Below are 51,178 nucleotides of genomic sequence, written 5' to 3'. Positions count from 1 at the left end.
AACAAACGCGGGGGGGGGGGGGGGGGGTTTTCTCCCCCCCCCCCCCCCCCCCCCCCCTCCCCCCCTCCCCCCCCTCCTCCTCCCCCCCCCCCCCCCCCCCCCCCGCGAGCATGGTGATCAACCACCTCATCGACGACCCGACAACGATCATGCATTCCTTACCCAGGCCGGCGACTCCCTGACGGCCTCCACATACCTGGAGACGGCACCCTCCAGCCCCCGCAGTATCCGCAGTATCCATCGCTGAAAGCGGCAACAAGCGCGGCGGCGCGCGCCTTGCCTGACGTCCCCCTGTCAGGAAAGGGTTTCCCATGTCACCACGTTCTCGAACGTGGGCCAGACCGCTCACCGCGGTCCTGCCAACCGGTCGTCTTCGCCATCTGCGCACGACAGCGGCGACGATGGCTCTCGCCCTCATCCTCCCCATCCTCACGACCCTGGCGCTCTCGCCGGGCGCCGCGAACGCCGCGACCACCACGAGCGCCGCGGCACCCGACTTCAAGGTGCTCGTCTTCTCCAAGACCACCGGGTTCCGGCACGACTCGATCCCCGAGGGCGTCGCGGCCGTCCAGAAGCTCGGCCAGGAGAACAACTTCGCGGTGGACACCACCGAGGACGCCACGCAGTTCACCGACGAGAACCTGGCGCAGTACCAGGCCGTGATCTTCATGTCCACGACCGGTGACCCGCTGGGCACGCAGGAGCAGAAGGACGCGTTCCAGCGCTACATCCAGAACGGCGGCGGCTACGCCGGCGTCCACGCCGCCTCCGACAGCGGCTACAGCTGGTCCTGGTACGGCAAGCTGGTCGGCGCGTACTTCAAGCAGCACCCGGCGATCCAGAAGGCCACCGTCAAGGTCGAGGACCCGGCGCACCCCTCCACCCAGGGGCTGCCGACGTCGTGGTCCCGCACCGACGAGTGGTACGACTACCAGGCCAACCCGCGCGGCACCGTGCACGTGCTGGCGTCGCTGGACGAGAAGTCCTACAGCGGCGGCACCATGGGCGTCGACCACCCGACGGTGTGGTGCCAGGACTACGACGGCGGACGTTCGTGGTACACCGGGCTCGGCCACACCAAGGAGAGCTTCGTCGAGCCGGAGTTCCTGAAGATGCTGCTCGGCGGCATCAAGACCGCCGCCGGCGCGGTGAAGGCCGACTGCTCGGCCTCCCAGAGCGGCAGCTTCGAGAAGGTCACCCTCGACGACAACACCTCCAACCCGATGATGCTGGACGTCGCCAAGGACGGCCGGGTCTTCTACATCGACCGCAACGGCGACATCAAGATCATCAAGCCGACCGGCGCCACCGTGACGGCCGGGCACCTCAACGTGTTCACCGCCAACGAGAGCGGTCTGCTCGGCATGGCGCTCGACCCGGACTTCGACACCAACAACTGGCTGTACGCCTACTACTCTCCGACGGGCGTCAACGTCGACCGGCTGAGCCGCTTCACGGTCACCGGCGACACCCTCGACCTGTCGAGCGAGAAGAAGATCCTCGACGTGCCGGTCCAGCGCGCCGAGTGCTGCCACCACGGCGGCGGCATGACCATGGACCACAAGACCGGCGACCTGTGGCTCGCCACGGGTGACAACACCAACCCGTTCGCCTCGGACGGCTACGCGCCGCTCGACGAGCAGGCCGGCCGTTCGTCGTGGGACTCGCAGCGCACCGCGGGCAACACCAACGACCTGAGCGGCAAACTGCTGCGGGTCCACCCCGAGGACGACGGCACCTACACCGTCCCGTCGGGCAACCTGTTCCCCCCGGGCACGGAGAAGACCAAGCCCGAGATCTACGCCATGGGTCTGCGCAACCCGTTCCGGATGGGCCTGGACCCGAAGACCGGATACCCCATGGTGGCCGACTACGGCCCCGACGCGAACTCCGCGAACGCCGCGCGCGGTCCGGAGAACACCGTCGAGTGGAACCTGATGAGCAAGCCGGGCAACTACGGGTGGCCGTACTGCATCGGCAACAACAAGCCGTTCGTCGACTACAACTTCGCCACCAAGACCTCGGGTTCGGCGTTCAACTGCGCCGCGCCGGTCAACGACTCGCCCAACAACACCGGCCTGACCAACCTGCCGCCGGTGACCCCCGCGACGGTCTTCTACCACTACAACACCGACGCGGCGAACTTCCCCGAGCTGAACGGCGGCGCGCCGATGGCGGGCCCGGTCTACCGCTACGACCCCGACCTGCAGTCGGCCACCAAGTGGCCGGCCTACTGGGACGGCAAGGCGATCTTCGGCGAGTGGAACACCAACAAGATGTTCTCGTTCCAGCTCAACGAGGACACCACCTCGCTCGTCAAGATCAACCAGATCGTCAAGTCCATGAGCTTCAAGCGGCCCATGGACCTGAAGTTCGGTCCCAACGGGTCGCTGTACCTGATCGAGTGGGGCTCCGGCTTCGGCGGTGACAACGCCGACTCCGGCATCTACCGCATCGACTACGTCAAGGGCACCCGCCCGCCGGTCGCCCGCGCCTCCGCGGACAAGACCGACGGCCCCGTGCCGCTGAGCGTGCAGTTCTCCAGCGAGGGCTCGCGCGACCAGGACGGCAAGGCGCTCACCTACGCGTGGGACTTCGACGCCGACGGCACCGTCGACTCGACCGACCCCAACCCGTCGCACACCTACACCACCGCCGGCAACTACAGCGCGGTGCTGACCATCAAGAACCCCGACGACGTCACCGCGACGGCCAGCGTGCCGATCGTGGCGGGCAACACCCGCCCGACGATCACCCTGGTGCCGCCGCCGGACGGAGGGTTCTTCGAGTTCGGCGACCAGGTGAAGTACAAGGTGGTCGTCACCGACCCCGAGGACGGCACCGTCGACTGTGACAAGGTCGAGGTCCAGGCGTTCCTCGGGCACGACAGCCACGGTCACCCGCTCGACACGCACAACGGCTGTGAGGGTGTCATCCAGACCCTCACCGACAGCGGCCACGGCACGGACGACAACCTCTTCTACGTGCTGGAGGGCAGGTACACCGACCAGGGCGGCTCCGACGGCGCGGCCAAGCCGCTCACCGGGCGGGGCGAGGTCGTCCTGCAGCCCAAGCGCAAGCAGGCCGAGCACTTCGCCGAGACCGGCCGGGTGGCCGACGGCAAGGGCACCGACACCCCGGGCGTCCAGGTGGAGGACACCACCGACGCGCAGGGCGGCTCCAAGAACATCGGGAACATCCAGGACGGCGACTGGTTCTCGTTCTCCCGGCTGAACCTGGTGAACATCGACGCGCTGCGACTGCGCGTCTCCTCCGCCACCTCCGGCGGAACGGTGCAGATCCGGGTGGACGACCCGGTGAACGGCGCGCTGCTCGGCTCGGCGGAGGTGTCCGGCACCGGCGGCTGGCAGACGTTCACCGACGTCACGGTGAACCTGACCAACCCGCCGGCGCAGACCTCGACGCTGTACTTCGTCGTGCGCAAGCCGGCGAGCGCCGCGGACGACGCCTTCCTGGTCAACGTCAACTGGGTCGACTTCGTCGGCAAGGGCGTCACGGAGAACCAGCGCCCCTCGGTGACCGCCTCGGCGACCCCGAAGTCGGGCACCTCCCCGCTGAAGGTCGACTTCACCGCGACGGCCACCGACCCTGACGGGGACGTGCCGCTCACCTACAAGTGGAACTTCGGGGTGAACGGCGCGCCGGAGGCGACGACGGCCGCCGCGAGCTACACCTACACCGCTCCAGGGTCCTACACCGCGACGGTGACCGTCACCGACGCCAAGGGCGCCGTGGCCACCGCCAAGGTCCCGGTCAAGGTGGACGCGCCGACCACGATCTGCCTGTCCGGACGCTCCGACGACTTCCTCGGCACGGAGCTCGACCGCGACCGCTGGTCGGTGGTCCGGGAGGACCAGAACCTCAAGGTCGTGGACGGCAAGCTGGTGCTCCCGACGTCCACCACCGACATCTACAGCACGGGTGGCAACACGACGAACATCGTGCTGCAGCCCGCGCCGGCCGGCGCCTGGACCGCCACCGCGAAGCTGACGATGAACGCCCGCGACCAGTACCAGCAGGCGGGTCTGGTCATCTACGGCGACGACGACAACTACGCCAAGATGGTGCTGCAGGCGCGGGGGAACAACTCCCACGCCAACCGCGTCTTCCAGTTCATCCGTGAGGAGAACGCCGCCCCCAACGAGGTGTCGCAGAGCAACACGGCGCAGCTCGGGGACGCCTACCCCGACACGGTGTACGTGCGGTTCATGAGCGACGGCACCAACATCACCGCCCACTACTCCTCGGACGGCGTCACCTACACCGCCATGCCGCAGACCAAGGCCCTCGCCGGGATGAACAACCCGAAGATCGGCCTGCTGTCGCTGGCGGGCGCCAACCACCCGGTGGTGGACGCGGCGTTCGACTGGTTCCACATCACCCCGGACGACAAGGCCACCAGGCCGGCGGCGAACGACGAGTTCGACGGCGCCTCCCTGGACCTCTGCCGCTGGGACGCCTCCGTCCGCCTCGACGCCACGACGTCGCGGGTGACCGGCGGCAACCTGGAGATCGACACCGAGACCGGTGACATCTACGGCACCGGGAACAGCAGCCCGAAGAACTTCATCCTGCAGCCGGCGCCCGAGGGCGACTGGACGCTGGAGACGAAGCTCGACGGCTCGGCGATCAGCGAGCAGTACCACCAGGGCGGTCTGATCGTCTACGCCGGCGACGACGACTACGTGAAGCTCGACCTGGTCGCCGACAGCAGCCCCGGTTCGACGGTCTCCCGTCGTCTGGAGCTGCGCAGCGAGCTCGGCGGCGCCGTGCAGGACCCGCAGCCGCAGGTGGGCAACGTCACCGGCGGCGTGTGGTGGCTGCGCCTGGTTAAGAAGGGTGACGCCTTCAGCGGCTTCTACTCCGCCGACGGCACCACCTGGACCGAGATCGCCGCGAACACCCCGGTGCGCAACAGCGCGGTGGCGAGCGGCGGCAAGATCGGCCTGTTCGCCTTCGGCGCCAGCCAGACGGTGTCCGCGAAGGTCAAGTTCGACTACTTCCACCTCTCCGACGCGGTGGAGGAGAAGGACACGACCGCTCCGGTGACGTCCGCCGCGACGAGCCCCGAGGCTCCGGCCGGCGGCTGGTACACCGAGCCGGTGCAGGTCACGCTGACCGCGGCCGACGAGGACAAGGGCAGCGGGGTCGACCGCACGGAGTACCGGCTCGACGGCGGCGACTGGATCGCCTACACCGAGCCGGTCGTCGTCTCCGGAGACGGCTCGCACACCCTCGCCTACCGCTCCGCCGACAAGGCGGGCAACGTCGAGGAGGCCAAGACCCTTGAGGTCAAGGTCGACGTGGTCGCCCCGGTGACCACCGCGACGTCCGCTCCGGCGAACGACGACGGCTGGCACAACGGCCCGGTGCCGGTGACCCTCGCGGCGACGGACGAGACGTCCGGCGTGGCGAGCACCGAGTACGCCCTGGACGGCGGCGACTTCCAGCCGTACACCGAGACGGTCAGCATCTCGGGTCAGGGACAGCACGTGCTGCAGTACCGCTCGACCGACAAGGCGGGCAACGTCGAGGAGATCAAGGCCGTCACGGTCAAGATCGACTCGGCTGCTCCCAGCGTCCTGATCACCGGGGTCGCGGACGGCGGGCAGTACGGCGACAGCACCGACCTGCAGATCACCTGGCAGGCGGCGGACTCCGTGTCCGGGCTGAAGACGGTGACCGGCACGCTGGACGGCCAGCCGTTCACGTCCGGCACGGTCACGGCGCTGTACAAGCTGGCCCTGGGCGAGCACACGCTCACCGTCACCGCCGTCAACAAGGCCGGCAACAGCACCGTGCAGACGGTGAAGTTCACGGTCGCCACCTCGACGGCCGACATGAGCAACCTGGTCGACCGCTTCGAGCAGGCCGGGCAGCTCACGCACAAGAACGCCGACAAGCTGCAGAAGGCGCTCGACCACGTGCGCAAGGAAGAGGGCAAGGACCCGCACAGCCCGCCGCCCCCGCCCATCCCCCCGGCCCCGCACAACCCCCCGGGCCCGCCCAAGCCGCCGAACCCCCCGGGCAAGGACAAGGAGAAGAAGATCATCAAGGCGCTCGAGGACTTCAAGAAGGTCGTCAAGGACAAGAAGGTCGTCACCGACACCGAGGTCCGGACCACGTTCCTTCGCGACGCCGACGCGCTGATCGTCCAGCACGGCGGTAAGCCGAAGAACTGAGCCGCGGGGTTCGCCCCGCCCTACCTGCGGGGCCCCGGACGACCCGACGGGCGTCCGGAGCCCCGCTCACCCCCAAGGGTGCCCCGCGCGCGTCGCGGGGCACCCGCCCCGGACTTCACCAGCGAACATCCCTACCGAGGAGGTGGCGGTCATCGGCCGGAACAGGAACACCACTCCGGTCCGGTACTCCTCCGCGGCCCGCAGGCCCTCGCCGTTCCGGGCCGCACCGGCCCGGACGTCGTCCCGGCCCTGGGCGCGCGTGGCCGCATTCGCGGCCGTCTTCGCGGCCGGCGCGCTCATCACCGGCGGCCTCGTCTTCGCGCTGACCCGGCCGGACCCCACCGAGACGGCGGTCCAGCAGCTCAGGGCCGAGGCCGCGCAGCGGGACAAGGCCCAGATCAAGGAGCTCACCGGCCTCGCCCGCACCACCCGCGACCGGCTCGGCCCGGTACTGGAGGGGCTGGCCCGCGTCATGCCCGACGGCGAGGCCGCGGACGCCGCCGGGCCCGCCACGGTGACCTCCGCCGACGTCGGCAACTGGCGCAAGGCCACGGCCGCGGCCGTCGCGGACTTCGCCGACCCGCCCTCCGGCGAGACCGCCACCAACGTGACGCGGTCGAGCCTCGCCTCCGCCGTACGGCAGCTCGCCACCGCGGTCGACACCTACGCGGCCGCCCGGGACCTCAGCGGACCGGCCGCCGCCACCGTGACCGACCTCGCCGCCCGGCAACGCTCCGGCGCCGTCTTCACCTGGTCGGTCGGGGCCACCTCCCTCGACGCGGTGAACGTCGACGCCGGCTACGGACACCAGCACGTATTCCTGCAGACATCCGCCGACGGGGCGCTCACCCCCGACGACGAACCCGAGGGGCACCAGCACCAGTGAACAAGACAATCGGCTACGTCATGACCGTCCTGCTCGCCGGGCTCGTGCTGCTGCTCGGCGCACCGGCGGCCTACGCCCACGAAGGACCCATCAAGCTGGAGGTCGTCGGGGACGGCGCCCAGAACGTCAACGTCCTGGTCACCTACAAGAAGGACGGGCACCCGGTCACCGAGTCGGTCGCCGCGACGCTGTCCGCGACCTCCGCCGACGGCCGCACCTTCGGCCCGGTCACCCTCAGGTCCGCGCCCGAGGGCCAGAACCTCTACCACCTCACCGAACCGCTGCCGAGCGGCGAGTGGAAGGTCACGGTCAAGGCCACCGAACCCAGCAAGGCCCGCAAGACGGTCAAGGTGACCGCCCAGGACCCCGCCGCCCTGAGCGAGCAGGCGGCCACCGCCCCCGCACCGCTGAACAACGCGGCCCGCCGGACCCCCGCCCTGGCCAACGCCGCCGCGGCCCCCTCCGAAACCGCCGACGACAGCCCGATCACCACCCTCCTCATCATCGGCGCCATCACCCTCGCCGCCGCAATCGGCGTCGTCGCCTGGATGCGCCGCACCCACACCCCCCACGCCTGACCGGCATGACGGGCCCCCGCCATCCCATCCCGTCCGGTGCCGCCCACCGCCCGCCGAGCCGACCAGCGGGCGCGGCACCCCGGCGCATCCGCCTGAGGATGAACGGGGGCCTCACGATCGTGACGCGCCGACAGCGATCACGGCGTCACACCGACCACCGTCACGACCGGTACGACCATTGCTTTCATGTCGTACGGCTCGGACACGATCAGGTCCAGCACGTAGGCTCGGAGCTATGACGGCTGCTGCTCCTGAAGAGTACTTCGTACTAGAGGCACGCCGCTTCGCCATCGTCCGCCCTGTACTGCCCGTGTTCACCCTGCTTCACGGGTAGGACTCCCGTCGCTGGAGCGCACGAAAAGCCCTGGCCACGGGCGGCGCTGTCGGCGCCCGCGCTTCTGACCAGGACACGGTTCCGCTCACGAACGCATGAGGCAGAACTCGTTGCCGTCGGGATCCTGCATCGTGATCCAGTTCTCACGATCGGCCTGAACCGTTGCCCCCAGCGCACACAGTCGCTCGACCTCCGCGACCGCGTCGGTGGCGCCCAGGTCGAGATGGACCCGGTTCTTGACCCGCTTGCCCTCTGGCACGAGTTGGAAGAAGATGCGCGGCAGCCTGCCCGTGGTGTGAACGAGCAGAACCGTGGGGTCGTCCTCCGGGTCGTCGATGCCCATGGAGCGCAGCCGTGCCAGTTCCTCCTCGTCGTACGGCGCGATCTCGTAGCCGTCCAGGGCCTGCGCCCAGAATCGGGCCGCCGAAGCCGGATGAGGGCTATCGAAGACGATGTCCTTGATGGAGGCCACAAGACTCCCGTCCTAAACAAATGACATCGGAGATGGTGAGCCGTGCCGATGGTGGGACAACTGCCAAAATCGTAGGTGAGTTCGTGGAGATCGCGACACTCTCCGAGTGTGCGGCGATCCGCGACGGCAAAGACCTTCCACGGGCCAGGGCGGTGAAGGCTCGTTCGAGCCCGGCACGGTCGAGAAGGATGCCTGCGGGGTCGTTCATGCGGCGGTCAGGTCCTTGGCGGAGAGGTAGACGCCGTGTTTGCGGAAGGCCGCCGGGGCGTGGGCGAGGGCGTCGGCTCTTTGGACCGCGAGTTCGGCGGGGAACCATGCTCGGCGAAGGACGTGTCCAGCAGGGTGGACTCCTGCTCCACCCTCTCGACCTTGAGCCGGAGGCGACCCCATCTGCGCGGCTGCCCATTGGGTCATGCTGGGCGGGAAGGGGGCCGGCCGAGGGTGGGGGCTAGGTTTTGGGCTATGTCGGTGAGGATCTGGACGTAGTCGGCGTGGTCGAAGGTGAAGGGCAGGGCGAAGGCGACCTCGTCGATCTCGCGGAAGGCGGCGTGGGCGTGGAGGCGTTCGGCGATCTGGTCGGAGGTGCCGACGAGGTCGGGGGCGAACATCAGGCGGGCCGGGCCCTGGGGGGTGGCGGTACGCGGCGTGCGCTTGCGCGCGTACTCCTCGTACTTGGCCCGCTGCTCCGGTGAGGCGCTGTCGGTGCGGCTGGTGCGCTGGGTGGCCGCGGCCAGGACGGCGACGGGCGAGGAGATGCCGTACTGCAGGTGACGGTGGCGTATCCAGGCGCTGTCGAAGCCCAGTCGCTCGCCCAGTTCGATGATCTCAAGGGTGGACTCGTGGCCCCGGCGCGGCTCGGCCGCGTCGAACAGGCCGATGGTCAGAAAGCCCAGCTTCCGCAGCGGCCTCGGGCGCACCGGCATGCGACTCCTCCATCGTCCATCGGCGTCCTCGGGCGGACGCCGACGCCGTCGATTGTGGCAGACCGTCATCGGGCCACCACCGACGGGTGATTCGCCCCCTTACCGATAAAACATACTATTTGTGTAGGCTGACCGGGAAAGGCAGGGCCCTCGGCCGGAGGGCTCGCTTCTCCGGCCGGCGCGGAGCCGCGCTCCGGCGCCGGCACGCGGTCGGCGGCCTCGGCCGCCTTGTGAGGCGCCGTGCTGATCGGGTGGCCGGGGTCAGGGCCAGGTGGTGTCGGCGTCGTCGGGGGGCGGCTTGGGGCAGGCGACGCCCAGACGGTCCAGGAGGGTGAGGAACGTCGAGGCGTACGGTGAGGTGGAGGCGACGACGGCGACGCGGTCCCAGTCGACCTGCTCCCTGAGGGCGCGCACCTGCGGCAGGATCGACCCGTAATCGCAGCTGTGCTCGGACATGGGCAGGATCCACGAGATCACCAGGTCGGTGGCGTCCAGCACGGGCAGGCTCAGCGCCGCGGTGTTGATCATGCCTGATCTGGCGATCATCTCGGCGGTGATGGGGCGCTCCTCGATGCGGAAGATGAGGTCGACGAGCCTGTCGCCCTCGTCGAACGCCTTGACCAGCCAGTCCTCCGGGGGCTTCGCGGTGCGGAAGCCGACCCCTCTGAGCGTCTCCAGCGCGCGCGGCACGTCCTCCTCGACGAGGACGAAATCGACGTCGTGCAGCGACGGCGCCGCTCCTCGCGCGTACGCGGCGCAGCCGCCGGCGAGGGCGAACCGCACGCCCTCGGCTTTGAGAACCGACCCTGCGCGCTTCAACGTGTCGATGATCGCGTCGGTGACCTCATGCGTGTGACTTCCCAAGGCTCACCCCCATACGAGCGATGGCTGGAGATCTCCCGTACCCCCGTCGTTCCAGGCCAAACGCTGGGCATGGTCCCGCCGAGCGGGGGTAGGCGGCGACCTATGACCAACAATCTCACCCGAACGCTGCGTAAGGAGGAACGGGCCTACGAGAACGGAACCGATCGACCGCTCGGCTCCTACCTGCGCGTCCTCGGCGTGTACGGCGGCGCGGTGGCCGGGCTGCTGGCCGCGGGGAAACTGACCGGTGTGCGGCCGCCCGAGCGGATCGCCGTATTCGACCTGTTGCTGATGGGCGTGAGCACGCATCGGCTCTCCCGAACGATCACCAAGGACCCGGTCACGAGCCCGCTCCGGGCACCTTTCACACGGTACGCCGGGTTGAGCGGACCTGCCGAACTGAGGGAGGAGGTCCGCGGTCACGGCGTCAGGCACGCGGTCGGTGAGCTGCTGACCTGCCCTTTCTGCCTGGCTCAGTGGATCGCCACCGGCTATGCCGCCGGCATGGTCTTCTCGCCGCGGTTCACCCGCCTGGCAGGGGCGACCATGACGGCCGTCGCGATCTCCGACTGGCTCCAGCTGGCGTACGCGCGGCTGATGAAGGCGGCGGAGGGCCAAGGCGGCCGGAACGACGGAGAAGACGAAGAGGAGGAGTGATGACGGAGATCTCCTTCGGCACGTCGCTGAAGGTCTTACAGGAGAACCCCTACGGCAGGTGGCTGGCCTACGCCCTGGCCGGCCTGGCCGGCTCCACCCTCCTCACGGTGGCGGCGAGCGCGGCCGGCGTCATGTGGCTGACCATCCTGATGGGCCTGCTGACGTACGTCTCACTCGGCGCGGCGCTGTTCGTCGGACGCCGGGCGGCGCGGGCGCACCGCCGGGAAGGGCACAGGACGCGTCAATGACCTCGAGTGATGCCACCGGGAACGATCCGGTCAAAAGCGGCGGCGAGCCGGAGACGGACGAGACCCACAAGGAACGGGTGGACCGCGAGCTCGGCGAACTGCTGCAGGGTCTGCGGGTGGCGGCCACGGGTGTGCAGGTGCTCTTCGCCTTCCTGCTCACCCTGCCGTTCTCCAGCGGGTTCGACAAGGTGGACCATACCGGCCGGTGGCTGTTCTACGCGGCGATGCTGAGCGCCGCGGTCGCGTCCATCTGCTTGATCGCGCCGGCGACGCAGCACCGGATCCTGTTCCGCAGCGCGCTCAAGGAGCTGATGCTGCACCGGGCCAACCGGCTCGGCGTCGTGGGCGGCATCGCGCTCGCCGTCTCCATGACCTGCTCGACCGGGCTGGTGGTGGAGGCGTTCCTCGGCGTCCTGCCGGCGGCGCTGCTGGCGGGCGGGGTGGCCGGACTGAGCTGCTGGCTGTGGTTCGTGCAGCCGCTGGTGTCCCTGGCCCGCAGGCGCGGCGGCCGTGGCGGCGGCTCGGCCGGTTCTGCCGGTTCTGCCGGCTCGGGGGCCGCCCGTTCCGAGGCCGCGCGGCCTGAGATCCCGTGAGCCGCGGAATCGGCGTCGCACCAGGGATGGCGCATTAACAAGAGTTGATCCGCTAAGACGTTAAGAGGGCATTTGTCAGGGCAGTGGGATGCCCATGGGTACACTTCTTTGGCTCATCGCCGTCGTTCTGGTCATCGCCGGGATCTACGTCATCCTGGCCCGTCGCGATCTCCTCTGGGGGATCGTCCTCATCGTCGTCGGGTTGCTCGTCGGTCCGGGTGGCGTAAGCATCTTTCATCCATAGCCACGTCCCGCGCACCGCGGGGCGTGTGATAAGCGCAACGGCGGACCGGTCATCCGGTCCGCCGTTTCGCCGTTCCCCGTCCGTTCTGCCGGTTCCCCGTCCGTTCTGCCGGTTCCCCGCCCGTTCTGCCGGTTCGCCGCCCGTTCTGCCGTTTCGCCGGTTCGCCGTCCGTTTCGCTTTCACAGAGGTTCGCGCGCTGGTCTCCCGGCCCGGGCTTCGCGGCTCAGGCTCAGGCTTCGGAGTCCTCGGCGCCCAGGCCGTACACGGCGTACGCCCTGCGCAGCACGGGCAGCGCCACGTTGCGGACGCGCACGCCGCCCGGCGTCAGGCCCTTCTCCACGCCGGAGTGCGCGTGCCCGTGGACGAACAGGTCGGCGCCCTCGGCGTCCACCGCCTCGGCGAGCAGGTAGCTGCCGAGGAAGGGATAGATCTCCAGCGGCTCGCCCGCCAGGGTGTCCTTCACCGGCGAATAGTGGCTGAGCACCACCCGGTGGTCGGTGTCGAGGCTCTTGAGCGCCTTGTGCCAGAGCTCGGAGATCTCTCTGGTGTGCCGGACGAACGCCTTCATCTGCGGCTCGCCGAACTCGCTCGCGCACTTGCCGGCGAACCCGCCGCCGAATCCCTTGCCGCCCACCACACCGAGCCGCAGGTCGCCGCACCGGATGATCGTCGACTCGTCCTGCAGCACCTGGATGCCAGCGTCGCGCAGCACCGCGACGATCTCGTCCTGGGCGTCGGACTGATAATCGTGGTTGCCCAGGACGGTCACCACCGGGATCGGCAGGTCGCGGAACTCGTCGGCCACGACCCTGCCCTCCTCCGGCGTGCCGTGGCGGGTCAGGTCACCCGCGATCAGCAGGACGTCGGCCCGTTCTTCGATGCCGTCCAGCCTCCCGCGGTATCTCCCACGGAGGTCCTCGCCGAGGTGGACGTCTCCGACGGCCGCGACTCTGATCTTCACAGGGTCTCCTCCTCTCCGGGCCCCCTGACCTCGACCACGGTGACCTCGTTGTGCACTCTCAGGCCGGGCGCGGTCTCCCCGGCCACGGCGGCCACGAGCCGCCGTCGTTCGTCGCACTCGACCTGGCCGCGCAGGAAGAGCTGATCACCTCTGATGTCCACCCGGATGCCGAGTTCGTAGGTGCGCTCGTCCTCCGCCAGCGCCCGTTGCACGCGGGCGGCGAGATAGTGAGGAGCGTCATAGTGCGGAGCGTCATGATGCGGGACGACGTGATGCGGGGCCTCGTAGGACATCGTCTACCCCCCTCCGATCGGGTAACAGTTTTCGCATGCCCGTCGTTCAGGCCACGAAACCGGGGAGGTTTGGTCCTCTCCTTTCAGGATAGAACGCTGCTTTAGCAGCAAGCGCGAGAGAACACAAGCCTCCAGCCAGCGTGAGAGAACGCCGGTTTCCAGAGATGGAGCCCACAACGCGGAAACGCGCGACGGCGCGGCCTGCGATCGACCCTGACAACGTGCACCTTGCCCCTGTGCACCTCGAAGACCGCGCGCCGTCCCTGCGGCGCCGCGGACGTTCCCGTTTCGTGCCTACGCCGACCGGCGCTCGCCGAGCGAGGTCACCTGCGGATCGGCCCTGCCCGCGGCCACAGGGCCGACGCGACCGGGCGATCTCGCCGCGACGCGTTCGCCTGACTTGGAGGAGACGCGGTGAACATAGCAATGGTGTCGGAACACGCGAGCCCCCTTGCCACCATCGGTGGCACGGACACCGGGGGCCAGAACGTCCACGTCGCGGCGCTCGCCCGCGGCCTGGCCTCGCAGGGCCACGAGATCATCGTCTACACCCGCAGAGAGGACCCGGACGTCCCCGAGCAGGTGCCGCTGGCGCCGGGGGTGACCGTGGTCCACGTGCCGGCCGGGCCGCCACGGCGCATCGCGAAAGACGACATCTTGCCCTTCGTCCCCGATTTCGCCGACTGGTTACGGCGGCGCTGGATGTTCCAGACGCCGGACGTGGTGCACGGGCACTTCTGGATGAGCGGCCTGGCGGCCCTGGCCGCGACCCGGGGTCTCGACATCCCCGTGGTGCACACCTTCCACGCGCTCGGCGTGGTCAAGCAGCGGCACCAGGGAGCCGAGGACACCAGCCCGCGCGAGCGCCCGCAGGCCGAGGCGGTGATCGCCCGCCGCGTGGAGCGGATCATCGCCACCTGCGGCGACGAGGCGAACGAGCTGGTGCGGATGAACGCGCCGCCCCGGTCGATCAGGGTGGTGCCGTGCGGCGTCGACACCGCGGTCTTCCGCCCGGACGGGCCTGTCGCGCCGCGCCCGCGCGGGCCGCGGCTGCTGTCCGTCGGGCGGCTGGTGCCGCGCAAGGGCGTCGGCACGCTGATCGAGGCCATGCGGCTGATCCCGGACGTCGAGCTCGTCGTGGCCGGAGGCCCGCCGGCCGGCCGGCTGGACGGCGATCCCGAGGTACGGCGCCTGCGGCGCGCGGCGTCCGAGGCGGGGGTGACCGGCCGGGTGCGCTTCGTCGGCAGAGTCTCCCACGAGAGCATCCCCGCGCTCATGCGCTCCGCCGACGCGGCCGTGTGCGTGCCCTGGTACGAACCGTTCGGCATGGTCACCCTGGAGGCCATGGCGTGCGGGGTGCCCGTGGTGGCCTCCGCGGTCGGCGGGCACCGCGAGACGGTGGCCGACGGCCGGACCGGCGTGCTCGTGCCGCCGCGCGACCCCCGCGCGCTGGCCACGGCCGTCAACACTCTGCTGCGCGACCGGCGGCTGCGGGCGGCGTACGGCAGGGCGGGTGCCGAGCGGGCCCGCGCGCTCTACAGCTGGGAGCGGATCTGCGCGGACACCCTCGCCGTGTACGAGGAGATCGTCGCTCCTCGGGTAGGTGTGCCCGGCGAAAGGGAGGAAAGGAAGGCATCATGACGGCGATCATGAAGGTGCCGAGGCCATGAGCATCGCCCTGGTGTTGCGCGCGCTCGGGGTCGCCGGCCTGCTGACCGCCGTGCCGGCACTGCGCGCGCTGCGCCAGGGAGGGCTGAACGTGGTGCTCGCCGCGCCTGCGGAGCTTCGGGACCTGGCCGTGCTGACCGGCGCGGTCGAGGGGTTCGTCCCGGTGCGCGGGCTGGAGGGACTCTCGTGGAACGCCCGGCGGCCCGACGTGGCGGTGAACATGCACGGGCCGGGGCCCCGCAGTCACCACGTGCTGATGGACCTGCGGCCGCGGCGGCTGTGGGGGTTCGCCGACCCGGCCTTCCCCCGGCTGAAGGGTCCTCAGTGGGAGGACCACGAGCACGAGGTCGAGCGGTGGTGCAGGCTCGTCCGCTGGTACGGCTCGCGCGTGGACCCCGGCGATCTGGCGCTGCCCGTGCCGCTGGTCGCCAACCCGGCACCCGGCTCGGTGCTGGTGCACCCGGGGGCACGGGACGCGGCGCGGCGCTGGCCCTCGGAACGGTTCGCCGAGGTCGTCAGGGCGTTGACGGCCGAGGGGACGCGGGTCGTGATCACCGGGACGCGGCGGGAGCGGCCCCTGGCCCTGCTGGTGGCGGCGCAGGCGGGGCTGGCCCCGCACCGCGTCCTGGCCGGGCGCACGTCGATGCGCGAGCAGTGCGCGCTGGTCGCCGGGGCGCGGCTGGTGGTGAGCGCGCACACCGGAGTGGCCCACCTCGCGACCGCGTACGGCGTGCCGTCAGTGATCGTCTTCGGGCCGGACTCCCCTGCCCGGTGGGGGCCGCCCGCGGACCGGCCGTACCATCGCGCGCTCGCCAGGGGCGCGGACACCAGGGCCGTAACCGTGGCGGACGTCGTCTCGGCCGTCCGGCGGGTACTGTCCGTCTCGTGCCGCTGACCAGGGCGGGAGGTTTGGAACGGCGCGCTGACGGTAGCTGAACCGGGTCGGCACCACGGCGGCGGGAGCCGGGTGCGGACGCGCCGGATCGATCCCGCCGCCACAGTCGGGAGCGCACATGACGTCGGATTTGTCGGGTATGGGAAATGCTTACCGGAAAGGGGCGCCAGCGATGAGTGAAACGCCGGAACAGAGGTCGGAGACAGGCAAGCCGATGGTGGCCGCGACGCCTCGGGACGTCATTCACATACGGCTCGCCTCGTTCGCGATCTTCCTCGCGCTGGCGCTGGGCGCGCTCGCGCTGGTGGCCAAGGCGACGGTGGTGGCCGTCGTGCTCGGCGTGATCGCCTTGATCGCCGTCGTGGACGTCGTCTTCGCCGTACACCGCCAGCGCCGCCTCGGCAACGGTCCGCGCTCCACCGGATGAGAGGGGCCGACGTGCTCAAGGACAAGGTCGTGGTGGTCACAGGCGCCAGCGGCGGCGTCGGGCGCGCGGTGGTGCGGATGCTCGGCGAGAAGGGCGCCAAGGTCGCGCTCATCGCACGCGGCGAGACCGGGCTGGCGGGCGCCGCCGTCGACGTCGGCGGCGAGGGCGGTACCGCCAAGGTCTACCCCGCCGACGTCGCCGACCACGAACAGGTCGAGACCGCGGCCGACCAGATCGAGACGGAGCTCGGCCCCATCGACGTGTGGATCAACGTCGCCTTCTCCTCGGTCTTCGCGCCGTTCGCGCAGGTCGAGCCGGCCGAGTACGAGCGGACCACGGCGGTGACCTACCTCGGATACGTGTGGGGCACCCGGGCCGCGCTGCGCCGGATGCGCCCGCGCAACAGGGGTGTCATCGTGCAGACGGGCTCCGCCCTGGCCTACCGCGGCATCCCCCTCCAGTCGGCGTACTGCGGCGCCAAGCACGCCATCAAGGGGTTCACCGAGTCGGTGCGCACAGAGCTGCTCAACGAGGGCAGCGACATCGCGATCACCATGGTCCAGCTGCCGGCGGTGAACACGCCCCAGTTCGACTGGGTGCTCTCGCGGCTGCGCCGCCACCCTCAGCCCGTGCCGCCGATCTTCCAGCCCGAGGTGGCCGCGCAGGCCATCGTGTACGCGGCCGAGCATCCGTCGCGGCGCGAGTACTGGGTGGGCGGCAGCACCGTGGCCACCATCATCGGGGAGCGCCTCGTCCCCGGGCTGATCGACCGCTATCTCGCCCGGACGGGCGTCCGGTCACAGCAGGCCGACGACAAGCGGCCGACCGGCGTCGCCAACCTGTGGTCGCCCGCCGACGAGAACCGCGACTACGGAGCGCACGGAAGCTTCGACCGGCGCTCGAAGAGCCACAGCGTCCAAGTGTGGCTCTCCCAGCACCGCCGCCTCGTCCTCGCCGCCCTCGCCACCACCGCAGCCGCCACCGCCGCCACCCTCGCCACCCGCCACTGACGCCCCCGGCCCTGCCACCCATCGCTGACACACCCGCCGCCCCCCTCCGGCTTTCACCGACGTGGTGGTGGTCTGTTCGGCGCCGGGTCGGCGGGACGTGGGACGGCGGCGCTCCCGAGCGTCGGACGACCCGGTGGGACGGACGCTGACGCACCTGACCACCTATCGGGTTTCCGCCCGTGTGGTGGTGGTCTCTTCGGCGCCGGGTCGGCGGGACGTGGGACGGCGGCGTCGGCGCCCCCGTACGTCGGGCGACCCGGCGGACGAAGCCTCGTGGCGGCGGGTTCTAGCTGCCGGGCCACTCTCCTGTCGCGCTTTCCACGGTCTGGGCGCTGGCGCGGTCGATCGCTGCCTTCACGAGCCCGAAGATGGCGCCCTGGACGGCCGAGGCGAGCAGGACCTCGCCCCAGCCGTACTCCTTGGAGGTCGCCTGCGGGGCGTCGTCCTTGCCGGCCATCAGCTTCCAGACCTGCTTGAAGATCAGGCTGGAGACGAAGCCGCCGGCCATTCCGGACAGCGCGCCCACCGACCTGTAGGCAAGCTTCTTCACGGTTACTTCTTCCTCCGCAGCATCCGCCAGAGGAGCAGGACCGCGGCCGCCACGGCGGCGGTCGCCCAGGGCCGGGTCCTGGCCTGGGTGACGACCTTGTCGGCGGCGTCCTTCACCTCGTCGGGCATGTTGGATCGGGCCTTGTCGGCGAGTTCCCCGGCCTTGCCGGCCAGGTCGCTGCTCTTTGCCTTGGCGGCCAGTTCGCTCGCCTTGTCGCCGGCCTTCACCGCGAACTCCCCTGCCTTGTCGCTCGCCTTGGCGGCCAGGTCTCCGGCCTTCTCGCCGGCCTTGACGGCGAGGTCTCCCGCCACGTCGCCGGCTTTGGAAGCCAGCACTCCGGCCTTGTCGCCGGCCTTGACCGCGAGATCGCCCGCGTCCTTCTTCACCGTGGTCAGCGCGTCGTGCATACGATCAGTGGTATCCGCCATCGTGTCCTCCTTTGCCGTGGACCCCCAGCTACCCATGGGGAAGGGCCTCTAACGCAGGGGATTCACCACCCGCGGAAGCACGCCCGGACGCGCGGACGCCGCCGACGCGAGTCACCCTGCCGGGGGCACCGTCCGAAGGACGCACCCGGCAGGGTCACCGCCGGCGGGAGATGCCCGGCCGGGTCACCGCGCCTTGGCGGTGGCCCGGCGGTTGGCCTTCTTGATGGCGTCGACGAGCTGCTCCTTGTCCATCTTGGAGCGGCCCTGGATGCCGAGGCGTGCCGCCACCTCGGTCAGGTGCTTCTTGCTGGCGTTCGCGTCGACGCCTTCGGCCGTCTTGCCCGGCTTGGGGGTGCTGCGCGCGGCCTGCGCGTCGGACGGGCCCTTCTTGCCCTTCGGCTCCCAGTGGTCGCCGACCTTCTCGAACGAGTGCTTGAGCGCGGAGAACGCGGTGCGATGCGCGCGCTCGCCTTCTCCGTAGGTCTCGACTGCCGAGTCGTGCGCCTTGATCCAGGTTTCCTGTGCCTTCTTCGGCGAGCGCTCGATCGTCGACGGCAGTTCCTGCTTTCCAGGCATAGCGTTTCCTCCTTCGACTCGCGGTCCGCTCGCTGGGACGACCCGTTAACTTCCCGGTGGCACGGTGTTCCTTTCACACCGGCCCGGAAGTTTTGCGCAGCCCGGTACGCCCTCCGAACCAGCCATGACTTGTCATGACACGCAGGTTCCAGTGGGCGCCACCGGCACCGCGCCGCCGTCCCGGCGGCTCGCCGGAAGTCAGATGATGGGATCGTCGTAACGCCGCTCCTCGTAAACCTGCGTCCGCGTGGTGTCGACCGGCGTCACCGGGTTGACGGGGACCGTGCCCACAGGGGTCGTCCGGGTCACCGCGGTGCGGCGCGCGCTGGTCAGCCGCCAGATGCCGAACAGCAGACCGGCGATGCCGCCGAGCATCAGGATCACGCCGACGACGTTGATGTCGACGCCTGCGAGGTCGAACTCGACGGCCCATGTGAGGATCGCGCCGAGCATGATCAGGAAGATGCTTCCGGCTATGGTCATGGATAAGCCTCCTTCGCTCCTCGCCACCCCTTCTTTCCCGCACACGAATCTCAAACGTCGAACCTGCCGCACGCTCGGTGAACACCACCCCGGACGCGTGCGCCCGCGCCTCGCCGAACGGGGCGGAGAACCTCAGAGGCGCAGCGCGGCGGCGACGGCGTCCAGCAGCCGGGAACGGTAGCCCGCCCCGTAGAGGCAGACGTGGACGAGCAGCGGATGCAGCTGGTGAAGCGGGACGCGCGCCCGCCAGCCGTCCGCGAGCGGCGCCTCCTCCCGGTAGGCCGAAAGGATCGTGCCGAGGTACGGCGCGCCGAACAGCGCCAGCATGGCCAGATCGGTCTCACGATGGCCGCCGTGCGCGGCCGGGTCGACGAGCACGGCCCTGGTTCTCGTCCACAGCACGTTGCCGCTCCACAGATCTCCGTGGACGCGCGCCGGCGGCTCGGCGGGCCCGGCCAGCTCCGGCAGGCGCTCGATCACCGTCTCCACCAGGCGGGCATCGCGCTGGGACAGCCCCCCGGCGTCCCGCGCCCGCCGCAGGAAAGGAGCCAGGCGCCGCGAGCCGTAGAACTCCGGCCAGTCGTCCGCCGGGTCGTTCTCCATGGGCAGCTCGGCGATGAACCCCGGCCAGGGGGCGCCGAAGTGGTCGGCGCCGGCGGCGTGCAGGCGGGCGAGCTCGCGGCCGAAACGCTCGGCGGCCCCTGCGGTGGCGGTGGAGGTCTCGATCCACTCCAGGACGAGCCGCGCGGCGCCCGCCTCCAGCACCTCCGGCACGGCCACGGCGCCCGCCCGCCCGAGCCACCGCAGCCCGGCGGCCTCGGAAGTGAACACCTCGGACGCCGCGCCGGCCTTGACGAACACGGCGCGCCCGTCCGGCAGCTCGGCCATGTGCAGCCGCCAGGCGTGCGACGACCCCAGGTCCGCGACGATCTTTAGCTGTGCGTCCGGCCGCATGCTCCAAGAATGCCGCAACCGCGCCCGGCGAGCGGCTCCGCCCGGCGAGACCGCGTCCAGCGAGACCGCGTCCAGCGGGATCCCGTCCAGGGTCAGGGACGGACGGCTCCCATGAGGCGGCCGCGCCAGTAGGCGTCGAGCGCGACGACCTTCACCACGTCGCCGGTGTGCGGGGCGTGCACCATCTTGCCCTCGCCCGCGTAGATGCCCATGTGGCCGAGGCCGTTGCTGAACAGCAGGTCGCCGGCCTGCAGCTCGTCCAGGGAGACCCGGCGGCGGGCGCCCCACGCCCACTGCTGGTAGGTGGTGCGCGGCAGCTTCACCCCCGCCTTGGCCCACGACGCCTGGGCGAAGCCCGAGCAGTCGTAGGACCCCGGCCCCGTGGCCCCCCAGCGGTACGGTTTTCCGACCTGCGCGAAGGCGAACCGCAGGGCCACCCTGGCGTTGCCCGACGCGGGGCCGTCGTAGCGGATGCCACGGCTGTTGGGGTCGCCCGCGTTGAACTGGTTGAGCCTCCGCAGCAGGCGCTCCTGCTCGCCGACGAGCTTCTCCACCTTCTTCCGCTCTTTCGCCACGTCGGCGAGCATCTTGGCCATGTCGTCGTAGGCGACCTTGGCCTTGGCCCGCCTGTTCCGCAGCCCCCGCGTGGCGACGTCGAACTCCTCCAGCGTGCGCGCCTGGCCCTCCGAGACCTGATTGGCCACGGCCAGCCCGGACAACAGCCTCGACGGGTCGTCCTGGCTGATGATGCCCGGCACGCTGCCCATCCCGCCGTACTGGTACAGGTTGGCGGCCGCCGACACCACGCTCTCCCGCAGATCGCCGACCTTGACCCGCTCACGGCCCAGTTCGCCGTCGAGCCGCCGGTACTTCTTCCACGCCGCCTTGTACCTCTCGTTCACGGTGTTGTAGCGCTCGACCATCGCGTCCGCCTGGTCCTGGAGCTTCGCGAGCCGTGCCCTGGCCTGGGCGACGGTGGGGCGCGGTTCGGCGACGGCGCTCCCCTGAGACGTCAGCAGCACGGCGGCGGCCAGCGCGGCGGCCACCGGAACCAGCCCCTTGCGGACGCTGTGCACCGGCACGAAGACCCCTTCCCGATCGACAAGCGCCGTGCTCCGGCCCACCGCACGGCGGGCGCGGGCCGGAGCACGGCGATTCGCACCAGCAGGTACGCGGAACCGGCCTCGCCGGTTCAGTCGCGAGGCGATGGGAGCGGTGGAAGGGACCGCGATAGTGGAAGGGAACCGCCGTGTGGAAGGAACCGCGGCAGGGGGACGGGGCGGCCGGGCGGCCGGGCGTCAGGCCCTCGGGCCCTCAGATGCTCGTCGGATCCTCGAATCTCCAGGCCCTCGGGCCCTCAGATCCTCGGATGCTCGTCGGATCCTCGAATCTCCTGGTCCTCAGGTCCTAGAGTCCTCAGGTCCGGGTGGTGGTCTCGCGGACCTGGCCGGCGTCGACCAGCAGGTGGCGCGTGGTGTGCACGGCCTTGAGCATCCGCCGGTCATGGGTGACCAGGAGCAGGGTGCCGGGGTAGGTGTCCAGCGCCGTTTCGAGCTGCTCGATGGCCGCCAGGTCCAGGTGGTTGGTCGGCTCGTCCAGCACCAGGAGGTTCACCCCGCGCGCCTGCAGCAGCGCGAGCGCGGCCCGCGTGCGCTCGCCCGGCGACAGCGTGGCGGCCGGCCGCAGCACGTGCGCGGCCCGCAGGCCGAACTTGGCCAGCAGTGTGCGCACATCGGCGGGCGTCATGTCGGGGACGGCGGCTCCGAAGGCGGAAAGGAGTGGTTCGTCCCCGAAGAACATGCCGCGAGCCTGGTCGACCTCGCCGACCACGACGCCGGGGCCGAGCGCGGCGTGCCCCGCGTCGAGCGGCGTCCGGCCGAGGATGGCCGCGAGCAGCGTCGACTTGCCGGCGCCGTTCGCCCCTGTGATCGCGACGCGCTCGGCCCACCCGATCTCCAGGTCGACCGGCCCGAGCACGAACCCGCCGCGTCGGACCGTGGCGGCGCGCAGCGTCGCGACGACGGCTCCCGCGCGGGGCGCGGCGGCGATCTCCATGCGGAGCTCCCACTCTTTGCGGGGCTCCTCCACGACCTCCAGCCGCTCGATCATGCGCTCGGTCTGGCGGGCCTTCGCGGCCTGCTTCTCGGTCGCCTCGCTGCGGAACTTCCGGCCGATCTTGTCGTTGTCGGGCGCCTTGCGCCGGGCGTTCTTCACGCCCTTCTCCATCCAGGCCCGCTGGGTGAGCGCCCTCGCCTGGAGCTGGGCCCTGGTGTCGGCGTACTCCTCGTACTCGGCGCGGGCGTGCCGCCGGGCGACCTCGCGCTCGGCCAGGTACGCCTCGTAGCCGCCGCCGTAGACGCGCACCTGCTGCTGGGGAAGGTCGAGCTCGACGACCTTGGTCACCGTCCTGGCGAGGAACTCGCGGTCGTGGCTGACCACCACGGTGCCCGCGCGCAGCCCGTTGACGAAGCGTTCGAGCCGGTCGAGCCCGTCCAGGTCCAGGTCGTTGGTCGGCTCGTCGAGCAGGAAGACGTCGTACCGGCTGAGCAGCAGGGACGCCATGCCGGCGCGGGCGGCCTGGCCGCCGGACAGCGACGTCATCGGCTGGTCGAGGCCGACGGCGAGGCCGAGCTCGGCGGCGACCTCCTCGGCGCGCTCGGTCAGGTCGGCGCCGCCGAGGGCGAGCCAGCGTTCGAGGCCGACCGAGTAGGCGTCGTCGGCGCCGGGACGGCCCTCCACCAGGCCCTCCGTCGCCGCGTCGAGTTCGCGCTGGGCCGCGGCGACGCCCGTACGGCGGGCCAGGAACGCGGCGACGGTCTCCCCCGGCCTGCGCTCGGGCTCCTGCGGCAGGTAGCCGACCACCGCGGTGGGCGGGCTGAGCTGCACAGAGCCCTGCTCGGGGGCCGCGATGCCGGCCAGGATGCGCAGCAGCGTCGACTTGCCGGCGCCGTTCACCCCGACCAGGCCGATCACGTCCTCGGGGGCGACGACCAGGTCGAGCCCGGAGAACAGCGCCCGGTCACCGTGCCCGGCTGCCAGATCTTTGGCGACGATGGTGGCGGTCATGCCCAAACGGTATCCGCCTCCGGCCGGGCGAGCGCACAACCGGCGCCGTCCACCCCGCGCGCCGCTCCGTCGCCGGGCAAGCGGTGACCGGAGCCACCCCTTGCCCACCCCTACCTGCCACGGGAAGTGCGCCGCGCCACCCGTCGCCCGCGTGCCCGTCCGGGGTGATCGTGGTTACGATCGCCGTGTGGTGATCGGAGGCGCGGGCGGCGGCAGCCTGATGGCGATCAGCGACCTGCACGTCGCCTACGCCGAGAACCGCGAGATCGTCGAGCGGCTGCGCCCCGAGTCCGACGACGACTGGCTGCTCATCGCCGGTGATGTGGGCGAGTTCGTCTCCGACATCGAATGGGCGCTCACCCTGCTCGCGCGGCGCTTCGCCACCGTGATCTGGACGCCGGGCAACCACGAGCTCTGGACGCCGAAGGACGACCCGGTGCGGTTGCGCGGCGAGGCGCGTTACCGCCATCTGGTCGGCATCTGCCGCCGGCTCGGCGTGCTCACGCCCGAGGATCCGTACGCCGTGTGGGTCGGCCACGGCGGGCCGGTGACCGTCGTCCCGCTGTTCCTGCTGTACGACTACACCTTCCGGGCGCCCGGCACCACGAAGGAAGAGGCGCTCGCGGGGGCGTACACGGCCGGCGTGGTGTGCACCGACGAGTTCATGCTGCACCCCGACCCGTACCCGAGCCGCGACGCCTGGTGCCGGGCCCGGCTGCGCGAGACCGAGCGCCGCCTCCAGACGCGCGACCCGTCGATCCCCACCGTGCTGGTCAACCACTTCCCGCTGGTGCGGGAACCCACCGACATCCTGCGCCACCCCGAGTTCGCGCAGTGGTGCGGCACGGTCGGGACGGCCGACTGGCACCTGCGCTACAACGCCGCCACCGTGATCTACGGGCACCTGCACATCCCCCGCACCACCTGGTACGACGGGGTGCGCTTCCAGGAGGTCTCGCTCGGCTACCCCCGCGAGCGCCACATGTACAACGTGCCGGGCATGGACTCCCTGCGCCAGGTCTTCCCCGACCTCTCCCACGCCTGAGCCGCCGCTCCCGCCTGCGGCGGTGACCCACGCCTCCACCGGGTGCACCGAACAGCCGCTGGCCGTCCTCGCCCCGGCAGAGGGCGCCGAGTTGCTCGGCCGGCGCCTCGCGGCCCTGGGCGAGCAGGCCGAGGAGGTGCGGGGCGTGCTGCGGCAGGCGCGCCTTCGGCGTCGAGCAGCGCTACGTGATCGACTGGGACAAGCCGGTCACCGATGAACCGGCCGGCGCACGACCCGCCTGAGACCTCCGGGTGCCAGACGTTCGGGACGGCGCGCTAGCCGCCGAGGGCCGCCTTGTCATCGGCGGCCGTGCCGGTCGCGGCGGGCTGGAGGCGCTCGGCGAGCCAGGTCAGAGACTGCGGGTAGCGATAGTCGATGGCGCCGTGCCCGGCGTCGAACAGCTCGAAGCGGATGACCTCCTCAGGCACTCCGTGCGCGAGGAGGGCCTGCCGGAAGGCCTGGGCGCCGACGTCCAGCTTGAACTCGTCCCGCGTCCCGGCGTCGATCCACACCGCCCGCATCGAACGCAGGGCATCGGCGTACCTCGGGACCATGCGCACCGGGTCCCAGTCGAGCCAGCGCTGCCAGGCCTCCTGCCTGAGCACCCCGGTCCGCGGGTCGAAGGGCAACTCGGGCGTGCCGTCCTCCCTTGCGGAGAACGCCGCCGAGCAGCCGAGGATGCCGAGCAGAGTGCCGTCCGCCGGGTCGGTGAACGCCGTGCGCTTCATGAACGCCTCCCACCACCGGCCGATGTCGCCGTCGTAGGCGCGCAGGTGGCGCACGGCCTCGGCGAACTCCGGCAGGTAGCAGTACTCGTAGAGGCTGTCGCCCGCGTGGGTGGCGAAGGCGCCGAACAGGTCCGGGCGGAGCATCGGAGTGATCATCGAGCCGAAGCCGCCGCTGGACTTGCCGGTGATCGCGCGATGGTCGCGATCGGCGAGCGTGCGATAGTTCGCGTCCACCCACGGCACGATCTCGTCGCACAGGTAGGAGTGGTAGCGGCCGGTGCCGGGCGAGTCGACGAACTGGCTGCCGCCGTACCCGGTCCACGCGTCGACGTAGACGAGGATGACCGGCGGGGCCTCCTCGCGGGCGAAGACCTGGTCTGCCGCTTCGGGGAACGGCAGCCGGAAGGGCGAGCGGTTGCGCCACATGGTCAGATGCCCGGTGTACCCCTGGATGACGTAGACCGCCGGATAACGCCGGCCGGGCTCGTCGTCGTAGCCAGGGGGCACGTAGACCCACAGCGGTCGCTGGTGCGGGTCGTTCAGCGGGTTCCCACGAAGCGCCTCGCTGTCGAACACGTGCTCGTCGAGACGTCCGGCAAGGTCAGTCCGCCAGGGCAACATCGGCATTCTCCTTCGGTCCTCACATCCGTATCACGAACATCGCGAGTGCGCCCGCTCCCCCGCCCCCCGCCCTGACCGGGAATGCGCCCCCAGCGCCCCGGCCCTCCCCGCCGCGACCGGGGCTAAGCCTCCGCCCCCGTCCCCTCGCCCTGACTCGGGCCACCGTATTGTTCGGCCGATTGTTCGCCCGGTCATCCCGCACGGACGGCGTGCCGTCCAGCCGCCAGTCCTCCCGGCGTCGGATGCGACCGTGACCCGCGCGCGAGCCCCCGGGACCGGCGTAGGCACGCGCCTTCACCGCCTGGTTTACGCTTCGCTCATTGGGTCACATCCAGGCCACATCGACCTCAGAAGTGCACAAACGTCACTACCATCTCCTGAGTGAGCGAAGCGCAACACCCTACAGACACCGCGGTGTTCGTCGACCAGAGCGGCCGCCGCGCCCGGTACCTCATGATCATCGGCATCGTCGCCGGCACGCTGCTGACCGCCTGCATGGCGACCCTGATCGGGGGAGCGTTCACCGGCACCTCGTTCACCGTGATCGGCTGGCCGGGGAACGGACCCAAGCCTTCCGAGGGGCCGCTCGTCACCTCGTCTCGCTCCTCCTCTCCCACCTCGTCCGCGTGGGAGCAGAGCCCTTCGGCCCGACCGGTCCATGAGTCACCGCGGGCCACCGCCAGGCCGACGCACCAGGCCACCCCGTCCCCTCGTCCGCCGGCACCCTCCCCCCGGCGCACGCCGAGGCCGACGCCCAGCGGCTCGGCGAGCCCCACCGACTCGGCGCCGGTGGATGAGCCGACCACCTCTCCGACGAGCACCGCGACCGAAGTGCCCGCGCCTCCGGGCAAGACCAAGCAGCCGCCCGGCCTTGACCCGGACAGAACTCAGGGCCCCAAAAAGTGAATCCCCAGATGTCCGGCGTGCCAGTATGGCCGCCGCCTTCCGTCACACCCGCCGCCCCTCATCCCCAGGACGACGCGCCGATAACGGCGCCCCTCCCGCACATCGGCACCGCCACCGCCGTCCAGGCTCCGCCCGCGCCCCCGCCCGAGGGGGCCCAGCGGTCGCCGGGTGGGGGCGCCGAGCAGCGGGCACGGCGCGCCGACCCGCGTGGTCACTGGTTCATCGTCGTGGTCATGATGTTGTTGATCAGCGGCGCGCTGGTCTTCAACGGATACGTCCATGGCGTCGGCGGCGAGAGCCACGCCGCTCCCCCGGCCGAGGCCGGTCCATCCGCCGAGCTCGAACGCGTCCAGCAGGGCGGCCCGGTGCTCAACCTGACCGGCCCCCGGCCGGAGAGCGCCCGGCTGCCCGCCCGCACGTTGGCCCTGACCTTCGACGACGGTCCCGATCCCCGGTGGACGCCGCGGTTGCTCGACGTCCTGCGGCGTCACCACGTCAAGGCGACCTTCTTCATGGTGGGTGCCAGGATCGCCGAGAACCCCGAGCTTGTCCGGCGCATCGTGGCCGAGGGCCACGAGATCGGCGACCACACCTACGCGCACGCCGAACTGTCGCAGGTGCCGCCGTGGCGGCTGCGCCTGGAGGTGTCGCTCACGCAGAAGGTGCTGGCCGGCGCCACCGGCCTGCACACTCGCCTGGTACGCCCGCCGTACTCCTCGCAGCCGGACGCGGTCATCGAGCCGCAACTGCGCGCGATGCGCACGCTCGGCGCCGATGGTTACCTGGTCGCGCTCACCGATCTGGACACCAGGGACTGGGCCAGGCCCGGCGTCGACAGCATCGTGCGGGCCGCCCTGCCCCAGCGAGGCAGGGGCGCCGTGGTCATGATGCACGACTCCGGCGGCGACCGCGCCCAGACCGTCGCGGCGGTCGACCGGCTGCTCACCGTCCTCGCCGAGCGGCACTACCGGGTCACGACGCTGACTTCGGCACTCGGCATGCCGTCCGCGCACGCCCCGGCCGGCGAAGCGGACCGGCTGATCGGCCTCGGGCTCGGGATCGCCCAGCGCGCCTCCTCGACGTTCACCACCGTGATGGCCTGGGTGCTGGCCATCGCCGGAGTGCTGACCCTGTGCCGGCTGCTGTTGTTCCTGGTGCTGGCGTGGGTCCACGTGCAACGCAACCGGGGCGGGAGACGCCGGGCGGGCAGGCCGCCCGCGTGGCCCTTCCCGCCGCCGGTGAGCGTGATCGTCCCGGCGTACAACGAGGCCGTGGGCATCGAGGCCACCGTGCGCTCCCTGGTGACGACCGGCTACCCCGGGGTGGTGGAGGTGATCGTCGTGGACGACGGGTCCTCCGACGGCACCGCCGACATCGCGGCGGCCCTCGGGCTGCCGGGGGTGCGCGTCATCAGACGGCCGAACGGCGGCAAGCCGGCCGCGCTGAACACCGGCATCGCGCACGCCTCCCACGACATCCTGATCATGGTGGACGGCGACACGGTGTTCGAGCCGGCGACCATCGGCCACCTGGTACGGCCGCTCGCCGACCCGGCCGTCGGCGCGGTGAGCGGCAACACCAAGGTGGGCAACCGGCGCGGCATGATCGGCCGCTGGCAGCACATCGAGTACGTCATCGGCTTCAACCTGGACCGCCGCGCGTTCGACCTGCTCGGCTGCATGCCCACGGTGCCGGGCGCGATCGGCGCGTTCCGGCGCTCGGCGCTGGACTCGGTGTCGAGGGTCAGCGTCGACACGCTCGCCGAGGACACCGACCTGACCATGGCGATGTGCCGGGCCGGCTGGCGGGTCGTGTACGAGGAGAGCGCGCTGGCCTGGACCGAGGCGCCGACGTCGCTGCGGCAGTTGTGGCGCCAGCGGTACCGGTGGTGCTACGGCACGCTCCAGGCGATGTGGAAGCACCGGCGTTCCATCGTGGAGCCCGGAACCTTCGGAAGGCGCTGCCTGGGATACCTGACCCTGTTCCAGGTGGTCCTTCCACTGGTCGCCCCGGTCGTGGACATCATGGCCCTCTACAGCGTGATCGTCAGCGATCCGCTGCCCGTCGTGGCGGTGTGGGCGGGGTTCGTGCTGGTCCAGGCGCTGACCGGGTGGTACGCGCTGCGGCTGGACCGCGAGCGCGTCTCGGTGCTCTGGGTGCTGCCGCTGCAGCAGTTCGTCTACCGGCAGCTGATGTATCTCGTGGTCATCCAGTCGGTGGCGACGGCGGTGCTCGGCGTACGGCTGCGCTGGCAGACCATCCGCCGGGAAGGAACCTTCACCGGCGCCGTCCCCCGGTAGGGGCCTCCTCCACGGGCATTCACGCCGCGGTGGCGGGCGCCCCTTCGTGACCGTCTCTGCGGCGCACCGGCACCGGGCGCCCACTGCCGGATCCCTCCTCGGCGATCCGGCGGTGGGCGCCCTTCTTCGCGCTCTTGTTCTGTCATCTTCACGGGGTGGACGCCGTCTCGAGTACGTCCCCCGGCTTCCTCTCGGCTTCGTCGCAGGCTTCGTCTTGGACCGGTTCAGGGCTCCTGCCAGGCAGGATAGGCTTGCCCGACAGTTGTTGACGTGACATCATTTGCCGAGTAGCTTATTCCACGCAGCAACTTTTGACGCGTCAAATTACCGGTCGAGTCGTCGCCTCCGGACGCTCGCAGGCGATGGCGGATCGGCACGAAGTAGACAAAGGATTCGGACCACATGACCAAGATCGCTATCATCCTCGGCAGCACCCGACCCGGCCGTAACGGCGAGGCCGTCGCCAAGTGGGTCCTGGACATCGCCAAGCAGCGCAACGACGCCGAGTACGAGCTGGTCGACATCGCGGACTACAACCTGCCCCACCTCGACGAGGCGATCCCGCCGTCGATGGGCCAGTACGCCAACGCGCACACCAAGGCGTGGGCCGCGAAGATCGCCGCTTTCGACGGCTACGTCTTCGTCACCCCCGAGTACAACCACTCCACCTCTGGCGCGCTCAAGAACGCCATCGACTACCTCTACGGCGAGTGGAACAACAAGGCGGCCGGCTTCGTCGGCTACGGCAGCGTGGGCGGCGCCCGCGCCGTCGAGCACCTGCGCCTGATCATGGGTGAGCTGCAGGTCGCCGACGTCCGCGCCCAGGTGACCCTGTCGCTGGCCACCGACTTCGTCAACTACAGCCAGTTCGCGCCCGCCGCGTACCACACCGACCTCGTCAACGCCATGCTCGACCAGGTCGTCGCCTGGAGCCAGGCGCTGTCCTCGCTGCGCCGGCCGAACGCCGCCTGAGCCGAGCCGGCCACGCCTCACGAGATCCCCGGGCACCACGCCCGGGGATCTCGTGTTTCCATGGACGATCTCGTGTCGTCACGGACGGTCTCGTGTTCCCGCGGATGATTTCGCGTCCCCCACGAATGATCTCGTCCTGCCACGGACTCTGAGCACGCCCCGCGCGCTGACCTGGGCCTCGTCCCGCCGGCGCCGAACAGCGCCGGCACGGCCGTGGCACAACGCCGGCACGGCCGGGTGCCGGGACCCCCGGAGCGGCGTAACCTCCCAGCAGAACCATCGCAATGCAGGAGGGTCCCCCCATGGCCGAGAACCCCACCCCCTCGAATTCCGCAGCCGAGACGAAGGTCTCGGCGTCCGAGACAGAGGTCGCGGCACACGCCCCGGACGACGACGCCGAGCGTCCCGCGCCGCCGCGCGTCAACACCTCGGTGCCGCACTCGGCCCGCATCTGGAACTACCTGCTGGGCGGCAAGGACAACTATCCGGTCGACCGCGCGGCAGGGGACAAGGTCCGCGAAGTCTTCCCCGGCATGGTGGACATCGCCCGTCATTCCCGGCACATGCTCACTCGTGCGGTGGGCTTCCTGGCCGGCGAGGCGGGCATCCGCCAGTTCCTGGACATCGGCACCGGGCTGCCCACGGTGGACAACACCCACGAGGTCGCCCAGCGGCTGGCGCCCGACTCGCGCATCGTCTACGTGGACAACGACCCGCTCGTGCTGGTGCACGCCCAGGCACTGCTCACCAGCACCCCTGAGGGGGCGACCGACTACATCGAGGCCGACGTCCGCGACCCCGAGCGCATCCTGGCCGCCGCCGCCAAGACGCTGGACTTCACCCGGCCCACCGCGCTCATGCTGATGGGCATCCTCGGCCTGGTCGGCGACTACGACGAGGCCCGCGCGATCGTGAGGCGGCTGATGGACGCGCTGCCCTCGGGGAGCTATCTGGCCCTCTACGACGGCGCCGACACCGACCGTTCGTACGTCGAGGCGCTGCGGGCTCACAACTCCGGGCCCGGCGTCGTGGCCTACACCCCCCGCAGCCCCGAGCAGATCACCGGCTACTTCGAGGGTCTGACGCTGCTCGAACCCGGCATCGTCTCGGTGTCGCGCTGGCGGCTCGAACCGACCCTGTGGGACGAGGCCGCCGAGGTCGCCTGCGTCGGCGGCGTGGCCCTCAAGCCCTGACTCACGACCCGCACGCCGAGCAGGCGGGCCGACGGCGTCACCGTGCCGCCGGCCGCGCCTTCGTCCACCTCGGCGTCCCGGGACATGCGCCTCAGGCGGCCTCGGGCGGCGGCACGGGGCGGCCGGGCGGTGGGACGGGGAGCGGCGTGCCGTCCGGCCGGAACTCGTGCAGAGCCAGCAGCTTCCGCCGTTGCCGCTCGTCGCCCAGCCAGTTGACGACCCACACCGCCGCCGCCCCCGCCGCCATGGCCCACAGGGCCCCGCCACCACTCGGCAACCCCAGCAGGAGCGGCAGAAGCATCGTCGCGACGGTCCGCGTGGCGGCGCGCACCGCACGACGCCCTCTCAGCAGATCGTCGCGGGCCCACCACCGGTACGCGTACGGCAGGCGCTGGTCGAGCAGGCGGTAGCGCAGCCACGCGCCGAGCCGTGGATGCTCGCGAAAGCGCAGCGCGATGCCGCCGCGGATCAGGTCGAAAGAGTCGCGCAGGGCCGGCCGGGTCTGGCCGGGCTCCGCCAGGTCGAGCAGCGTCGCGAGCACCTCTTCCCCGCGGTGCTCGCGGTAGCGCGGAGGATGAACCCGCATGAGACGCCTGGCGGCACGCTCGTAGGCTTCCACTCGATCACACCCCCATGCCGGGTTGCGCACGCAGGTCGAGCCGCCGCTGCGCGGTCGCGGCCAGACGTGCCAGGCGGGCGGTCTCCTCGGAGAGGACCTCGCCGCCCGCGCCGCTGAGCTCGTAATAGCGCCGATGCCGGCCGTCGACGACCTCTTCCTTCACCACACGCACCAGCCCCTCGGAGGCGAGGCGGTCGAGTGCCCCGTAAAGGGTGCCCGGCCCGAGACGGACGCGCCCCTCCGACAGCTCACGCACGGTCTTGATCACCCCGTACCCATGCGACGGACCTTCGGCCAGAGCCAGCAGGATCAGATAGCTCTGCTCACGCAATGCCATAGCCGATATATATCGCTGAACGATGTATATCGCAAGAGGAGCCATCCGGGCACGGGGCGACGGCGGATCGCGGCTCGGCGCCGCCGTCGTACGGCACGGCGATCAACCTGGACTGGCGCCAATCCATACGCTCACCCCCTGGTCGGCGGAGCGGGACGCCATATGACCTCTTTCAGCACTTTTTCGGCAGTGACGCCGACCTAAGCTCTGCCCGCCTCCCGGCCCCTGTCGTACACCCGTCGCACGGCGGCGTGGTCATCCCCACGGCCCCGCCCGTGGTGCATCCGGAAGAGAAGATGAGAACGTCCCAACCGCGCACACCGTTGGCCGCGCCGCAGGAGAATGCGGACGGCACGCGGGAGAACCACCTCGGCGACCTCGTGCGGGAACACGAGAAGGCCCTGCTGGCCTACACCGAGAAGCTCCTCAACGACCGTCACCTGGCCGAGGACATCGTCCAGGAGACCCTGGTCCGCGCCTGGCACAACACCGAACGGCTGCGCAACGGCCAAGGGTCGGTACGAGGCTGGTTGCTCACGGTGGCCCGCAACCTCGTCATCGACCGGTCCAGGAGCGGCTTCCACCGGCACGAGGTGACCGGCACGGACATGTTCGACGTCACGCAGCGCGACCACGCGGACGCCGTGGTGGCCGCGGTGGCGGTCTCCGAGATGCTCGGCTCGCTCTCGGCGGAGCACCGCGAGGTCCTGGTGCACACCTACCTGCGCGGGCAGACCATCCGCGAAGTGGCCGACGATCTCGGCATACCGATCGGCACGGCCAAGTCCCGGCAGCACTACGCGCTCGACCACCTCAGAAAGCGACACAAAAGCCGACCCACCCCCGCTCCGGCCCTCGCCTGACCCTCCCCGCGACGATGCTGGCCCGCCCCCTTCCACGCGGCGCCCCTCCCCTTCCCCCCGCGATGGCTCCCCGGCCTGGCCGTTCTCACGGCTGGGGGCGGCGGCGTCCGCCGGACGGTCACGCGGGGGCCGAGACCGTGAGGCTGAGGACGGGGATCTCCACCGACCCGTCCGGCGCGGCCCGCCAGCGCCAGTGGGCTCCGTCCGCCTCGCCGCACACCAACGCGGTCCAGCCGATGGCCGGATCGCAGAACGCGGCCAGATCCGCCGCTTCCTCGGCCGTCGGGGACCCCGTGACCACCAGCAACGCCCTCAGGAAGCGGCGGTGGGCCGCCGCCCGCAGCGTGCCCGTCCCGCGTCCGCCCGCCGGAACGGAGGCAGAACCGGGGCGCGGAGCCTCGACCCGCGGCAGGTCCGGGGAAACCTCGACTGCGGTGGCGCCGGGCTGCGGCAGCACGGCCACCGGTGTCGCCGGCGCGGTCCGCGCCACTTCGGCGAGCAACCCCCGGACCACGTCGCGGGCCACCTCGCGGTCGCCGGCCACGCTGAGCACCCCGTCGAGCCGGCTGAGATCGACGAACACCTTGCCGCCCTCGTCGTCCACCCCCACCCGCACCAGGAAGGGCGGCGGCGTGCCCGGAGCGGGATGGGCGCGGCGGGGGGACGGCGCGAAGGCGTCGGCCGGACGCCGCCAGCGCGCCCCGCCGAGATCGCGCCAGGGCGCCGGCGGGGCGTCCTGGGTCGCCACCCAGGCGGTGACACCCGCGTCGTCGACCGATACAGCGTGGACGGCGCATCCCTCGCGGCCGGTCAGCTCGGAGACGGCCATGTGGGCTCGGCGCAGTGACTCACCATCCGCGGCGAACGTCTGGGCCAGCGACTTCCGGAACGCCAGCCTGCGTGCCCGGCGGGCCGGGTCGCCGAGCCGCCGGACCGTCCGCGCGCACCAGCCGAACACCCGCCGCAGCCGCCGCCTGGCCACGATCGCGGCGGTCAGCAGCCCCAGCAGCAGCGCGCCCAGCACGGCGAGCACGACCGGGAGCGGAACCACGATCTGCCCCTGCACCTGCTGCTGCCCGGACGCCGGACCGTCCCCCGTAGACGCCCCGCCCGCCGCACCGTCCCCCTGCCCGGCCCCGTCTGTCTCCCCCGAGCCGTCCGCTTGCCCGGCACTGTCCCCTTGCCCGGAGCCGTCAGGCTGGGAGGTGGCGTCCGGTTGGGTGGTGTCGCCGCCGTTCGTCTCGCGGGCCAGTTGGACGTCCGGGCCGCTCGCGTCGGCCGGAAGCCTCAGGATCCATCCCGGTCGCAGTTGAGCGGGATCCTGCAGGGCGGATCCGTCGGCCTGAGCCCTTCCCCGGTTGAGCTGGAAGATCTCACCGGCGCGGCCGGCGTCGCCCAGAGTGCGCGCGGCGATGGCCGCAAGGGTGTCCTGCCGGCCGCCATTCCGCTCCGCGGCCTTCACCACGTACACCTTGACGAGGTCGTCCCCATCGGCGGCGACGGCGACTCCGGCCTCAACTCCGGCTCCGGCCCCGGCTCCGGCCCCGGCTCCGGCCACGCTCATCGTGCCGCTCACGGTGACGGCGGCGCGGCCCACGCAGGCGTCCGCGGCGACGACCGTCACCGTCAGGAACAGCGCCGTCCACATGACCTGCACCGCGACGGCCGCCCACCGCGCGCCGCGCCGCCGTCCGCGCCGCGCCGGAACGGACCCGGCCGCGGGCCGGCGGGCCGCACCGGCCGCACGGGCACCACCGCTGCTCAACATGTGGTTCCACCCATCTCTCGGCACTCACGGCCTTCCTCGTCACGAGAGACGGCCCGCCGGCGCCGTCCGCGTCTCCTGAGGGCACACGTGACCGACGAGGAAAGGGTTCGACGCGATTTCCCGGAGTTCGAGGTGAACCCTTCGCGGCGTTGACCCCGTGTATCGGGCGGCAGGTGCCCATCACGCGGGGGGACTACGTGGCACGACGACACACCTCAGGCTTCGACGTGCTCGGAATGTCGCAAGATCCCACTCCCGGGGACCCCGACGAGATCCGCCGGCTCGCCGACCGCTACCAGGAGATCGCGGACCAGGCCAGGACCGCCGCCGACATCCTCGGCAAGGGCGGCGCCGTCGAGCAGGGCAAGGGGAAGGCCATGGACGCGCTCCGCGACCAGCTCAAGTCCCTGCCGGAGAAGCTGGCGAAGACGCGGGACTCGTTCGAGACGGCGGCCGGCGCGTACAAGACCTACGCCACCCGGCTTGAGGAAGCGCAGTCCCAGATCGACCGGGCGATGGACCAGGCGGGGCCGGCGGCGGGCACGGCCGGGCAGACCGTTCCCGCCCTTCCCGCGGACGCCACCGACGCGCAGAAGGACGCCGCGCGCCGGCAGCAGGACGGCATCGACACCGCCGACCAGACCATGTCGGCCGCCCGGAGCCTGGCCGAGCAGGCCAGGAGCCTGCGCGAGCAGGCGTCCAGGAGCGCCGGGCAGGAGCTCGACGACGCGGCGGCGAAGGCCATCCCAGAACGCAACTTCTTCCAGAAGATCGCGGACTTCTTCAAGGACTTCCCGTTCGTGAAGATCCTCATCGACATCCTCGTGGCCGTGGTCACGGTCTTCTTCCCCGTGGTCGGCTTCGTCCTCGGCGCCGCGTTGTTCGCCTTCCAGACCGTGCAGCAACTGGTGACCGGCGATTTCAAGGCCGGCGACTTCGCCGCCGGCCTGATCGCCCTGGTCCCGGGAGGCGCGCTGTTCCGGCTGGGCGGCCGGGCGGCCACCACGGTCGGATCCAAGATCGCACCCGGGCTGTTCAAGGGCGGCGCGGAGTCGGGCGGCTTCTTCCAGAAGGCGGGCGGGAGCATCGGCAAGATCACCGACACCTTCGCCGATTCCAGGCCCTTCGAGGTGGCCTTCCACAGCCCCGGAGGCAAGCTGGTCACCGGGACGATCGGCCAGTTCGGGAAGGCGGTCGGCGAGGAGGCGATCGTCAAGAAGCTCAACGGCGATCAGATCACCGCCGGAAACCTGCTGGCCGGCGCCGCCGCCGGCGCCCTGACCGGCGGAGCCATCAAGGGTGTACGCGACACCCGCGACGGCCGGTTCGCCGGAGGCGCGTTCACCCCGACCCCCGCCACCACAGGCCGGACGGACCCAGGCACGGGCATCGGCGGCACCACCACGGGCACCGGAGGCGGCGGCACTGGGCGGCCGGACAGCCTGAAGGATCGGGCGATCCAGCAAGGGATCGACCTGGTCCCAGAAGGGGCGTCCGCCGCCGCCAAGATCGGTGTCGCGATCGGCGAAGGCACGGATCCCGGCGAAGCGGTGCTCGGCGAGGCGGGCAACTTCCTGCCGAAGGCCGTCGGCTCGGTGGGCAAGAACCCGGTGGCGCACGGCCTGGACTCGATCATTCCTATCAAGGGCACCGCGCCGTCCCCGACCGGCGGCCCCTCGGCCACGTCGTCCACCCCGGCTCCTGCCACCACCGACCCCTCCCCCACCTCCTCGACCCCCACCACATCGGCCCCCGATCCGTCCCCCTCGCCAACTTCCACGAGCTCGACGCCGACTCCGGCCACCACCACGACCTCCCCGGCACCGAACACCGCAGCCTCGGTGAGCGGTGCGGGACCGGAGCCCGTCGCCTCGTCCGCGTCCACCGCGCCGGCTCAGGCACCGGGCACGGGGACGCAGGACGGGACTCCTCCGCCGTCCCCAGGCAGCGCCGCTCCGGCCCCGAACAGCACGCCGCCTCCGGGCAACACACCGCCGCTCCCGAGCAGTGCCCCACCTGCGAGCAGTGCCGCGCCGGCTTCGAGCGGCACTCCGGCCGAGACCGGCGGCGCGTCGCCGGGGGCGCCTGGGGCGCTGCCGCAGGATGTTCCGTTGCCGCCATCGCCGACCGCGCCCTGACCTTCCCTGCGCGGCCGTCCGGCCGGGCAGGGCGCTCAAAGACCTCCACCTCCGGTGGATGGATGACAGATGTCAAGGAGAAATCTCATGCCCAACTACACGGTCAACTCCGACGAGACCGCCTCGACCTCGGCGGCGCTGCTCAACGACTTCGCGCAGCTGCAGGACAAGCTCACCGAGGTGCGTGGCAAGATCCAGAACCTGCTGGCGCAGGGGTACAGCACCCCTGCGGCGCAGCAGAAGTTCCAGCCCTTCTTCGACGAGTTCGCCAAGGGGTTCGACCAGGTGAACCAGTCGCTCCAGGGCATCGGCCAGTACGTCAAGGCCGTCGGCGACGCGTTCTCCCAGACCGACGACCAGCTCGGTTCGAACCTGTCGTAAGCGAGGACGAACCCAGGCGTCGCCGCCGCGACGCGCCACCCCACCACTTTCGTACGAGGGAATCGATTGCCGTGCGTTTGAACGTCAGCGTCCGGACCCCGCAGGACATGGGGGTCTCCACGGTCGTCGCCGTGGAGACGGAACCCTCCGCGCAGGTGGGGCGGCTCGCCGCGGAACTGGCGCGTGCCGTCGATCTCGGCGGCGCCAGGCGCTCCGCAGGCACTGACGCGGTGGCCGGGTCCCCAGCACACACGGTCGCGGTGGCCGGACGCCCCGCGCACACGGCCACGCCCACAGTCACGGACACGGTGTTGTACATCGGTTCCAAGCCGCTCGACCCGGAGGCCACCCTGTACGCCGCGGGCGTCCGCGACGGCATGGAACTCGGGCTCGGCGTCCCCGTACCCGGGGAGCCGGAACCCGAGGGCCTGGCCGAGTTGCGGGTCGTCAGCGGCCCGGGAGCCGGGACGTCCTTCCGACTGCCGCCCGGCGACTACGACATCGGCGGCGCCGCCACCTGCCGCGTCCGGCTGTCGGCGGGGGCGCCGCCGGTCGCGGCACGGGCGCGCGTCCGGGTCGACCGCACCGTGGAGGTGACGGCATCCGGCGAGGCCATGCTGGACGGCAAGGAACTGTCCGGCACGGCCGACTGGCCGGAGGGCAGCCAGCTCGCGGCGGACGACACCCTGCTTGAGCTGGCGATCCCGTCGAGCAGGCGGGTGCCGCTGACCCCCGCCGCGGACGGGCTCGGCCTTGAGTTCAACCGGCCGCCGCGGTTCCGGGCCACCCGGGGCGGCGGCCGCTTCCGGCTGTCCACCGCGCCGGCCAAGCCTGAGAAGCGGCCGATTCCGCTGCTGCCGATCCTGCTGGTCCCGGTGGGCGGGGCCCTGGTCGCCATCCTGACCACCGGCCGCTGGTCGTTCGTCTTCCTCGCGCTGCTGTCACCGCTCGGCGCGCTGCTCACCCAGTTCGGCGGGCGCAAGCAGACCCAGGTCAGCTACCAGGAGAAACTTCGCGAACACCAGGCGTCCCTGGCCCGGGTGCGCGAAGCCGTCGACACCGCGGTGCTGAAGGAACAGCACACGCTCCGGCTGTCGCTGCCCGACCCCGCGTCGCTGCTGCAGGCCGCCGCACAGCCGTCCGAGCGGCTGTGGGAGCGCCGGTGGCGGGATCCCGACTTCCTCGACGTGCGGGTGGGCACCGCCGATCTGCCGTCCTCGCTGACCGTCGAGGACCCGGCGCTGGAGGAGTACCGCCGCACCACGGTGCCCTGGCTGACCCAGGTGCCCGTGGCGATCCCGCTGCGCGACGCCGGCGTGACGGGCGTCGCGGGTCAGGGTGCCGCGAACCTGGCCGGCTGGATGACCGCCCAGGCCGCCGGCCTGCACAGCCCGGCCGACCTGCGCATCGTCGTGCTGGCCGGCCCCGACGGGGAGGACGCCTGGTCGTGGACGCGCTGGCTGCCGCACTGCCGGCCGCAGGGAGAGGACGCCTACGCCCTGATCGGCAGCACCTCCGACTCGATGGCCCGCAGGATCGGCGAGCTCGGGCAGCTCGTCGCCGCCCGCATGGCGGCGGGCCCGGACGTGCAGCGCGGCGGCGCCGCGGGCTCCCCGGACATCCTGGTCGTGCTCGACCAGGCCCGCAGGGCCCGTTCGCTGCCCGGCGTGGTCGGCCTGCTGCGCGACGGCCCGTCCGTGGGCGTCTACACGATCTGCCTGGACCGCGAGGAACGGTCGCTGCCCGAGGAGTGCACGGCGGTGGTGGCCATCGACGCGGAAGGCGTCAGCGTGCGCACCGCACAAGGCACGCCGCCGGAGAACGTGCGCGTGGACTCGCCGGAACGCGGCTGGTACGAGCGCCTGGCCCGCGCCCTGGCGCCGCTGCGGGGCGTCGGCGACAGCGACGAGAGCGCCCTGCCCGGCGCGGTGCGGCTACTGGACCTGCTCGGCGTCGAGCCGCCCACGGCCGACGCCATCGCCGCCGGGTGGGCGCTCGCCGGCCGCAGCACACGGGCGGTCCTCGGCGCCGGGTACGACGGCGACTTCTCGGTGGACCTGGTCCGCGACGGGCCGCACGCCCTGGTGGCCGGGACGACCGGCTCGGGCAAGTCGGAGCTGCTGCAGACCCTGGTCGCGACCCTGGCGGTGGTGAACCGCCCAGACGAGATGACCTTCGTGCTCGTCGACTACAAGGGCGGCAGCGCCTTCGCAGAGTGCGCCGACCTGCCGCACACGGTCGGCCTGGTCACCGACCTGGACACCCATCTGGTGGAGCGCGCGCTGGTCTCCCTGGGCGCCGAGCTGCGCCGCCGCGAACAGGTACTGGCGGAGGCGGGCGCCAAGGACATCGAGGACTACCTGGACAAGCGGGCGCGCGGCGGGGACGTGCTGAAGCCGCTGCCCCGCCTGCTGCTGGTGATCGACGAGTTCGCCTCGATGGCCCGTGAGCTGCCGGACTTCATCTCGGGCCTGGTCAACATCGCCCAGCGGGGCCGCTCGCTGGGAATCCACCTGGTGCTGGCCACCCAGCGGCCCAGCGGCGCGGTGACGGCCGACATCCGCGCCAACACCAACCTGCGGATCGCGCTGCGGACGACCGACGCCTCCGAGAGCCGGGACATCATCGACGCGCCGGACTCCGGCGCCATCTCCCCGGGGACGCCCGGACGCGCCTACGCCAGGCTGGGACCGTCGGCGCTGCTGCCGTTCCAGGCCGGACGGGTCGGCGGCCGGCGGCCGGCCGGCGCGGTGGCCGCGTCCACCGAGATCCCCGTGCGGGTCCAGGACGTCGGCTGGCGGGACCTCGGCGGACCGCTGCCGCTCGCCGCCCGCGTCAAGGACGCGGCGACCGGCCAGGAGGCCGTCACCGACCTCGCCGTCCTGGTCAGGGCCGTCGCGGACGCGGCGCGGGTGGCGGGCGTCCCCGCCCAGCCCAGCCCGTGGCTGCCGCCGCTGCCCGAGGTGCTGCGATGGTCCGAGCCCGCCGGGCCCAAGCCGCGCGACGACCGGGACGCGGCCCTGGCGCCGGTGGAGTACGGGCTGGTCGACCTGCCCGCCGACCAGGACCGCCGTCCGCTGCTCCTGGACCTCGACCGCTCCGGGCACCTGCACATCATCGGCTCGCCGCGCAGCGGCCGCTCCCAGACTCTGCGTACCTTGGCCGCGGCGCTGGCCCGCGCGCACGGGGTCGACGACGTGCACATCTACGGCATCGACTGCGGCAACGGCGCCCTGAACGCGCTGGCCGCGCTCCCGCACTGCGGCGTGGTCGTCGAGCGCAACCAGACCGAGCGGCTCGGACGGCTGCTGGACCGGCTCACCGCCGAGCTGACCGCCCGCCAGTCGATGCTCGGCGCGCGCGGGACCGCCGACCTGGCCGAATACCGGCGGATGGCGCCCCCCGGGGAGCGTCCCCCGCACATCGTCGTCATGGTGGACCGTTTCGAGGTGTTCGAGCGGGAGTTCACCACCTTCGACAACGGCAGCTACCTGGAGCGGCTCATGCGGCTGCTGCGGGACGGCGCGGGCGCGGGCATCCATCTGGTGCTGGCGGGCGACCGCGTCCTCGGCTCGGCCCGGTTCGCGGGCACCACCGAGGACAAGATCGTGCTGCGGCTGAACGACCGGGCGGACTACTCGTCGGTCGGTCTCACCTCAAGGTCGGCGCCCTCCGACCCGCCTCCGGGACGGGGCACGCGGGTGCAGGACACCAGCGAGGTGCAGATCGCCGTCCTCGGTCCCGACCTGTCGGGCACGGCGCAGGCGTCCGTCCTCACCGCGCTCGGCCAGGAGGTGGCGGCACGCGAGGCCGACGTCCCGTCGTCCCGCCGCCCGATCCGCCTGGACCTGCTCCCCGACCGGATCGCCTACCAGGCCGCCTCCGCGCTGCGCACCGCCCCCGGGCCGATGCGCCCGCTCGTCGCCGTCGGCGGCGACACCCTGACGGCCGTGGGCCCCGACCTGGCGGACGTGCCGACGTTCGTCGTGGCCGGGCCGCCCCGCACCGGACGCAGCACGGTGCTCGTCACGGTGGCCCGCTCACTGCTGGAGCAGGGGACGGGGCTCATCCTGCTGGCCCCGCGGCGCTCGCCGCTGCGCGACCTCGCGGGCACCCCCGGGGTGCGGGCCCTGTTCACCGACGCCGAGGTGACGGTCGCCGCGTTCCGCGCCGCGCTCGGCGACGTGCCGCAGGACAACGCGGTGATCCTCGTGGACGACGCGGAGCTGTTCATGCAGTCGGACATCGACTCCGATCTGTCGCTGCTGGCCCGCGGCGGCGCCGGGAACGGGTGGGGCCTGGTGCTGGCGGGCAACGCCGAGGCGCTGTCCCTCGGGCTCGCCGGCTGGGTGGGACAGGTCAAGCGGAACCGGTCCGGGATGCTGCTGTCCCCGCAGAGCCTCAGCGACGGCGAGGTGATCGGGGTGCGGCTCACTCGCGGCCTGGTCGGGCAGGCCCCGCAGCCGGGACGCGGCCTGCTGCACCTGGGGGACGGCACATTGACCACGGTGCAGGCGCCGAATACGGCGCCTGCCGACTGAAGGCGGCGCGAACCGCCGCCGCACGGTGGTGGGGCCGGCCCGAGACGACCTCCCGGACCGGCCCCACGGCCATCCCCCACGAACGCCGCCACGGCCGACCCCACACCGGCGGATTCGCCGCAGACGATGGAGCCGCTCCGACACGATCTCCGTGACCGGCCTCACGGCCATTTCCAGGAAGGACGCCTCAGCCCAAGCCCTCACCGGCGGATTCGTCGGGTGAGGCGGGACTCAGGCGCCTTTGGGAGGCTGGGCGGGCAGGAAGCGAAATGTGCCGGTGATCGCGTCGAAGAGTTCGTAGACCTCCGCTTCGAGCGGCAGGTTCGGGCTGGCGCAGGTGATGATCAGATAGTCGCGCTCGGACTCCGGGATCGGCACCACGGTGTGCATGGTGAGCATCCGGACCGAGATCTCCGTGGTGAGCGACGCCTCCTCGGTGCCGGTGATCCGCGCCACCTGGCCGATGCCGGGAAGGGTGACGGTGGTGACCTTCCGGTTCTCGGGCGCCTTCCCGCCCCCGGGCCTGCCCGCGCCGCCCGGCCCTGAGGCGGGAGCCGGTGACAGCTGCGCGGTGAGCACCGGCAGGGTCAGCTCACGCCCCGGAGGGACGCTGACGGCGAAGACCATCGCGTAGCCGAGGAACAGCCCGTCGTCGAACATGGTGGCCGTGCCGGCGGCGAACAGGGCGCCGCGGCGGCGGGCGGCCCTGCTGATCTCGCGGGCCTGCCGGAACATGTCGTTGATCGCGGCCTGCTCGCGCGCGCCGCCGGCCATCGCCAGGGCGGCGGCACGGGTCTCGGCGAGCGCGTCGCCAGAGACGTCCAGATCCGCCCACGAGTCCGGCACGTCGAGGACGAAACGGTCGACGGACGCCATCACTTGCCTTCCAGGTGTGCCACGGCCTCGTCGTCGGTCTTCTTGGCCTGCTCCACGATCTGGTCGACGGCCTTCTTGATCGACTCGCACTGGCGGCGCAGCTGCTCGCGCCCGTCCTTCCAGCGGCGCTCGAAGTGATCGGCCTGGTCGATCAGCGGGTAGCCCACCGCGCGGTCGAAGTCGATGCCGGACTTGCCGGTGTCGATGTGGTCGAGGACGAACCCCAGTGACCGCGATACCTCCTCCAGCTCGTCTCCCGGGATCTTGATATCGGCCATTGTCCCCCCACGTGCGGAAATGCATATCGTCGGTACACGTACCGTCTCCTTCCCGACACACGTAACCCGGCACGCCGGAGGTTCACCCATCGCCCCCGGCCTGCCCCGGGAAGCCGGGCCCGTTTTCCCGTTGTCGGCGTTGAACCTCGCGGGCTGTTGCCTCGTGTTCCGCAGGTGAGACTCGAAACCAACCGCGGCGCGGCCCGCAGGGCCGGCGTCCGCGTGCTGGCGGCGGCCGCCGTCCTCTGCGGGGTGGCCGGAGTCGCCGGCTGTGGGAAGGTCGTGACCATCGGCGACGCCGCGCCGGCGGCTCCGGCCTCCGCGCCCGCCTCCTCCGCGCCCGCCGCACCCCCGTCCACGCCGGCGACGGCGGACGACCCCGCCCAGACATCCGGCGACACCGGCTCCGACTCCGACACCGGCACCGGCACCGGCACCGGCTCGGGCGGCGGCAACGACACGCTGCGGCTCGTCGACGGCTCGGCCGCCGAGCACGGCCTGAACGGTGACGGCGGGACGGTGACCGGGGCCGCCGTCCAGCAGCGGCCCCCCGTCTGGGTGCAGCTCACGGCGGTCCGCTCGCGGACGCTGGACGCCCACCTGGTCGACGTGAACCAGTCGACGCTCTACCGGTTCGACAAGGACACCGCCTCTCCCTCGCGGTCCACCTGCGAAGATCAGTGCGCGGTCACCTGGCCGCCGGTGACGATCAAGGACGGCGGCAAGGTCTACGTCTCGGGCGTGCGGCCGTCACAGGTCGGCGGGATCCGGCGTAGCGACGGCACCGTCCAGCTCACGGTGGGCGGGTGGCCCATCTACCGCTACTCCGGCGACGACGCCCCCGGCGAGGAGAACGGCCAGGGGATCGGCGGCACGTGGTTCGTCATAGCCCCCGACGGCGCGAAGGCGGTGCCCCTCAGCTAGCCACCGAACTTCGTTCTGTGTGACTAGGCGGACAAATCTCCCATACTTAGGCAGACGAAGCAGTCGACCGCGCCGCCGATGATCGTCGGTGAGCGCGGCATCGGGGGGTACTGCCGTGGAGTTGGGGATGACGTCCACAGGGCCTGTGCGGTTCGCGGTCCTCGGACCCGTGCTGGGCTGGCGAGGCGAGGAGGAGCTGAGCCTCGGGCCGCCGCGCCAGCGCGCGGTGCTCGCCGTGCTGCTCGCCCGCGCCGGCCGTCCCACCGGTCTGGCGGAGATCGTCGACGTCCTGTGGGGGCAGGACCCGCCGGAGAGCGCGGTCAACGTCGTCCAGCGGCACGTCGGGGCGCTCCGCCGGCTGCTGGAACCCGATCTTCCGCGCAGGGCCGCAGGCAGGTGGCTGGTGCGCAGCGGCGGCGGCTACCGGCTGGACGTGGACGCCGGCACGCTTGACCTGCTCCGCTTCCGCGCCCAGGCCGACCGGGCGCGCGCGACCGCCGGGGACGCCGCGGCGTCCGCGCGGCTGTTCGTGGAAGCGCTGAGGCTGTGGCGGGGACCCGCCGCCGAGGGGATCTCCGAGGAGGTGCGGGCCCGCCCGCTGTTCGCGGCGCTGGACCAGGAGTATCTGGAGGTCGTCAAGGAGGCCGCCGACACCGCGCTGCGGGCCGGCGCCGAGTTGCGCGCGGCTGCCGCGACCCCGCTCGTGCCGCTGCTCCAGCGGGCGGCGGAGGACAACCCGTTCGACGAGCCGCTGCACACCCGCCTGCTGCTCGCCCTGGCGGCCACCGGCCACCGCGCCGGCGCGCTCGGCGTCTACCGGGCGATGTACGCGCGGCTGGACGAGGCGCTCGGCATCGGCCCCGGGCCGGAGCTGCGCGCCGCCCACGACCAGGTGCTCAGCGAGACGGCGCCCGAGCCGCCCCCCGCCACGGCCGCGTCCGCTCCGGGCGACCCGGCGCCGGAGGCGGCACGGTCGCGGCCGCCGTGCCGGGTGCGCCCGGCGCAGTTGCCCGCGGACCTGCCCGCGTTCGCCGGGCGGCGCGAGGAGCTCGCCCACGTGCTCGACCTGCTGCCCGACGGGGACGACCCGGCGGCGGCCGTGGTGATCAGCGCGATCGGCGGCATGGCGGGCGTCGGCAAGACCACGCTCGCGGTGCACTGGGCCCACCAGGTCGCCCACCGGTTCCCCGACGGCCAGCTGTACGTCAACCTCCGCGGGTTCGACCCCCGCGGTCCTGTGGATCCGGCCGAGGCGCTGCGCGCCATGCTGGACGGGCTGGGCGTGCCCGCCCGGGAGGTGCCCGCAGGCCTGGACGCCCGGTCCGCGCTGTACCGCAGCCTGCTGGCCGACCGGCGGGTGCTGGTGCTGCTCGACAACGCCCGCGACTCGGAGCAGGCCCGGCCGCTGCTCCCCGGCGCGCCCGGGTGCCTCGCCATCGTGACCAGCAGGCACCGGCTCTCGGGTCTGGTGGCCGGCGAAGGCGCCCGCCCGCTGAGCTTGGACCTGCTGTCGGACACCGAGGCGCACGAGTTCCTGTCGCTTCGCCTCGGCGCGGACCGGGTGCGGGCGGAGCCCGCGGCGGTGCGGGAGATCACCGCGCTGTGCGGCCGGTTGCCCATCGCGCTGGCCGTCGCCTCGGCGCGGGCGATGGCCAGCCCGGCGTTCTCGCTCACCGCCATCGCCGCCGAACTGCGCGCGGCCCACGGCAGCCTCGAAGCGTTCACCGGCGCCGACGGCGCGGACGTCGGCGCGGTGTTCTCCTGCTCCTACCATGCGCTCACGCCGCCCGCGGCTCGGCTGTTCCGCCTGCTGGCCCTGCACCCGGGCCCGGACGTCAGCGCCTCCGCCGCCGGCGCCCTGATGGGACTGCCCGCCCGCCGGGCCCGGCCCCTGCTCGCCGAGCTGACCCGCGCCCACCTGCTCACCGAGCACGTCCCCGGCCGCTACACCGGCCATGACCTGTTGCGCGCGTACGGAGCCGAGCGCGGTCGCGCCGAGGACACCGAGTGTGATCGGCGGGCGGCGGTCCACCGCCTGGTGGACCACTACCTGCACTCGGCGAACCGGGCGGCCCGGCTGTTCTCCTCCCATCGCGACCCGATCCCCATGCCGCCGCCGGCGCCGGGGGTCTTCCCTGACGACCTCGCCGGCCTGGAGCAGGCGTCGGACTGGTTCGCCGCCGAGCATCACGTGCTGCTGGCCGTGATCGGTTCGGCCGCGGACGCCGGTCTGGACGGCTCCGCATGGCGGCTGGCCTGGGCCCTCGCGCACTTCCTCGGCCGCCGGGGACACTGGCACGACCTCGCCGCCTCGAACCGCGCCGCGCTCGCGGCCGCCCAGCGGATCGGCGACCGGACCGGCATGGCCCACGCCCACCGCGGTCTCGCCCGCGCCACCGCCGACCTCGGCCGCCACGACGAGGCGATGCTCCATCTGGACCGCGCGCTGGAGCTGTTCGCGAGCGCCGGGGACGGCGTCGCCCAGGCGCACACCCACCGGCAGTTCAGCTGGGTGCTCGAACTGCGGGAAAGGTACGAAGGGGCGCTCCTGCACGCACAGCAGGCATACGACCTCTTCCGCGCGGCGGGCCATCGCCACGGGGAGGCCGCCTCGCTGAACGCGGTCGGCTGGAACCACGCCCTGCTCGGCCGCCACGAACAGGCGCTCGCCCACTGCCGGCGCGCGCTCGCCCTGCTGGAGGAGCTGGGGGACCGCTACGGCCAGGCCGACACCCTGGACAGCATCGGCTACGCCCTGCACCACCTCGGCCGCTACGAGGAGGCGGCGGCCGGCTACCAGCGCGCCCTGGCGCTCTACCGGCGGCTGGGCATCCGCCACGCCGAGAGCGGCACGCTCGCCCGGCTGAGCGACACCCACCTGGCCACCGGCCGGTGGGAGGAGGCGCGCGTCGTGCTGCGGCGGGCGCTGGCGGCTCTGGACGACCTGGACCACCCCGACGCCGAACAGGTGCGCGCGAGGCTCCGCGCCCTGGAGACGCCGTCGGCGGCACGTCCCTGAACCACCCCCGCGTCAGGGCGCCGGGTCTCCCGCCGGCGGCACCGTCGTGGCACCGTCGTGGTCGCCCATGCCGCGTTACCCTTGATCGGTCCGCGGTAGAAACTCGATGGACCATGAGCGTTTCGATCCTCGATTATCGGGTCTTCGAACAGATGGGGAAGCAAAGACGCGGCGTCGGTGCATCAATGGGGGACAGCGACTCATGTCGGACCTTGAATTTCGTCTTCTCGGTCATGTCGAGGCACTGAGGGCCGGCAGGCCCATCGCCATCTCCGCAGGCAGGCAACGCACCTTGCTCGCGCTGCTCCTCACCAGCCCCGGTCAGGCGATGCCGAAGGACGTTCTGATACGGGAGTTGTGGGGGGACGCTCCGCCGCCCGCGGCCACGAGCACCCTCCATTCCCTGATCTCACGATTAAGAAGCGCCCTCGGGCAGTCGAAAGGGGACGGGAATACCGCGACATTGCTGACCGGCTCCTCCGGCTATGTCCTGCGAATCGACCCGGTCCAGGTGGACGCGCACCGGTTCCGCACGCTCGCGGCCCTCGCCCGGACGAACGTCCAGCAGGGTCTTCACTCCCAGGCCGCCACCCGGTTGATCGAGGCGCTGCGCCTGTGGCGCGGAGCTCCGCTGGCAGGCATCGAATTGTCGAGCGGGCTGCGCGAGGAGAAGGAGCGCCTTGAGGAGGAGCGGCTGCGGCTGCTGGAGTCCACCGCCCTGTCGCCGATGAGCGGCGCGCAGCACGGCGAGCTCCTGCCGCATCTCGAGCGCCTGGTGGCGGAGTACCCGCTGCGCGAGCACCTGTGGGAGCAGCTGTTCCTCTCGCTGCACGAGACCGGGCGGCGGTCGGAGGCGCTGGCGGCGTTCCAGCAGGTCAGGAACATCCTGCTGACCGAGCTGGGCATGGACCCCGGCCCACGCCTCCAGCAGCTCCACCAAGCCGTCCTCGAAGGAAGTCCCGTCGTGGTCCGCCCCGACGACGGCGAGCACCACGGCATCCCCGTCCCCCGGCAGGTACCGCCCACCACCGGTGACTTCGTCGGCCGCGAGGAGTACCTGAAGCGGCTCCTCGGCCAGGTCTCCGGGGAGACCGGCCGCCCCTCCGTGACGGCGATCGCCATCTCCGGCATGGCGGGCGCCGGCAAGACCACCCTGGCCGTCCATCTCTGCCATCTGCTGAGCGACCGTTTCCCCGATGGGCAGCTGTACGCGAACCTGCACGGCACCGCGCCGACGCGAACCGCGTCCGACGAGGTCCTGTCCCGCTTCCTGCGGTCCTTGGGCGTGCCCGGTTCCGCGGTTCCCGAGGACATCGACGAACGGCGCGACATCTACCGCAGCCTGCTGGCCGACCGGCGGATCCTCGTCCTGCTCGACGACGCGGCCGACGCCGCCCAGGTGGAGGACCTGCTTCCCGGCACCTCCTCCTGCGCGGTGATCGTCACCGGCCGGGCCCGGCTGACCGGCCTCGCGGGGGCCCACCACTGCAGTCTCGACGTGTTCGGCCACGACGAGGCCCTCGACCTGCTGCGTTCCACCATCGGAGCGGAAAGGACGGACGCCGAGCCGGACGCCGCCCGCCGGTTGATCCGGCTGTGCGACCGGCTGCCGCTGGCCATACGCGTCTGCGCGGCCCGCCTCGCCGCGCGACCGCACTGGCCGCTCGCCTATTTCGCCGATCGCCTCAGCTCGGGCGAGCAGCGGCTGAACGAGCTGAGCCACGGGCATCTGCAGGTCCGCGCGAGCCTCGATCTGAGCTACCAGGGCCTGACGGACGACGCCCGCGTCCTGTTCCACCGCATGGCGCTGCTCGACACGCACGACTACGGTGCGTGGCTCGGCGCCGCGCTGATGGACGGCACGCTGCCCCGCGCGGAAGGGCTGCTGGAACAGCTCGTGGACGCGCGCCTGCTGGAGGTGTCGGGCAGTCCCGTCCGCGCCGACGCGGCGCGCTACCGGTTCCACGACCTCGTCGGCGTCTACGCGCGTGAGAAGGCCGAGACGAACCTCGGCCGGGCGGAACGGCGGGTCGTCGTCGAACGAGCGCTGGCGGCGTGGCTGGCCAACGCCGAACGTGCGCACCGCGCGCTGTTCGGCGGGGACTTCATGATGCTGCACAGCGACGCGCCGAGATGGCGCCTGCGGCCGCAGGACGCCGCGGTCACCCTGGCCAGGCCGCTCGACTGGCTGGAGATGGAGCGGGCGGGCCTGACCGCCGCCGTCAGGCAGGCCGGCGACCTCGACCTGTCCGGCCTCTGCTGGGACATCGCCGGGTGCGGCAGCACCCTGTACGGGCTGCGCAGCTACTTCGACGACTGGGAGACCACTCACCGGCTCGCGTTGGAGACGGCCCGCCGGCTGAACGACGGGCGCGGCGAGGCGTTCATGATGCAGCTCCTGTCCGCCCTGCACCTCTTCAAGGGACGCCATCAGAAGGCGATGCGGCTGCTGCAAGACGCGCGGAGCCTCTTCCTGCGCATCGGGGAGGTGCGAGGCGGCGTGTTCGCGCTCGCGGGCCTCGGCGTCCTGGAGCGCCGCCTCGGAGCGTCGGACTCGGCCCTGTCGCACCTGGAACAGGCCCGCGCCGAACTGGAACGGCTGGGTGAGCGCCTCGTGGCGGCCCATGTGTCGCGGAACATCGCGCAGATCCATCTGCGGCGGCAGCGGCCGCACCTCGCGCGAGAGGTGCTCACGAAGGCGCTGGAGGAGGTGCGGCCGCTCGGCGGCGGTCCCGTGGAAGGCCAGATCCTGTTCTGGCTGGCGGAGACCCACCTGGCCGCCGGAGAACGACAGCTCGCGACACGCGCGCTACTCGCGTGTCTGGACACCTTCGACGCCTCGGGGGACGTGCGCAGCACGCTTCGGACGCTGCGCAGGCTGGCCTTCCTCAGCGCAGAGGCGAACCTGGCCGCGCAGGCGGCGTCCTACCTGGTCCGGGCGAGAGAGGTCGCGAAGCGGGCCGGCGAGCACACGCAGAGCGCGCAGGCGGCTCTGGACCTCGGCCGTTTTCTCATCAGGCAGGGCCGGTACGTGGCGGGCAGCGCCCACGTGAAAGAAGCGCTGGAGATCTTCATCCGGTGCGGCGACCGGAAAGGCCAATATCAGGCCCAATTGGCATTGCAGGGTCACCAATGGACGTGCGCCGAAGAACCGCGCGTCCCGTCTTCCCGTCCGCCCGGCGGCTGAAGCCGGCACGGCGCTGCGGGCGGCCCGTGGGCGCCGCGCAAGAATGGCGCAAGAATGGCGATGAGCCTTACGGACGGTCGGGCCGCCTGGCCCGGATGACCTCCCCCGTCCTTCTGCGCCGACCACCGCCGGACGGTCGGCCGAGCACTCACATGGCCATTCACCTGCGCCAACGTGCCCCCTCGCACGACCGCGACCCGATGCGGGATGACGTCCGGGCGTCGCCCGCCGCGGGCCCGAATGAATGGAGTTTACCGCGAGATTCATTTTCGTGATGCCGTCAGAACATTCCGTAACGTGGCCCTCGACCGCAGAGGTTTACCCCTGCCGCACACATACGGTAACGTAATGATCATCAATTCCCGCGGACCCGCCACCCAGGGGGCAAGACACCGACTCAGGGGATCCGATGAACAAGCGATTACCAAAGGTGGAAAAGGTCGGCGAGGAGCAGAATAAACTCCTTATTCTGCTGCACGACGAAGAGACGAGGAGAATACTCGCGCTGCTGGCGGCCGGGCTGACCGACAACGCCATCGCCCGCCGGCTCTCCTTGAGCAATCGGACGGTGGAGCGGCGCGTCAGCAAACTGTGCGCCGATCTGGGGGCGCGCACCCGCTTCCAGTTGGGAATGCTCGTCGTGGCCCGCGGCCTGGTCGTTCCACGGCCCGCGCCGGAGCGGCCGGGGTCCTAGAACCGCGCGGCACGAAAGACCGGCCGCGCACGACCGGGACGACGAGGACGGGGACGGGGTCTGGGACGGGGACGGGACCCGGCGTCGGTCACCGGAACCGGGGCCGCTCTCCCCCGCCGAAGAAGTCCGCGCACAGCCGGGCGGCGGCGATGACCGCCCCCGGGCCCAGTACGAGAAGAACGAGCCAGAGACCGCCCACCAGCGAGATCCGTATCGTCAGGTAAGCGGTGACGCCGAGATGGACGGCCAGGCACACCCGCTTGACCCAGCCTTCCGGCCACGGGATGAGCGCCCAGACGACCGAGGCCACGAAGACGGCTCCCCAAGCGAGAGCTGCGGCGCCCATCAGTGCTCCTTACCGTCCGATGCGAATCCGCGGGTGGGGGGGGGGGGGGGGGGTTCCCCCCCCCCCCCCCCCCCCCTCCGGGCCCTGGGTTGTCCCACAAACTTCCCGGGTTTCTAGTGATCGGGTACT

General features: G+C 71.7%; 44 protein-coding genes. 25 read left to right on the top strand and 19 right to left on the bottom strand.

The features are described from left to right. Positions 1 to 401: 401 nt before the first annotated feature. From ACZ6QO_RS31055 to ACZ6QO_RS31045, 3 genes are all read left to right on the top strand, one after another. Positions 402 to 6,203, top strand: a complete 5,802-nt coding sequence (locus ACZ6QO_RS31055; RefSeq protein WP_465855850.1) for a ThuA domain-containing protein — start codon at positions 402 to 404, stop codon at positions 6,201 to 6,203. A 142-nt stretch (positions 6,204 to 6,345) separates the two neighbouring features. Then, a complete protein-coding gene (locus ACZ6QO_RS31050; protein WP_465855848.1) occupies positions 6,346 to 7,089 on the top strand; it encodes a hypothetical protein in 744 nt (247 codons plus the stop codon). Continuing rightward, positions 7,086 to 7,667, top strand: coding sequence for a hypothetical protein (locus ACZ6QO_RS31045; RefSeq protein WP_465855846.1), 582 nt, complete (start codon positions 7,086 to 7,088; stop codon positions 7,665 to 7,667). The genes ACZ6QO_RS31050 and ACZ6QO_RS31045 overlap by 4 nt, the downstream gene beginning before the upstream one ends. Before the next feature lie 419 nt (positions 7,668 to 8,086). Here the strand turns inward: ACZ6QO_RS31045 and ACZ6QO_RS31040 are convergent, their stop codons facing one another. From ACZ6QO_RS31040 to ACZ6QO_RS31030, 3 genes are all read right to left on the bottom strand, one after another. Further along, positions 8,087 to 8,473 (bottom strand): VOC family protein, encoded by a 387-nt coding sequence (locus ACZ6QO_RS31040; protein ID WP_465855844.1) that lies wholly within the window; start codon positions 8,471 to 8,473, stop codon positions 8,087 to 8,089. A 410-nt stretch (positions 8,474 to 8,883) separates the two neighbouring features. Continuing rightward, the gene (locus tag ACZ6QO_RS31035) at positions 8,884 to 9,396 is read right to left on the bottom strand and encodes an LLM class flavin-dependent oxidoreductase (protein WP_465855842.1); all 513 of its coding nucleotides are present in this window, start codon (positions 9,394 to 9,396) and stop codon (positions 8,884 to 8,886) included. Positions 9,397 to 9,657: 261 nt separating this feature from the next. Beyond that, positions 9,658 to 10,215, bottom strand: a complete 558-nt coding sequence (locus ACZ6QO_RS31030; protein WP_465855840.1) for a nucleotidyltransferase family protein — start codon at positions 10,213 to 10,215, stop codon at positions 9,658 to 9,660. Between the two features lie 147 nt (positions 10,216 to 10,362). On the opposite strand from ACZ6QO_RS31030, the gene ACZ6QO_RS31025 reads away from it, so the two are divergent. The 4 genes from ACZ6QO_RS31025 to ACZ6QO_RS31010 all read left to right on the top strand — a co-directional run bounded on the left by ACZ6QO_RS31025 (position 10,363) and on the right by ACZ6QO_RS31010 (position 12,002). After that, on the top strand, positions 10,363 to 10,917 hold the full coding sequence (locus tag ACZ6QO_RS31025) for a DUF1360 domain-containing protein (protein ID WP_465855838.1): 555 nt from the start codon (positions 10,363 to 10,365) through the stop codon (positions 10,915 to 10,917). Then, on the top strand, positions 10,917 to 11,165 hold the full coding sequence (locus tag ACZ6QO_RS31020) for a hypothetical protein (RefSeq protein WP_465855836.1): 249 nt from the start codon (positions 10,917 to 10,919) through the stop codon (positions 11,163 to 11,165). The genes ACZ6QO_RS31025 and ACZ6QO_RS31020 overlap by 1 nt, the downstream gene beginning before the upstream one ends. Continuing rightward, positions 11,162 to 11,758 carry a DUF6328 family protein gene (locus ACZ6QO_RS31015; RefSeq protein ID WP_465855834.1) on the top strand — a complete coding sequence of 199 codons (597 nt, stop codon included), beginning with the start codon at positions 11,162 to 11,164 and terminating at the stop codon, positions 11,756 to 11,758. Before ACZ6QO_RS31020 ends, ACZ6QO_RS31015 begins: the two co-directional genes overlap by 4 nt. A gap of 94 nt (positions 11,759 to 11,852) precedes the next feature. Next, the gene (locus ACZ6QO_RS31010; RefSeq protein ID WP_189166679.1) at positions 11,853 to 12,002 is read left to right on the top strand and encodes a GPGG-motif small membrane protein; all 150 of its coding nucleotides are present in this window, start codon (positions 11,853 to 11,855) and stop codon (positions 12,000 to 12,002) included. A gap of 229 nt (positions 12,003 to 12,231) precedes the next feature. On the opposite strand, the gene ACZ6QO_RS31005 is transcribed toward ACZ6QO_RS31010, so the two are convergent. Continuing rightward, positions 12,232 to 12,963 carry a metallophosphoesterase family protein gene (locus ACZ6QO_RS31005; protein ID WP_465855832.1) on the bottom strand — a complete coding sequence of 244 codons (732 nt, stop codon included), beginning with the start codon at positions 12,961 to 12,963 and terminating at the stop codon, positions 12,232 to 12,234. Beyond that, complete coding sequence (locus tag ACZ6QO_RS31000) at positions 12,960 to 13,256, bottom strand: BON domain-containing protein (protein WP_465855831.1); 297 nt, start codon at positions 13,254 to 13,256, stop codon at positions 12,960 to 12,962. Before ACZ6QO_RS31000 ends, ACZ6QO_RS31005 begins: the two co-directional genes overlap by 4 nt. 414 nt (positions 13,257 to 13,670) lie before the next feature. Here ACZ6QO_RS31000 and ACZ6QO_RS30995 point away from each other — a divergent pair, with 414 nt between their 5' ends. The 4 genes from ACZ6QO_RS30995 to ACZ6QO_RS30980 all read left to right on the top strand — a co-directional run bounded on the left by ACZ6QO_RS30995 (position 13,671) and on the right by ACZ6QO_RS30980 (position 17,256). Further along, positions 13,671 to 14,897 carry a glycosyltransferase gene (locus tag ACZ6QO_RS30995; RefSeq protein ID WP_465855829.1) on the top strand — a complete coding sequence of 409 codons (1,227 nt, stop codon included), beginning with the start codon at positions 13,671 to 13,673 and terminating at the stop codon, positions 14,895 to 14,897. A 25-nt stretch (positions 14,898 to 14,922) separates the two neighbouring features. After that, the gene (locus tag ACZ6QO_RS30990; protein ID WP_465855828.1) at positions 14,923 to 15,819 is read left to right on the top strand and encodes a glycosyltransferase family 9 protein; all 897 of its coding nucleotides are present in this window, start codon (positions 14,923 to 14,925) and stop codon (positions 15,817 to 15,819) included. Positions 15,820 to 15,991: 172 nt separating this feature from the next. Next, positions 15,992 to 16,246 (top strand): hypothetical protein, encoded by a 255-nt coding sequence (locus tag ACZ6QO_RS30985; RefSeq protein WP_465855827.1) that lies wholly within the window; start codon positions 15,992 to 15,994, stop codon positions 16,244 to 16,246. After that, positions 16,243 to 17,256, top strand: coding sequence for an SDR family oxidoreductase (locus tag ACZ6QO_RS30980; RefSeq protein ID WP_465855826.1), 1,014 nt, complete (start codon positions 16,243 to 16,245; stop codon positions 17,254 to 17,256). The genes ACZ6QO_RS30985 and ACZ6QO_RS30980 overlap by 4 nt, the downstream gene beginning before the upstream one ends. A gap of 286 nt (positions 17,257 to 17,542) precedes the next feature. On the opposite strand, the gene ACZ6QO_RS30975 is transcribed toward ACZ6QO_RS30980, so the two are convergent. The 7 genes from ACZ6QO_RS30975 to ACZ6QO_RS30945 all read right to left on the bottom strand — a co-directional run bounded on the left by ACZ6QO_RS30975 (position 17,543) and on the right by ACZ6QO_RS30945 (position 23,313). Beyond that, positions 17,543 to 17,806 (bottom strand): DUF4235 domain-containing protein, encoded by a 264-nt coding sequence (locus ACZ6QO_RS30975; protein WP_465855825.1) that lies wholly within the window; start codon positions 17,804 to 17,806, stop codon positions 17,543 to 17,545. Positions 17,807 to 17,808: 2 nt separating this feature from the next. Further along, complete coding sequence (locus ACZ6QO_RS30970; RefSeq protein ID WP_465855824.1) at positions 17,809 to 18,234, bottom strand: hypothetical protein; 426 nt, start codon at positions 18,232 to 18,234, stop codon at positions 17,809 to 17,811. A 183-nt stretch (positions 18,235 to 18,417) separates the two neighbouring features. Further along, positions 18,418 to 18,810, bottom strand: a complete 393-nt coding sequence (locus ACZ6QO_RS30965; RefSeq protein WP_465855822.1) for a ChaB family protein — start codon at positions 18,808 to 18,810, stop codon at positions 18,418 to 18,420. Between the two features lie 198 nt (positions 18,811 to 19,008). Next, on the bottom strand, positions 19,009 to 19,293 hold the full coding sequence (locus tag ACZ6QO_RS30960) for a DUF6458 family protein (protein ID WP_465855821.1): 285 nt from the start codon (positions 19,291 to 19,293) through the stop codon (positions 19,009 to 19,011). 132 nt (positions 19,294 to 19,425) lie between these two features. Further along, positions 19,426 to 20,247 carry a fructosamine kinase family protein gene (locus ACZ6QO_RS30955; protein ID WP_465855819.1) on the bottom strand — a complete coding sequence of 274 codons (822 nt, stop codon included), beginning with the start codon at positions 20,245 to 20,247 and terminating at the stop codon, positions 19,426 to 19,428. A gap of 92 nt (positions 20,248 to 20,339) precedes the next feature. Beyond that, the gene (locus ACZ6QO_RS30950; RefSeq protein ID WP_465855817.1) at positions 20,340 to 21,329 is read right to left on the bottom strand and encodes a C40 family peptidase; all 990 of its coding nucleotides are present in this window, start codon (positions 21,327 to 21,329) and stop codon (positions 20,340 to 20,342) included. Between the two features lie 334 nt (positions 21,330 to 21,663). Continuing rightward, a complete protein-coding gene (locus ACZ6QO_RS30945) occupies positions 21,664 to 23,313 on the bottom strand; it encodes an ABC-F family ATP-binding cassette domain-containing protein (RefSeq protein WP_465855815.1) in 1,650 nt (549 codons plus the stop codon). A gap of 220 nt (positions 23,314 to 23,533) precedes the next feature. Here ACZ6QO_RS30945 and ACZ6QO_RS30940 point away from each other — a divergent pair, with 220 nt between their 5' ends. Next, positions 23,534 to 24,358 carry a metallophosphoesterase family protein gene (locus tag ACZ6QO_RS30940; protein ID WP_465856027.1) on the top strand — a complete coding sequence of 275 codons (825 nt, stop codon included), beginning with the start codon at positions 23,534 to 23,536 and terminating at the stop codon, positions 24,356 to 24,358. Between the two features lie 22 nt (positions 24,359 to 24,380). Further along, positions 24,381 to 24,575 carry a hypothetical protein gene (locus tag ACZ6QO_RS30935; protein ID WP_465855814.1) on the top strand — a complete coding sequence of 65 codons (195 nt, stop codon included), beginning with the start codon at positions 24,381 to 24,383 and terminating at the stop codon, positions 24,573 to 24,575. 58 nt (positions 24,576 to 24,633) lie between these two features. Here the strand turns inward: ACZ6QO_RS30935 and ACZ6QO_RS30930 are convergent, their stop codons facing one another. Then, positions 24,634 to 25,707 carry an alpha/beta hydrolase gene (locus ACZ6QO_RS30930; RefSeq protein ID WP_465855812.1) on the bottom strand — a complete coding sequence of 358 codons (1,074 nt, stop codon included), beginning with the start codon at positions 25,705 to 25,707 and terminating at the stop codon, positions 24,634 to 24,636. Between the two features lie 381 nt (positions 25,708 to 26,088). Between ACZ6QO_RS30930 and ACZ6QO_RS30925 the strand changes: the two genes are divergently transcribed. From ACZ6QO_RS30925 to ACZ6QO_RS30910, 4 genes are all read left to right on the top strand, one after another. Then, on the top strand, positions 26,089 to 26,613 hold the full coding sequence (locus tag ACZ6QO_RS30925; RefSeq protein WP_465855810.1) for a hypothetical protein: 525 nt from the start codon (positions 26,089 to 26,091) through the stop codon (positions 26,611 to 26,613). 233 nt (positions 26,614 to 26,846) lie between these two features. Continuing rightward, entirely contained in the window at positions 26,847 to 28,913 is a 2,067-nt protein-coding gene (locus ACZ6QO_RS30920) for a bifunctional polysaccharide deacetylase/glycosyltransferase family 2 protein (RefSeq protein WP_465855808.1), read from the top strand. 402 nt (positions 28,914 to 29,315) lie between these two features. After that, positions 29,316 to 29,885: an NADPH-dependent FMN reductase gene (locus ACZ6QO_RS30915; RefSeq protein WP_465855806.1), complete on the top strand. Its 570-nt coding sequence runs from the start codon at positions 29,316 to 29,318 to the stop codon at positions 29,883 to 29,885. 302 nt (positions 29,886 to 30,187) lie between these two features. Then, the gene (locus ACZ6QO_RS30910; protein ID WP_465855804.1) at positions 30,188 to 31,078 is read left to right on the top strand and encodes an SAM-dependent methyltransferase; all 891 of its coding nucleotides are present in this window, start codon (positions 30,188 to 30,190) and stop codon (positions 31,076 to 31,078) included. 91 nt (positions 31,079 to 31,169) lie between these two features. Here ACZ6QO_RS30910 and ACZ6QO_RS30905 read toward each other — a convergent pair whose 3' ends face one another. Both ACZ6QO_RS30905 and ACZ6QO_RS30900 read right to left on the bottom strand, forming a co-directional pair. Then, complete coding sequence (locus ACZ6QO_RS30905) at positions 31,170 to 31,664, bottom strand: hypothetical protein (protein WP_465855803.1); 495 nt, start codon at positions 31,662 to 31,664, stop codon at positions 31,170 to 31,172. 37 nt (positions 31,665 to 31,701) lie between these two features. Next, a complete protein-coding gene (locus ACZ6QO_RS30900) occupies positions 31,702 to 32,034 on the bottom strand; it encodes a PadR family transcriptional regulator (RefSeq protein WP_465855801.1) in 333 nt (110 codons plus the stop codon). 296 nt (positions 32,035 to 32,330) lie between these two features. Here ACZ6QO_RS30900 and ACZ6QO_RS30895 point away from each other — a divergent pair, with 296 nt between their 5' ends. Further along, positions 32,331 to 32,897, top strand: coding sequence for a sigma-70 family RNA polymerase sigma factor (locus ACZ6QO_RS30895; protein ID WP_465855799.1), 567 nt, complete (start codon positions 32,331 to 32,333; stop codon positions 32,895 to 32,897). A gap of 118 nt (positions 32,898 to 33,015) precedes the next feature. On the opposite strand, the gene ACZ6QO_RS30890 is transcribed toward ACZ6QO_RS30895, so the two are convergent. Further along, a complete protein-coding gene (locus ACZ6QO_RS30890; protein WP_465855797.1) occupies positions 33,016 to 34,665 on the bottom strand; it encodes a LysM peptidoglycan-binding domain-containing protein in 1,650 nt (549 codons plus the stop codon). Between the two features lie 173 nt (positions 34,666 to 34,838). Here ACZ6QO_RS30890 and ACZ6QO_RS30885 point away from each other — a divergent pair, with 173 nt between their 5' ends. The 3 genes from ACZ6QO_RS30885 to ACZ6QO_RS30875 all read left to right on the top strand — a co-directional run bounded on the left by ACZ6QO_RS30885 (position 34,839) and on the right by ACZ6QO_RS30875 (position 41,725). Continuing rightward, positions 34,839 to 36,803, top strand: coding sequence for a putative T7SS-secreted protein (locus ACZ6QO_RS30885; RefSeq protein WP_465855795.1), 1,965 nt, complete (start codon positions 34,839 to 34,841; stop codon positions 36,801 to 36,803). Positions 36,804 to 36,890: 87 nt separating this feature from the next. Continuing rightward, entirely contained in the window at positions 36,891 to 37,184 is a 294-nt protein-coding gene (locus ACZ6QO_RS30880; protein WP_465855793.1) for a WXG100 family type VII secretion target, read from the top strand. A 71-nt stretch (positions 37,185 to 37,255) separates the two neighbouring features. Beyond that, complete coding sequence (locus ACZ6QO_RS30875; RefSeq protein WP_465855791.1) at positions 37,256 to 41,725, top strand: FtsK/SpoIIIE domain-containing protein; 4,470 nt, start codon at positions 37,256 to 37,258, stop codon at positions 41,723 to 41,725. 231 nt (positions 41,726 to 41,956) lie between these two features. Here ACZ6QO_RS30875 and ACZ6QO_RS30870 read toward each other — a convergent pair whose 3' ends face one another. Beyond that, on the bottom strand, positions 41,957 to 42,601 hold the full coding sequence (locus tag ACZ6QO_RS30870) for a hypothetical protein (protein WP_465855789.1): 645 nt from the start codon (positions 42,599 to 42,601) through the stop codon (positions 41,957 to 41,959). Further along, positions 42,601 to 42,879 (bottom strand): hypothetical protein, encoded by a 279-nt coding sequence (locus tag ACZ6QO_RS30865; RefSeq protein ID WP_465855787.1) that lies wholly within the window; start codon positions 42,877 to 42,879, stop codon positions 42,601 to 42,603. The genes ACZ6QO_RS30870 and ACZ6QO_RS30865 overlap by 1 nt, the downstream gene beginning before the upstream one ends. A gap of 174 nt (positions 42,880 to 43,053) precedes the next feature. Between ACZ6QO_RS30865 and ACZ6QO_RS30860 the strand changes: the two genes are divergently transcribed. From ACZ6QO_RS30860 to ACZ6QO_RS30845, 4 genes are all read left to right on the top strand, one after another. Further along, positions 43,054 to 43,803, top strand: a complete 750-nt coding sequence (locus ACZ6QO_RS30860; protein ID WP_465855786.1) for a hypothetical protein — start codon at positions 43,054 to 43,056, stop codon at positions 43,801 to 43,803. Between the two features lie 127 nt (positions 43,804 to 43,930). After that, entirely contained in the window at positions 43,931 to 46,822 is a 2,892-nt protein-coding gene (locus ACZ6QO_RS30855) for an AfsR/SARP family transcriptional regulator (protein ID WP_465855784.1), read from the top strand. A gap of 202 nt (positions 46,823 to 47,024) precedes the next feature. Then, positions 47,025 to 50,009, top strand: a complete 2,985-nt coding sequence (locus tag ACZ6QO_RS30850) for an AfsR/SARP family transcriptional regulator (RefSeq protein WP_465855783.1) — start codon at positions 47,025 to 47,027, stop codon at positions 50,007 to 50,009. A gap of 409 nt (positions 50,010 to 50,418) precedes the next feature. Next, on the top strand, positions 50,419 to 50,703 hold the full coding sequence (locus ACZ6QO_RS30845) for a response regulator transcription factor (protein ID WP_465855782.1): 285 nt from the start codon (positions 50,419 to 50,421) through the stop codon (positions 50,701 to 50,703). Positions 50,704 to 50,791: 88 nt separating this feature from the next. Here the strand turns inward: ACZ6QO_RS30845 and ACZ6QO_RS30840 are convergent, their stop codons facing one another. Further along, positions 50,792 to 51,049 (bottom strand): hypothetical protein, encoded by a 258-nt coding sequence (locus ACZ6QO_RS30840; RefSeq protein ID WP_465855780.1) that lies wholly within the window; start codon positions 51,047 to 51,049, stop codon positions 50,792 to 50,794. Positions 51,050 to 51,178: the final 129 nt, after the last annotated feature.

This window comes from Sphaerisporangium sp. NPDC049457 (genome assembly GCF_055586705.1).
This window is presented reverse-complemented; position numbering and strand designations above follow the sequence as displayed.

Excerpts from the sequence above, each read along its gene's own strand:
- ACZ6QO_RS30930 (WP_465855812.1), bottom strand. The coding sequence starts at position 25,707 with ATGTTGCCCTGGCGGACTGACCTTGCCGGACGTCTCGACGAGCACGTG.
- ACZ6QO_RS30955 (WP_465855819.1), bottom strand. The coding sequence starts at position 20,247 with ATGCGGCCGGACGCACAGCTAAAGATCGTCGCGGACCTGGGGTCGTCG.
- ACZ6QO_RS31010 (WP_189166679.1), top strand. The coding sequence starts at position 11,853 with ATGGGTACACTTCTTTGGCTCATCGCCGTCGTTCTGGTCATCGCCGGG.
- ACZ6QO_RS30990 (WP_465855828.1), top strand. The coding sequence starts at position 14,923 with ATGAGCATCGCCCTGGTGTTGCGCGCGCTCGGGGTCGCCGGCCTGCTG.
- ACZ6QO_RS30980 (WP_465855826.1), top strand. The coding sequence starts at position 16,243 with ATGAGAGGGGCCGACGTGCTCAAGGACAAGGTCGTGGTGGTCACAGGC.
- ACZ6QO_RS30840 (WP_465855780.1), bottom strand. The coding sequence starts at position 51,049 with ATGGGCGCCGCAGCTCTCGCTTGGGGAGCCGTCTTCGTGGCCTCGGTC.
- ACZ6QO_RS30865 (WP_465855787.1), bottom strand. The coding sequence starts at position 42,879 with ATGGCCGATATCAAGATCCCGGGAGACGAGCTGGAGGAGGTATCGCGG.
- ACZ6QO_RS30845 (WP_465855782.1), top strand. The coding sequence starts at position 50,419 with ATGAACAAGCGATTACCAAAGGTGGAAAAGGTCGGCGAGGAGCAGAAT.
- ACZ6QO_RS30880 (WP_465855793.1), top strand. The coding sequence starts at position 36,891 with ATGCCCAACTACACGGTCAACTCCGACGAGACCGCCTCGACCTCGGCG.
- ACZ6QO_RS30985 (WP_465855827.1), top strand. The coding sequence starts at position 15,992 with ATGAGTGAAACGCCGGAACAGAGGTCGGAGACAGGCAAGCCGATGGTG.
- ACZ6QO_RS30920 (WP_465855808.1), top strand. The coding sequence starts at position 26,847 with ATGATGTTGTTGATCAGCGGCGCGCTGGTCTTCAACGGATACGTCCAT.
- ACZ6QO_RS31035 (WP_465855842.1), bottom strand. The coding sequence starts at position 9,396 with ATGCCGGTGCGCCCGAGGCCGCTGCGGAAGCTGGGCTTTCTGACCATC.
- ACZ6QO_RS30895 (WP_465855799.1), top strand. The coding sequence starts at position 32,331 with ATGAGAACGTCCCAACCGCGCACACCGTTGGCCGCGCCGCAGGAGAAT.
- ACZ6QO_RS30900 (WP_465855801.1), bottom strand. The coding sequence starts at position 32,034 with ATGGCATTGCGTGAGCAGAGCTATCTGATCCTGCTGGCTCTGGCCGAA.
- ACZ6QO_RS30965 (WP_465855822.1), bottom strand. The coding sequence starts at position 18,810 with ATGCCTGGAAAGCAGGAACTGCCGTCGACGATCGAGCGCTCGCCGAAG.
- ACZ6QO_RS30970 (WP_465855824.1), bottom strand. The coding sequence starts at position 18,234 with ATGGCGGATACCACTGATCGTATGCACGACGCGCTGACCACGGTGAAG.
- ACZ6QO_RS30915 (WP_465855806.1), top strand. The coding sequence starts at position 29,316 with ATGACCAAGATCGCTATCATCCTCGGCAGCACCCGACCCGGCCGTAAC.
- ACZ6QO_RS31000 (WP_465855831.1), bottom strand. The coding sequence starts at position 13,256 with ATGTCCTACGAGGCCCCGCATCACGTCGTCCCGCATCATGACGCTCCG.
- ACZ6QO_RS30905 (WP_465855803.1), bottom strand. The coding sequence starts at position 31,664 with ATGCGGGTTCATCCTCCGCGCTACCGCGAGCACCGCGGGGAAGAGGTG.
- ACZ6QO_RS30870 (WP_465855789.1), bottom strand. The coding sequence starts at position 42,601 with ATGGCGTCCGTCGACCGTTTCGTCCTCGACGTGCCGGACTCGTGGGCG.
- ACZ6QO_RS30910 (WP_465855804.1), top strand. The coding sequence starts at position 30,188 with ATGGCCGAGAACCCCACCCCCTCGAATTCCGCAGCCGAGACGAAGGTC.
- ACZ6QO_RS30945 (WP_465855815.1), bottom strand. The coding sequence starts at position 23,313 with ATGACCGCCACCATCGTCGCCAAAGATCTGGCAGCCGGGCACGGTGAC.
- ACZ6QO_RS30940 (WP_465856027.1), top strand. The coding sequence starts at position 23,534 with ATGGCGATCAGCGACCTGCACGTCGCCTACGCCGAGAACCGCGAGATC.
- ACZ6QO_RS31055 (WP_465855850.1), top strand. The coding sequence starts at position 402 with ATGGCTCTCGCCCTCATCCTCCCCATCCTCACGACCCTGGCGCTCTCG.
- ACZ6QO_RS31025 (WP_465855838.1), top strand. The coding sequence starts at position 10,363 with ATGACCAACAATCTCACCCGAACGCTGCGTAAGGAGGAACGGGCCTAC.
- ACZ6QO_RS30890 (WP_465855797.1), bottom strand. The coding sequence starts at position 34,665 with ATGTTGAGCAGCGGTGGTGCCCGTGCGGCCGGTGCGGCCCGCCGGCCC.
- ACZ6QO_RS31015 (WP_465855834.1), top strand. The coding sequence starts at position 11,162 with ATGACCTCGAGTGATGCCACCGGGAACGATCCGGTCAAAAGCGGCGGC.
- ACZ6QO_RS30850 (WP_465855783.1), top strand. The coding sequence starts at position 47,025 with ATGTCGGACCTTGAATTTCGTCTTCTCGGTCATGTCGAGGCACTGAGG.
- ACZ6QO_RS31020 (WP_465855836.1), top strand. The coding sequence starts at position 10,917 with ATGACGGAGATCTCCTTCGGCACGTCGCTGAAGGTCTTACAGGAGAAC.
- ACZ6QO_RS30855 (WP_465855784.1), top strand. The coding sequence starts at position 43,931 with ATGACGTCCACAGGGCCTGTGCGGTTCGCGGTCCTCGGACCCGTGCTG.
- ACZ6QO_RS30960 (WP_465855821.1), bottom strand. The coding sequence starts at position 19,293 with ATGACCATAGCCGGAAGCATCTTCCTGATCATGCTCGGCGCGATCCTC.